Genomic DNA, 57,671 nt, shown 5'->3' with positions numbered 1-57,671 from the left:
GGCTGATGCGGGAGGGGGCATAGAGAGTGTCGGACCCGGGAGCGGGCCCGACAACAAGCTGGGCTAGGTCGTGTCCGTAAAGTCGATGGCTCGTTGCTCCGTTCGTGGTGCGTCGACATGAACTGACGGATGAGTCGTGGGCGTTGATCGCTCCGTTGCTGGCGCCGGGCCGGATGGGCAGGCCTGTGCGGGACCGGCGCCTGGTGGTGAACGGGATTCTGTGGAAGCTGTCCACCGGTGCGGCCTGGCGTGACCTGCCCGATCGTTACGGGCCGTGGAAGACGGTCTACGAACGGTTCCGGCACTGGTCCGCCGACGGCACCTGGGACAGGCTGCTGGCGCATGTCCAGCAGCATTCCGACGCCGTCGGGACCGTCGACTGGTCGATCGTGTGCGTGGACTCCACGACGGTCCGCGCCCATCAGCACGCGGCCGGGGCCCTAAAAGGGGGCCCTGGGAGGGCGAGGCCCTCGGCCGGTCGCGCGGCGGGCTGACCAGCAAGATCCACCTGGCCTGCGACGGCCGGGGCCGGCCCCTCGCCTTCACCCTCACCGGCGGGAACGTCAACGACTGCACCCAGTTCGAAGCGGTCATGGACCGGATCAAGGTCGCCCGGCCGGGCCCGGGCAGGCCCCGGACCCGGCCCGACCGCGTCGTCGCCGACAAGGGCTACTCGGCTCGCAAGATCCGCGCCTACCTGCGACGACGGGGAATCGCCTGCACGATCCCGGAGCGGATCGACCAGATCAACGGCCGCATCCGGCGCGGCGAAGCCCGATGCCGGCTCGACAAAGCCGCCTACCGACGCCGCAACGTCGTCGAACGCTGCTTCAGCCGCCTCAACCCAGAACCGGGCCCTGGCCACCCGCTACGACAAACGAGCCGCCCACTTCGAAGCCATGGTCACCCTCGCCTGCCTCCGACTCTGGCACCCCTGACTTTCCGGACACGACCTAGGCCGCTCGGCCGGTGAGCTCGTAACCTGCCTCGTCTATGACCTTCTCAAGCAGCGCGTCGTCAGGTGCGGAGGTGGTGGTCACCGAGACCTGGCCCTTGTCGAGGTTGACCTCCACCGCCTGCACGCTGGCGAGCGCGCCGATCTCCTTGGTGAGCGTGGCCGTGCAGTGTCCGCACGTCATGCCGGACACGTTGTAGACGGTGATCAGCCTCTGGCTGTCGGCCGGTGCGGCGGAGTTGGGGGTGGAGCAGCTGCCGTCAGAGGTGCAGCAGGACATGGGAGCCTCCTGGATTGATTTCATCCTCATACCCGTGGGGGGTATGACTTGGGTTGTTATGTATACCCCCAGTCCCTATCCCTAGCAAGCTGCGCAAACTTCGCAGCCGATGGCTCCTGCAAGCCGGCCGAGCTGCCCAAGCACTCCCGAACGTCACCGTCGACGGCCGCATCGTCACTCTGAGCAGCAACACCCGCCGGGGCTTGTCACCGACGGATCCCCAGACGCTGTCGCCGCCGTTCGCGGACCGCCCGTTCGACGCCTGCGCCGCCGACGCGATCGAGACCGAGCTTGAGCGCATCGCCGCCGACGGCCTCACCGCGAGCCGATCAACAGCGAGGCGGGGCAAGCCGCTCCCACTCAGCCGAAGCCGCCGTGGGCAGCGCTCGGCCAGCGCTGAGCAGAGACCTCTCTCCAACGGGCGTACACCAACCGCGTCGAGCTAACGGGGGCATGCCTTGTGGGCTGGCTGGGTTGCGCAACTGCTGCCATTCGGCTGTTCCTACGAGGCGATCGCCGACATGACATTCTCAGCCAGTACATTCCGAAGCCACCTCGACGAGTGGGTACAACTGGGCAGCTTCGCGCGGCTCAAGCAGATCGCGCACGACTCCTACGACTGGGTCGTCGGCCTTGTCATCCATATCGCTGCGGATGGTTCGACCACCAAGGCTCCCGAAGGCCGCGAGGTCGCCCGACGTACGCGACGCAGCCGCACGATCGGTTACCGAGCGGAAGCGCTCCTCCAATGGCATATATGCGCCATGACGGGAGACTCCGATGGCTGTTTTCGTCGTCTAATCTAGCCGACGGCCTGTCACTTCGGCAGGGCAACGTGGTTCCTGTCGCTGCGGCCGGTGGCACGTGAAGCCAGCAGGGCCCGGTCTTGCGCCGCAGAGCATCGTCTGAGTGGGTGTCACAATCACGGCATCCGGATGCCCAGAAAAGGGCCGCAAGCGCTGCCAAGTTATTGACTTCTGACCCAAGGGAATCCATGCGCACCTACCAGCGAATACTGTGCACTGTAGGCACCGCGGCGGCCGTAACCGTCACGATGAGTACGAATGCCTGGGCGGGGACCGACTGTTATACCCGCGCCGAAAACTTCTATGCGTCTATGGTCTCGTTCACGGCGGACGGCGAGTGGGTGAGCATCATCGACGAGGAGGCGGACGGGCACTCGGCAGTCGCGATCGTCGACGTGAACACCGGCACTCCCTCCACCTATACCCTGTGGAACGCTCAGGGAGCGGGGACACAGAAGCTGTATGATTTTGATCTTCCTGAGGGGACGCCTGTCGCCATCCAGGCGTGCACGGGTGAATACGGCACGAAGACCGTTATCTGGAGCTCGTGCGGCGCCGTGGCCTTCGGAGAGGCTTAGTCAGCACGCCACAATGGTGGCAGCATCCGGCGGGCTCCTGTTTGCGCCACGGGCTGCGCAGGCGTCGGGTTCGCTATCCGGCCGAAGAATGGCGCAAGGTTTTGGGCATTTGACGACCTCTCCGCAGCTCTATCTCCGGCTGACGCAATTCATACTCACTCTCCATAGGGACGCGGCATGGTCGACGCGATGGTGCTTGAGGCACAGCGATTCGTGAACAGCAGGTACGGCAGTGTCATCGGCATGACCGTTACAGAGGACGGTTCGACGGGCTGGCCGACGATGTACGCCTTGACACGGGCGCTGCAGCACGAGCTGGGCATTGCCGTTCTTTCTGATAATTTCGGACCCACCACCCTCGGTAAGATCGGGGAGATCTACGGGAAGTTCGACGAGACGACCCTGCCAGCGGGGGACTTGGTTCGGATTCTGCAGTCCGCCCTGTATTGCAAGGGCTACGACGGCGGTGGGATAGACGGCACCTACAACGCGCGGGTTCAAGCGGCGGTCCTGAAGCTGAACCAGGACATGGGCGTATCCACCACCTATCCTGGCCATTCAATCTGGCCGAAGGTTTGCAAGGGCTTGTTCAACATGGACGCCTACGTCCCCGTGAACAACGGATCGAATGTCATCCGCGCCGCCCAGCAGTGGCTGAACGGCCGTTATGTTCGGCGCAGGGACTTCTATATCATCCCGTGCGACGGGCACAATTCTCGTGATGTCGCGAAGTCGATGCTGTACGCCATTCAGTACGAGCTGGGGATGGCGGACGGCGTTGCGAACGGTGTCTTCGGCCCCGGGACCAAGGCAGGGCTGAGGGAGCACACCGTCGCGGCGGGCTCGTCCGATGTGTGGGTGCGGTTGTTCTCCGCCGCCATGGCGCTGAATCTGAGGCCCGTCACCTTCACCGGCAGCTTCGACACCAATCTGGCTACCGCGGTCCGCGACTTCCAGGGCTTCGTCAAGCTCCCCGTCACCGGCCAGGGCGACTTTTCCACCTGGGCGTCTCTCCTGGTCTCCTACGGTGACCAGGATCGCCAGGGTGAGGCATGCGACGGCGTCACCAAGATCACTCCGGCTCGTGCGCAGACGCTGAAGAACGCCGGCATCAAGTACGTCGGCCGGTATCTGCTCAACCCCAGCACGACCAGCCTGCCGGAAAAGGAGATCCAGCCAGGCGAGCTGCAGACCATCGCCGACAACGGACTGCGCTGCTTTCCCATTTATCAGACGTATGGCCGCGACGCGGAGGGATTCACCTACGCTTCAGGGAGCGCCGACGGCTACGCCGCTGTCAACGCGGCCGAGCGGCACGGCTTCAAGACGGGCAGTCGGATCTTCTTCGCCGTGGACTTCGATGCCTACGACTACGAGATCACCGACAACGTCCTGCCCTACTTCAAGGGCGTCGAAGACGCCATGGCCAATTCCGGAAGCCCGTACATGATCGGGGTCTACGGTCCGCGCAACGTGTGTATTCGTGTGTCCGATGCCGGACACGCCACGGCCAGCTTCGTCTCGGACATGTCCAGCGGATTCTCCGGCAACTACGGCTATCCGCTGCCGGCCAACTGGGCCTACGACCAGATCGTCACCCGCACCCTCGGCACCGGCGACGGCTCAATCAACCTGGACGTCAACATCGCGTCTGGCCGCGACATCGGGCAGAACTCGTTCAACGCGCCCCGCATCGACGGGCCCGACACCCGGTTCGACCTCGGCTGGTACACGCTGATGCACAGCAGCATCAGCTCCTACATGCAGTCCATCGGCTTTGCAGACGAAGACGGTGGCCGGATCTTCACCCATACCGAGTGCCTCGACACCGTGCTCAGCCTCGATGAGGAGATCACCGACCTGTCTCTGCGTTACAACATGCGCAAGGCACTGATCCAGACCTCCACCTACTGGGAGATGCGCCACTACGACCTGCTCGACCAAGCTGCAGACCACGCCGTGGCCTACTATCACACCGGCGTCGGCGGAGGCGTCATCCCGCTGCGCGACACCTCCACAGGCATCGCCCAGATCAGCGGCGATGTCGGCATCCGCGCTTGGAACTACTGCATCACCAAGGGCTACGCCGAGGGCCCCACCCTGGATCCGGCCAAGGACGCCGACATCTGGACCATGTGGCAGCAGGTCAACGGCGACAACAAGTTCGCCGTGTCCACCGTCGCGCTAATCCATCTGTGGGACGCGGGTGGCAAGCCCGGCGGAAACAACCCGCCCGGCGGCGAGACTGTCATGCGGACCATGAACCTTCAGTACACGCAGTCTGAAATCTTCGAGATCCTGCGTCGCTACCAGGGCTGGGGTGCCGAGGCGGAGGAGCACGCCACCAAGCGCATGGCTCTGTACCAGATCTTTGAGAAGTACAACGGCCTGTCCCGATCGTAGGAGAAGGGTCATGGCAGCCGACTCATACGCCGGCCACAGTCCCCTGGCGCTGATCCTGATCATTCTCATCGGACTCCCCGTCGCCGGCGCTCTGATTGTCTACGGAGGAACCAACCTCGCCCGCCGCGGAATCCGCCGCACCAGCGCACCGCTGCTCTTGCGGTGTGCGGCCGCACTCGCGGCGGCAGCGGCCGCCGCGCTGTACGTCTGGGGTTCGGCACACCTGGTGCTGATGGACGAGACCCGGCGGGATCAAGCCTGCAAACAGGCAGTGGGACCAGCGCAGTCCGGGAGCATCGACGCCTACCAGCCCTCCTTCATTCCGCTGGGCCTTGGATGCCATGTCTCCCACGGAGTCACCTATCAGGTCGGTGTCCCCGGCTATGTCAATCCCGCGGCAGCGTCCCTCAGCCTGAGCGCTGTAGCCCTCACAGTATCTGCTGCGCGGGCACAGCATCGCCGGGACAGCCGAGAATCCAAGGAAGGCTTTTGATAGCCCATGACCATCGCCCGACGCACATTCCTCCGCCGCGCTGCGGTCGTGACCGGAACCGCGGTAGCCGGCGCCCTGCCCTTCTCCCAGTACCTGGCCTCCCCGGCCTATGCCGCGCAAGGCTGGATCGAGCCCAAACTGATCCGCGATGCGGCCCGCCGCGCTCGAGCCCGCCGCAAGGCGGTGTCCACCGATGTTCCCAGCCGAAACGGATGGGAGATGGAGAAGGCCACCGACCAGGGCGGGTCCATCAGGACACGCCCCGTTCCCGGCACACCGATCAGCGGAGTCGCGGTGCGAATCGGTGAGGTCGAGACCGTGCTGGTCCACCTGATCCGCCGCTTCCACTACGAGGTCGACTCCCTGCGCAAGGGAGATGTGACCGGCTGGCGCAGCCCGGGACAAGTGCGTAAGGGCCTCGCCGAAGGCAACCAGGCATCTGGCACCGCCGTACAGATTCGTCCCGGGCACTACCCGCATGGCGTGACCGGCGGCTTCTTCCCGAATCAAGAACTCGTAATCCGCGACATTCTCGCCGAACTCGACGGTGTCGTGCGCTGGGGCGGCGATGACGCTAAGGCCGATGAATCACTGTTCTACATCGACGTCAGACCCGATAGCCGCCACCTCACCCAGGTCGCGCACAAACTCCAAGGCTGGAGCGAGAAGCCAGGCAAGGGCGCCGGCGGCCAGATCGACATCACCTCACCCCATCGCCGCGCCGCCGCGAGGTCACGGTTCCTCCAGCAGCGCACCACCACCTAGTTGGGTTTGTTGGCTGGTGTCGGCACATTGAGGTATGCGGTACATCGCTGACCGTATGAAGGCCGAGCAGCGCGCTGTGGCGCGGCGAGAAGGCGCGGGTCCTCGCCGATCCTGTGTCACTTCTTCTCCAGCGCTGCGCGCGCCCTGCGGTAATGCTTCCTACTCCATGTCCTGGCGGCTGCTCCTACCCACGGCCTTGGCCAGAGCCGAAGCCGGCCGGTGGTACCTGCCAGATCCCCGAGACCGAGCATCATCGCCAACCGAGCGCCGTACGAGCCAGTTTCTGTGCTCGCACGGCGCTCCAGGGCGTGCGGGGCAGGTGTGTGCGCTACGAGGTGAAGCCGCTGATTACTTCACTCATGTTGTAGCTGTACAACTCACGCTTACAGAGCGAGCACTTGCTGCCCTGAGCGTGTTCGCTCAGCGACCACAGCTGCGGTGCGAAGCCGTCGCCGCGGCCGTGTGCGAGGTACATATCCTCGGGACCGAAGGAACTCTGCAGCGCCCTCCCATTGCCAGCCAGTTGGGTGGTGCCGTCGACCAGGGTTGCTGCAGCCTGGAGCAGCCGACCGTTGTCGTATCCGTTGCTGCGGTGGAAGTACCACTTACCCTCGTAGCGTGTGGCGCCCTGGATCTTGTGCCAGAGCGCCTCGCCGTTGAAGGTCGCTCCGGTCGGCAGGCCGAACGCCATGTCCGCGCTGGCGGTCGTGCCGGTCGCGCCCTCGACGGCAGCGGTGAGGGCAGTCATCGGATAGGCGCCCACCCGTCCCGAGCTGGTACCGCCGTTGTTCGTGTTGCAGTACTCGCCAAGGACGAGGTGGTCCGTACCCGTCCGGTCCAGGGAGACATAGGATGCCTTGGGACGGGCGGTGGCGTAGCACTGGTTGCCGCTGCTGTCGCCGGTGGCCTTGCGTGCGGTGAACCTGAGAGTGGCTACCTGCGGCATGACGTATCGGTAGCCGAAGCTGTACCAGACGTTGCTCTGGCGGCCTACCCGCTTCTTATCAAGGACGTCGCTGACGAGTCCGTCGGGCGTCGGGTCATTGACGTCAGCGTTGTTGTCGGGGTTGAGGTCCATGATTCGACGGAGATCGAAAACCCGCATGCCGTTGGCGGTGTCGGCAACGTACAGATAGTCGCCGTACCAGACCATGCCGCCCGCGTGAATGCCATTAAGGGCCTGGCAGCTCGTTGTCACGGAGCTGGTGCATGTGCCCTCGCGTGCATGTAGACCGTCAAAGGAAACATGCTTTGCGGAGTTGATGTAGGGCCAGACCAGCAGCACGTGGCGGTACATCTGGGTGGCTGCGTTGAAGAAGGTGACCCGGACGCCCTTCTCGTTGCACGCGTCGGAGGCCGTGGTCTGGACACAGTCTTCGCGGCCTGCTTCGTAGTCACTGCGTCCGGGGTTTTCCGCATCGTACGAAGCGACGGCAATGGGATCGGAGTTGGAAGTTCCCCAGTCCTCGTCCTCCTGCGCGTCCGAGACGCCGGTGATGGCTTGTGGAACCCACTCGGAGGACGTTGCATCGTCGCTCTTCCAGCACACCCGGTGATTCACGGAAAGGTCGGGCCCGTAGATGTCGGTGGAGCCGCAGGCACCCTCCCAGCCAGCCTCCCGGTTGGCCTGTTCCATAAGGTCGGTGAGGCCCTGCTTGGGCAGTGCGGCGTCTAGTTGATTCACCAGAGAGGTGAGGGAGGCGCCCGCAGCCAGCTGGAAGTCGCTGGCACGACCAGGGATGGGGGCTGCGTAGAGCCCCGCGGAGCGGGACGCCGAAGGAGCGGGCCTCGCCGAAGGCGTGGCGGAGGTACCCGCGAAATCGTCCTGCTCACCGCCAGGTTCGTCTTCAAAGCCGTCGTGCGGCATGTCCTCGGTGGCCACTGCCACCATCACCTCAGCGGGCGGCTTGTGGCCAGCAGCGGCTGAGGCGTCGGGAACTGCTACGACCCCGCATGTCAGCGCCCCGGCCACGATTGCTCCGGCTATGCAGTGCATTCGACTGGAAGATTTTTTCATGTGTAGACCTCGCTATAAGAGCATGGCAATACGACTCGACAATCAACGGTTTCTGTAGATGATTTGGTTGAACAGCATCAGGGTTATCCAGAGGATGCATTGGTTCCCTTGATCATCGGGCTCTTCCTCCTCCCGAGCCGGCATGCGGCTATGGCATAGAGAACTATTTTCATGCGATCGAGGATTTCGGGTCTATCGATACGTTTGGCGTGTTGGTCAATTGGCGCCAGGAACCGAGCGCACCCTTGCGCCTACATTGATTGACCACGTCTGCGCGACAGTCATCAAGACGATAGAGTCCGCACTTGAAACTGTCACGCATAACGCGAGAGCCTGTTGCAGGCGCACTAGAGAGTGACCAGAATGCAGTCCTGATTGCCGTTCATCCAGGTACGGGCAGCGCGTACGGAAGGTTGTCATGTTTCAGCAAACAAATGCAACGCGATGACCGTGGCGCATTTACGCCAGCCGGGACCGATCGCTGCGGGCCAGGAGGCTGTTGACGGTCACGACTGTCGGAATGCACGGATAGATCCCCACAACGGGCTCCCTCAATTCTCCAGCCGTAGATCGTCCTGTCCGCTGGCGGAAACTCAGCTGGTCGCAGTGCACAATCTGGATAGAGTTGGAGAATGCCCGAACTGAAGCGGCTCCACGTCAGCCACGCCCCGGCGGTTCTGGCCTTTGAACTGGCGAACCGCAGCTACTTCGCTGCATCGATCTCCGACCGCGGCGACGACTTCTTCAACCAGTTCACCGACCGGTACCACGCCTCGCTGGCGGAGCAGGAGGCCGGCATCTGCGCCTTCTACGTGCTCGTCGCCGAGGACGGCTCGGTACTCGGCAGGTTCAACCTGTACGACTTGGAGGACGGCACTGCCAGGCTCGGCTACCGGGTCGCGGAGCAGGTCGCCGGCCGCGGTGTGGCGACCGCGACCATCCGGGAGCTGTGCCGGATGGCGACAGCGATGTACGGCTTGCGCACACTGCGGGCGGCCACCTCCCATGACAACGCCGCGTCCCAGAAAGTCTTGGCCAAGGTCGGGTTCGTTCCGGTTGGCCCGGCCACCCCGGCCGATGTCGGCGGCAAGTCAGGCACCTGGTACCAGCGCGACCTCCAGCCATAGACCTTGCTCTCGTCCGTAAATCGCCTGGGAGACGAATGTGGTCACTGCTGATCGTCGGTGTATGAGGACTAACGGCCTTGCGGCGGCCGCTCAGACCTTGCTCGCTGAGAGGAAGTTCGAGGCGGATAGCCGACCGGTTCGCCAGGGTTGAACCCCCTCGTCGGGTACGGGATTTGATGTTGGAGCGGCTGTCGGACCTGCCATGCAACGACTCCTAGGGCATCGCTGAGTGGGCCGGAGAGGCCGCCCCAACGGCATGCAGCACCAGCTCGGCCCGGCCCCATGGGATGCCGACGGCGTGCGCGAGTATGTCCTGGATCAACCTCACGACGAGGTTGGAGTGCAGGTGCTTGATGAGACCGGGGACGTGCAGAAGGGCATGCACACCGTTGGTGTCCAACGCCAGTACCTCGGCACAGCCGTGGCGTGGCTCCTGACCCTTGCGGCGGGGCTGTCGAGGGAACGCAGGCCGTTCACCGCGCTGGCGATCGCGTGGAGCGAGCTGGTTACGGCCGGGGCTGCCGCCCGGCTCAAGAGCTGTGCGGAGCACACCTGCGGTTGGGCGTTCGGGAATGTTTCGAACAATCGAAGCCGCCCCCAGTCGATGATGGTCTGCGGAACCGCAGCATGACCGGCAGCGGCAGTCACCTTGCAGTTCAGTCGTGGTGGCGCCGTCGTGTGCAAAGCTTGGGACCGGCGAGCCGGCTTGCGGCCCGGTCTGCCTGGGGGTGAAAAGGGTAGAAGGCTCAGTCCGCCACCAGCTCCCACACGTAAACGATCGCTCCGTCCTCGGACACGGTGTACCAGGCGCCATCGCCCGCGGATCTGGCCGACCCCGTGACAACTTGGGGATACCCGATCGGCGCCACCAGCTCCATGTCGTCCGTGCCGATCAGCCAGTAGCGGGCTTCGCCATGGCTGGCATTGCTCCCCGAGGTGCCTGCGATCACGGTTCCCTCGTCCAGGAAGGCGGCTTCCAGGTCCCAGCAGGCCTCGTCGCCGTTTGGGCACTCCGTTCCGGTGTTCACCGCGTCCAGGTCCCGCAGCATCGCGCCGTCGCCGACCGCGTGCAGATAGAGGGCGTCCTGCTGGACGTCCGTCGCCAGGAAATGCTGGCCCGACGGGCTCACGTCGAGATGCACCGTTTCGTCTTGAATCTTCTCGACGGACAGGACCTTGCCGTCGAACCGGCCCCACAGGGCGGGCGAACCCTCCGCGCCCTCGCCGATGCTCAGGCCCATCTGAGCCGGATCGGGATGTGTGGTGTGGTGCGAGCCGGAGGCCACAGTGCGCGTCTGCACATGTCCGAGGACCGTACCGTCGCTTGCGTCGAGGACTAGCCAGAGCTCTTCCGCAGTCTCGTCGTAGTCCACTTCGGCGTCGGGACCGTCAGCGGCGAGCGGGGCGCGCACGTGGGCTCAGACGAGTTTGCCGTCGGTAGAGTAGGCGGCCGAGCCGCTGTCGGCATAGCCGTGCTCGCTGTCGTCGGCGTACTCCGCGAACTCCCGGTGTAGCTGGGGGCATTCGCCGGTCCAGCAGCCGTGGCGCACCTCCCACACGACGGCCCCGGACCCGTCCACGCAGCACAAGGCGTGCACCCCGGCGAAGACGACTGAGTCGGCGTCCGGCGAGACCGTCACGGCGCCGAAGCTGCGCGGCCAGGGGGCGGGAAAGCGCATCATGGCACCCGAGTCCAGGTCGAACGCGACGAGCTCGGCGTCGCCGCGCTGCACGAGCAGCCTATGGCTGTCCCGGCATAGGAGCGCTGGCGCGTCCGCGGCCCCCGGGGCCAACGGCACAGCGACGGTGGAGACGAGACGTGCAGCGGTCATTGAGCCCTCCAGCGCGAGAGACGGGACGTGAATCGGTGCACCATACGGCCGTCCGGCGGGCGGACCGCGCTGGTCCGCGCGAGGTTTGCCCCAGGGTGCGCGCCCCCTAAGGGCTGTCCCGTAACCATCCGCCCTGGATCGGTTGCCACCGAACTTGGACCGGTTCCTGCGTGGCCGTGGCCAGGAGGATTCACGCGTTCGTGCGGTAGGTCATGAACCAGTGAGTGTCGAAGTAGTGAGCCATCGTGAAGGGGTGGTCCTTCTCAAGGAGGATGCGGCAGACGAACTCCGCGGTTGAACAGTCGAAGGGAACGTTCTCGCCGTCGAATGTCTGCATGGTGACGGGCCAGCGGTCAGGGTCTTTGTCGTCGATCTGCCAGCAGTACAGATTCTCGTGCTCGGTGCCTGCCCAGACGAGCAGGCCGTCCTCCTTCAAGTCGGTCCACGGTTCTTGATGCAGGTGGAGGTAAGCGTCGAAGGCGCCCTCCCCGAACGTCTCCACCATGCGCTTGTAGTCGCGGGGGAGACGCGTGCCCACGCGCGCCTCGACCTGCGCCCAGTCCACGTCCGGTCGCTGCGGCGGCAGGATCCAGCCGGTGATACCGATGAGCCTCTCGACCCAGTCTCCGTCCCGGCCGGCGATCCTTGCGGGCAGTGCTTGCATCTGCCGCGGGGTGACCGCCAGCACCGGCACGATGTCGCCCTGCGCATCCCGTGCAGTACCCGCGCCGAGCCACTGTCCCCCATAGGCCCAGGCCACTACTGTCTCGGCACGGTCTTCGAGGAGGTCGAGGAGACCTGCGCCATGAACCTCGCTCACGTCCCGGGCCGTGATGCCGTCCAGGACCAGGGTCCGTGGTTCCCCGTGGCGGGAAGCCAGCTTCTCGACCAGCGCGTGCGGGTCGCTGTCCTGCGAGAGGTACAGAACCCCGCTCGGCCGGGGGATCCGGTCCAGCAGGTTGTTGAGCATCGGATGAGTGAACTCCATGGAGGACAGGAAAGCGCACTCCACTGACAAGAGCCCGGGATCCGACTCCGATGACAATCGGTCCAAGTTCACCGGACGAGGACAGCTACCGTGCGACGCCATTCGAGCAAGACGGTCCGCCCGCGAACCGCTCCCCTGCAGGGTGGGACTATCCGGTGAGGGCGAGGTTGTGCAGGCGGGCGATGCCGTGCATCGCGTGCTGCACTCCATCCCCCCTCAGGCGGCAGTCGCGCAGGATCTTCCAGGTCTTCATCCGGGCGAAGGCGTGCTCGACGCGGGCGCGAACCGACTTGTGAGACTTGTTGTGTGCCTGTTTCCAGTCGGGGAGATCCTCTCCCTTGCGGCGCCGATGCGGCATGACGAGCCCGGTACCCAGGTAGCCGCCAGCGGCGATGGTCATCGTGTTGCCGACGGCGTCCTTCGCGCCGGACTCCGCCCAAGCCTGGCAGTCGTTGCGATTGCCCGGCAACGGCCGGCCGACCACGACGACCAGGCGGGTGTCGGCGTCGATGGCCACCTGATGGTTGGTGGAATAGCGGTAGTTCTTCGACTGCTCGGCCACCCCATGGTCCGGGTGGGCACCAGGGTGCCGTCCACGATCAGCACCGCGTCCTTGGCGAACCGTCGGCGGGGACGCAGCGCAAACATCGGGCCGAGGTCGTCGATCACCCGGTCCACGGTCGACTTCGACACCCCAAACAACAGGGCCAGTTGCCGCATCGTCAAGTTCGTCCGCCAATACGCGGTGTGACCAGCAGTACCCGGTCCTCCAACGACAGCTTCCACGGCCGGCCCCGACCCGGGGAGTCGGCACCCTCGCGACGCAGCGCGGTCACCAACCTGGCGAAGACGCGGGGACTCAGACCGGTGAACGAAGCTATCCATGACGGCTCGGACGCCGTGATCACGCCTGACACAGTCGAGATCATCGCAGGGCAAGATCGCTTACGGGACAGCCCTTAGCCAGGTGGAAGGGAGAGGTAACCCGCACGGGTGCACAGGTATGTTCGGCAAGCCGGTTCAGGGGCAGTGATGATGACTGGCCAGTGCGGACTAGCGTGCGTCACACTACCCGCGGGGCGGTGATCCATCCGTGGGGGAGCTGGCTTGGCTGCCGAATCTGGCCAAGACCCACGCCGTGACACCGAGTACAGCTATCGCGGTTGACCAAGCCAGATTGGGCCGGAGCAGGGTTGCCGCGGCTGCCGCAAGTCCCGCCATCGACTGCTGAAGGAACCCACATAGTGCGACGGCGTGCGCTCCCTGGTCGCCGCTCACACGGCTGACCGCAGTTGCCATGCTGTTGGGGAAGAGCATCGACTGTCCGAACGTCATGGCGCAGTACAGCGTTACGAACACCATGAGCGTCACGGAGTCCCCTGACCCTCCCACTACCCAAAGCGCGAACATCGCAACGCCGGAGTTGGTGATGACAAGTGTTCCGCGGCGCATAAGGCTGGTCATGCCAGCCGTCGCCACGGTCCTGTTCACGGTTACGGCGCCGGCGAAGTACGAAATCCCGATCAGTAGTCCCATGGTGCCGTAGGTTGCGACGCTGAGGCCGAAGTGCTCCTCGAAGACGAAAGGCGCCACTTCCTGGAGGGTGACAATGGCCGCGAAGCCCAGGCCGCCCGCGCAGGCTGAAGGGAGGAAACCGCTCCGTCGAACGATGGCCGCGTAGGTGCCTCTTGCGCCGGTAAGCCTCCGGCGGCCCGCCTGCATGGGAACCGTCAATGTCAGCATCGCCGCCACCATGCCGAAGGCCGCCAGCACAACGAACCCGGCCTCCCAGCGTGCGTAGCGCCCGATCAGACCGCCCATGAACTGTCCGCCGCCCAGTGCCGTGATGAAGGCGATCGAGAGCACAGACAGCCGCCGGGCCAGCTCGTCCCCGCTCCACAGGTCCCTTACGAGGATCCGCGCGATGATGGCACTGCCACCGGCCGCGACGCCCTGGAGGGCACGGAGCACGAGCAGCATCGCTGGCGTGTGCACCAGGGCCAGCGAACCGCTGGATATGACGAACAGCGCAAGCGACCACAGCATCGGGCGACGTCGGCCGTATCGGTCAGCAGCCGAACCCCACGCCAATACGGGCAACGCGGCACCGAGCACGAACACGGCAACAGAAAGCTGCGCGTAGGCATGTGAGACATGGAGCTCGCGCATGACGGCGGGCAGTGACGGAAGGTAAATGGTCGTAGCCATCTGCGTCATGAACACTGCAAGACAGGCCAGAGTCATGGTCCTTCGGGACGAACCACGGGCCATCGACTCTGCCGGTTTGGCTGCGCAGAAAAGTACGGGGGCGGGGGCACTACCACGAGGGGCCTGACAGACATCAAGGATGTAGCGCTGACTCGGATCCATGACGGCGAGTGTCAGGCTGGCCGCGCGTGTATGCAGCTCACTTGACGATCGCGGTCAATGGACAGCTGGTGCCGCGGCTATGGCATGCATGATGACGCGGTGACTCTGACCATCCCCATCACCAAAATGCCTAGTGACGGCATCGTTTTTACCCTCTCCCCGCTCGCCGAGCTGGGGCAGATGCTGCACGTCTTGTCCGAACCCGACCACCATCCAGGTCTGCACGCATGGGTGACAGCCACCACCGTGCACCTTCCGCCCGACCTTGCTGACCGACTGTACGAGGCAGACTTCCTCTGGAGTGCCACCCGTTCGGACATTCTGATGCCCGCGCAACCCAAGTCAACTCTTGCTGAAGAACTTGACCTGCTGGACAAGCTGGACGATGAAGCCTTCGTCAGCGCAGCCCTGGAAATCACCTGCGCGGCCCGCTACGGCCGCAGCGGCACCTCACCGCTAACCCAGGTCGTGGAACGAAGGCGCGCCCGAGAACGAGCTGCCGCCCGTGGCCCCCAGCAGGCCGCCTTCGCCGACCGGCTGCTCAACGACCCGCACAGCGTACGCGTCTGGCTGCGCAGACTGTTCGAGGACTGTGATGCGGCGTTCTTCGGTGAAAACTGGCTCCGCCTGAGACCACACCTGGCTGCCGACGCACGACATAAAGCTGACCTGCTGCGTCACCGCGGACTCGCCGAGGCGATCAGCGCGGTCTCCCCGGCCCTGAGCCTGAACGCGGAGAGCACATCGATTGCGGTAGACAAACTGCGGGACGGCGCCGTGTCAGGTTCCGAGAACGGCCTCATATTCGTACCCACACACTTCGGTCGACCTCATCTCATCGTCTCGCACGCCCACGACGGGCGACCGGCCCTCCAGTACCCGGCTAAGGTTCCTTGGCTGGCGCAGCCTGCCTCGCTCGAAATGACGCAGCGACGTCTTGAGGCGCTGGCCCATCCCACCCGCATGCGCGTCTGCCGTACGCTCGCACGCGGCCCCCACACCACCGGCGAACTGGCCTCCATAATCGGTTTGACACCTCCGGAAATCTCCCGCCACGTCGCAGTACTGAAGAAGACGGAACTCCTCACCACACGCCGGCGCGGTCGCTATGCACTTCATGAACTCGACCTCTCCATGCTGTCGAGACTTGGCAGCGACTTTCTGGAAGGCCTGCTGCGCTAGGCACTGTCCGGCGGATCATGTGACTAGGAACCGGAAGGGCATCCTGCCTGGCACCGGTTGACACGACAGCCCTTTCAGTTCTTACGGATTCGGCGGGCTTTGGCAACGAGTCTGTGAGGCAGCTTCGGACCCGCACATGCGTAGTCGATCAGTAGGTCCCGGTAGGTGGTGTTTGCGAGTTCCGGCGCCAGGGCGATCAGGGCACTCAGGTCGTCCGACGAGCCGGAAAGGCGTGTGCGGTAGGCGGCGCTTGCCGCGCGCAGGGTGACTTCGTGAGGCTCGTATTTCAAGCCCTGATCGGCGAGGCACGCGGCTGCGGCGAAGTCGCCCTGCTCGGCGCGCACGTCGGCTAGGTCCAGGTAGAGGGACCAGTTGGCGGAGTCGAGGAGCAGCGCGCTTTCGAAGGCAGCAGCAGTCTGATCCAGGTCGCCCTTCACACGCCATGTTGCCGCACGTGCGACGGCCGTCCACATGACCCGATCGACGCCATCGGCGCGGTCACACAGCGCAAAGGACTGTTCCTACCGACCGCAGGCCCGCGGCAGCCGGGCCATGGCCGCCAACGACTCCGGCACGGGATCCCGTTCGGACACCACGTCGAGAGCATGGAACCAGGGCGCGAACCGCTCCCGCATCTCGTCGGTGTCCAGGTCGTGACCGTAGTCCAACGTCCGCAGACACGCCTCGGCCAGCGCCGCAGCGCTCACCGCGCCGAGAAAGCGCGCATCGCCGAACCAGGGGGCAGCGCCCCATGCCACGTCGGGCCGCACACCCGTGACCGAACCAAGGGCCATCACCGCGTTGTCCATGTCCCCTTCAAGGAACAAGAAGTACGCCTGCGCCAGCACAGCGCTCAAGGAGCCGTCCCCTTCGAGGCTCTCCTTCAGTTCCGAGCGTCGGCCTTGCCACAACTGGGCGAGGGCCGCATAGGGCTCCGGAGCTGCCGGTGCCGAGGCTATTGCTCCCACCAGAAGCTCCACGGCGCCCACCGGGCTTCCGCCGCAGTGCGCCATCACACCAGCGAGACTGACTCCCGCCGCCACTGACTGATTCGACATCGCCAGAGAATACCCGTGGCCAGGCGCGCAAGAACGATGATCGGATCAGGTGGGGAGACCCCCTTCTCGACGCCACGCCAGGTCCTGCCAGTTGCTCGCTCGTTGGTCCAGCATGGGGCGGGGTGATCTGACGAATGCTGAGTGGATCCGGCTGGAGCCGCACCTGCCGGCATCGGGACGGCGCGGCGGGCGGTGGAACGACCACCGCAAGGTGATCGACGGGATCTTGTTCCGGCTCCGGACGGGCATACCGTGGCGGGATTTGCGCGAGCGTTTCGGCAGATGGAAGACCGTCTATGAACGGCACCAGCGCTGGTCGGCGGACGGCACGTGGGACCAGATCCTGCGTGCCGTCCTAGCGGAGGCCGATCTCGCGGACCGGATCGACTGAAGCATGGTCAGTGTCGACTCGACATCATGCCGGGCCCATCAGCACGCGGCCGGAGCTCGAAAGAAGAAGCCACGCGTCCCGAAACAAGGGACAACGCCCCAGCACCACCACTCCGACGAAGGACTCGGACGGTCCCGGGGTGGTCTGACCTGCAGAATCCACCTTGCCGGTGAGGGTGGATGCCGACCGTTAGCCTTCCTGGTCACGCCCGGACAGTGGGGCGACGCCCCGCAGATGCTCCAGTCCTCGAACGCATCCGCGTTCCCCGTCCGGAGGGCGGACGACCGCGCACCCGGCCGGACCATCTCGGCGGCGACAAGGCATACAGCTCACGCCGCAACCGCCGTTACCTGCGAAGACGCCAGATCAAGCACACCATCCCAGAGCCGAAGGACCAGCAGGCTAACCGCAAGCGGCGCGGCAGCAAAGGTGGCAGGCCCGCCGGTTTCGACACCGAGATCTACAAACGTCGCAACGAGGTCGAGCGGACGGTCAACCGGCTCAAGAACTCCCGAGCCGTCGCCACCCGCTACGACAAGAGGGCCTACGTCTTCCATGGCACCGTCACAGTTGCGGCGGTCCGCTTATGGCTCTGCCCATGATCCGCCGGACAGTGCCTAGCGCGAGCATGCGACGCCGCCTAGCGGCGTGGCGCTCGGGGAGTCCGCGCATGACACAAGGCTTGCGCCGCAGATCCAGCGTCCCCGGAGGGAATCCGGTTCTTTCATGTGTGGTACAGCCCGGCGGGCAACCACGCCTGCTCGCCTTATCGGCCAGTGCAACACCGAAGTCCGACTCTCCTGTCAGCTGGCCATCCATGCCTGATGCGACGCTCGGCGGGTCGAAGAATCGCCGGAGTCATCAGCTGTCTTGGTGCCGCCACCGGCCAGATTCCGTTCGGATCCAAGTCGGTGTGCACCCGACATGACAGCTTCCTCGGAAAGGCCTCGAGATCCGCAACATGACAAGGCCCCACCTGAAGCTTCTGAACTTGATTGAGTGATGTCGGTGCCGTTCGCCTGACAGCTGGCCGTGAGCACCGATAGCCCTTGGGTGTGAGGTATGCACAGGGCGGCGGGCTGACCGACGCCGAGAGGACCACGCGGGAGCGGTTACGGCTCCAGGCCGTGGAGTGTTTCGAGGGCGGCCAGAAGAACGCGGAGATTGCCGCTGCCCTGCGGGTCAGCGTCCGGTCGGTGGAGCGGTGGCGCCGGGCCTGGCGCGAGGGCGGCGAGGCGGGAGTCCTGTCGCAGGGTTCTCCGGGGCGGTCGCTGCTCAGCGAAACGCAGATCGCCAGGCTGGCACGGGAGTTGGAGCGTGGTCCGCCGGCTCACGGCTGGGCGGACCACCGGTGGACCCTGGCGCGGATCAAGACGCTGATCGGTCGGCTGTTCCATGTCTCCTACACGTCGAGGGCACCTGGCGGCTGCTGAAGCGCCACGGCTGGAGCTGGCAGCAGCCCACCAGGCGCGCGATCGAGCGCGATGACGATGCGGTCGAGGTGTGGAAGAAGGAGACCTGGCCGCGGGTAAGAGCGCCGCGGCGGAGCGCGGGGCCTGGATCGTCTTCGAGGACGAGGCCGGGCGGTCGATGATTCCGCCGCGTGCCAGGACCTGGGGCCGGATCGGCCGGACCCCGGTCGTGAGGGTGAGGGCCGGGGCGCGTGTCGATGGCGGGTATGGCCTGCTACAAGCCGGGCGAGCGGTCCCGGCTGATCTACGCGATCCGCGAGTACCGGGGCCGCAAGGACGAGCCGAAGGGCTTCGGCTGGCGCGACTTCCGCGACCTGATCGTCCGCGCCCGGATCCAGCTCGGGGGGCCGATCGTGCTGGTCTGGGACAACGTCCGCCTGCACCTGACGGCAGGCATCCGCGAGTTCATCGACGCGAACGCCGAGTGGCTCACCGTGTTCCAGCTGCCCACCTATGCCCCGGACCTCAATCCGACCGAGGGCGTCTGGTCGCTGGTCAAGCGGGACATCGGCAACCTCGCTGCGGCCGACCTCGGCCAGATCACCCGCGCCGTGAAGCGCAAACTGAAGATGCTGCAGTACCGACCGGAGGCCATCGACGGCTGCCTCGCCGGCACCGACCTGGCCCTGGACCTGTGAGCGTCGGGTCGACGGACCCGAAATTGGCCGAAGCCCAAAGCTGCTGGTCAGCTACGGTGGCGGCATGACTGACAGCCTGCCGGAGGACGTAGCCGACGTGCTTGACCTCGTCCTGAACCCGGACGAGCCCATTCACGTCGCGCTCCGACGGCAGGTGTCCCAACTCAGGGTGCAATCCCGCTGTGAGTGCGGTTGCGGCACTGCCTACTTCGGCCTTGACGCCGACGCGGTGGAGCCCGCGCCAACGGGCCCCGGCACCGTGGTGGCTGCCGACGTACAGCTGTTCACCGAAACCGGCGAGTGCCCTGGAGAGGTCCTGGTCTTCGCGCAAGGCGGCTACCTCTCATGGCTGGAGGTCTGCTCTTGGAGCGATGACGTCGAGGTGAGTCTCGCCGCGGCGCTGGCTACAGCCATCGCCCTGAACCCGAGCCGGTAACAGCCGGCGGTCTCGGACCCTGACGCCGTCACCACGAGCCGACCGACATCACGAGTTCAAGTTCAGTAGTCCCGACCAGCCGGGCCTCTCCCTGTCCAACGGGCCGCCACCGAGGCGGGACTGTACCGCTCGAGCATCGACACCGTCTGGAGATGCTCATGGTGATCTTGAATTTAAAGGCTGAAAGTGTCGTTCGTAAAGTGGTGGCCCTGGCCGAAGCACTTCACGGGCTGCCCTCACATACAGATACACCGCCGTGCGGAACTGGCCCACATAGGAAGCCAAGGGCCGAGACGCGCTCTGCTCTGTGACCCGGACCAACGAGCATCCAAGCTCACAGTCACTTCGAAATTGGCTTCTGCTAAACCTTCTGAACTCCAATCCCGTCATCCCGTTCGACCGTGGCGGGAACGATGCCGTAGTTGCGCTGGAAGACGAGGTTATGCAGGTCTGCGGAGGCAATGGCTCGCAGAGTGGGGAGCTCTCTCGCTGCCTGTTCTGGTGTGAACACATTGAGCGGCCACTCACCGACGGTGGCGCCGCGAAGGTGTGGATGGTGGAAATCCGCCCCGTAGTACGCCTGAAGCGACACAGGCGCCAGGCCCGCTTCACGCTGCTGGGCCCAGGTCAAGGCCCAGACAGCGATAAGACTGCCGTCCCGGGTGCGCCGTGCCTGGCCCCCGGTGATCTCACCGGCGGATAGCAGTAGTTGTGCGTTCATCTCCTCGAGTGCCTGCCGGGCAAAAGGACCGAGGAGTGAGACGGCCGCAACGAAGAGTTGTTCCTTGCTCTCGCGCGAGTACGCGTTGTCACCGTGGACACCGTCCCGCAGATCGGCGAAGTGACGCAGCAGGGCGCTGAGGTCGGCCGGCGCTGCCTGCTCCTTGGGGCTGGCGCTCACGAACACTCCTGAGAGGGGGTGGCGAAGGCGGCTGGGGGCTCATCGAAATGGCGGCGTAGCGCGACGCCGAGGTACCGGCGCAGCGCATGACTCTGGTCTCCCTGGCCGTCCTGTCCGAGGACACCGGTGCGGAAGGCGCCGTGCGCCATCCCCGAGAAGAGACGAAACTGGACTGCTGTACCAGCGTCCCGCAACAGGCCGACGTAGTGCTGCACGTCGTCGGCGACAGGATCAAGGTCACCGACGGCCAGCACGGTCGGCGGTGTCCCGGCCAGGGTAGCTGCTTCGAGGGGGGTACTGGGCAACCGTATCCCCTCCCAGCTTATGGGCGCTCCCTCGCCACGGTACGCCTGCCATGCGGCGATCATTCCGTCGCGAGTCGGGAATCCGTGCGTCTCACGGTAAGAGTCGGCCGAGCACGTCGGGTCGAGCGGAGGGTAGGCCAGCACCTGTGCCGTGAGGGGCCATCCGCGGTCACGACGCACAAGGGCAGCACACGCGGCGAGAGTTCCCCCCGCACTGTCTCCTCCCACGGCAAGTCGCGGCGGCTGGCCCTCCTTGGTTGCCTGGGCCTGAGCCCAGTCGAGAGCGATGAGAACGTCGTGCAATGCTGCAGGGTGCCGATGTGGGGTCAGGCGATAGTCCACGCTGATTACCGTGCACCGCGCCACGCTGGCCAGATGGGAGCATGCGTCGTGCCACTCACGGCTTGACCCGGACCGCCAGCTTCCGCCGTGCGCCCAGACGAGCCAGCCGGAAGCCCTGTCAGGTCGGTGGATCCGCACAGGCACCGCGTGGGTGGAGGAGGTCAGATGCCTCTCTTCACTCGCTACTTCAGGAGCCATGCCTACCTCCCCGGCCGATTGCTTCACTCATTTGTCCAATCGAGTCGATTACGAGCCCCAGTTGTACTCAGAGGTGCCCCCCCGGAGTTCCGGCCGACCGCTCGGCAAGATCGTCCATGCGCGGAGTGATGCATGCGCTCGACGAATCTGGGACCGTGCAGTCTCACGCTATGAGCAGCCGCCCGGGCTGCCGCAGGGCAGCCCGGGCGGCGCCGGTGCCCTAGATCAGGGGATGATGCGGTCGCGCCGGAAATCCGCGAGGATGTCGAGGAACATCTTCTCCGTGTCGACGTACTCGTGAAAGCCGAACCGGCGTGCCTTCGACCCATCGGCAAACATGTCATAGTCCCACGAGAAGACGAAGTCGCCGAACGCCCATGAGGAGACTTCCTTGTAGGTGTGCGGTGCCAGGTCATGCTTCTCGATCATCGAATTCCACAGCGGTTCCTTGTCCGCCATGACGACGTCAAGAGACATGGGTAGCGGGCTGGCGACTTCGAGGTCGAAGAACTCGGCGATCTTCGGCCACATCTCGTTCCATCGGAACAGGTCGCCGTTGTTGATGTTGAAAGCCTGGTTGGCGCAACGCTCGTCCGTCGCTGCCCAGACTGTCGCCTTGGCCAGCAGCCCGGCATCGGTCATCTCCAGCAGTTTGTCGTAGGCGCCCGGCTTCCCGGGGAACCGCAGGGGGAGCCCGAGCTCCTTAGAGACAGCGCCGTAGACCGCGATCACCATGGCGAGGTTCATCGGATTGCCGAGCGCGAATCCGCACACCACGGAAGGGCGGATAGCGGACCAGGTCCACTGAGCGCCCTGCTGCCGGCGCTCCAGGAATTCTTGCTGGTCCACATTGAACTCGGGCGGCATGTGACCTGCGTCGCTCTCGCGAGCCGGCGTCTTGAACGGGCCCAGATGCGCACCGTAGACCTTGTATCCCTGCATCAAGCTGATGTGCTCGAGCCCCTTGGCAATCGGCTCCATAGCGTCGACAACATTCACAAGCATGGCAAGGTTCGGCGGGACCAGTTCGGCCCACGTGGGACGCTCCTGATAGGCCGCGTAGAAGATGTGGGTTACATCAGCCAGTCGACCCAGCTTCGCAGCGCAGTCGTCTAGGTCGAGCAGGTCGACGGCGACATGGCGTACCTGTCCCGAGGATTCCCCACCTCGCCGGGAAAGCCCGATTACCTCCCAATCGCCCAGTTCAACCAGGTGATTGACAAGATTTCGCCCGATCACACCCTGTGCTCCGACGACGAGTGCGACCTTCTTCTTGCCGTTCATGCTGCCTCCAATGTCGATAGGACCGCTCTGAGCAAGGCCAGTCAGAGCGGCAAGTTGGGCAGCGCGCTGCCCTGGATGGTGGTGTTGCCTTCCGGACGATCTTGGCGGGGCGAGGCTGGCGCCCGTCCTGCTGAGGATGTCTTCTTGGGGCGTTGATTACGCCGTCGAACCGGCTGAGTGGTTGGCCCACGGCCTCGGCGAGACGTGCTGCGTAGAGCTCGCCGTCATCGCAGACGAGGTCGTACCTCGCCGTCTCCACAAGCACTGCCGGCGAACCTGTGAAGTCTGCACTCAGCCGGGGCGCAAGCGGGCGACCGGCCGCCCACGGCCGCCGAGGTGCCAGGTCCCGCACCACCTCAAATCGCGTGCCTGGATTCCGCTCCCCATGGCATGGGGACGTAGGAAGAGGTGGCGTACCGGACCTTCGGCAGCGGATACAGCGGTGTGAAGAAGCCTGGGCCAGGGACCGCCGTCGTCACGGGCCGGCAGGCGCATCACGGCAGCCAGGTGGCCCTCGTGGTGTCCCGGGACATTTCCCGGGCGATGCCGAATCGATCCATCCGTTGCTGCAGCCGATTCAGGGCCAGGATTCAGAGTCATAGTCCGTTCGCCTGGTGCCTCAGAGGGGAAGTGGACGGTTGGCGCTCTGCTTGAGCTCGACCGTGATGAAGGCCAGCAGGTTGTCACCGGTGTTCTGCAGATCGTGTAGCAGGTATTCGCCGCGGTCGAACGTGTATGCGCGAGTCTCACCGGCGAGGTAGCTGACCGATCTGGTCGTGCCGTCATGAGTGTGCTGAAGACTGCGCCCGTCAGTCAGCGCCGTCCAGAAGTAGTCGAGAACGTGACGATGGGGCGATACGCGCTCTCCCGGAGCCAGGCGGATCTCCCAGACTCGCGTGCGGTCGTCCTCAAGAAGCAACCGACCGCCGACCTGGCCGTTGAAGGCGTTGTCTTCGAACTCCTGTCGTAGTTCCGGGGACCACTGCCCGTAATCCGTCGCAAGAAGACTGCCGGCCAGGGGGAGCCGGTCCAGATAAGTCATGTCTGCCTCCGCGTCCTCGTTCGTCGATGCCTCGGGTGCATTCGCGGTCTTTGTACTGTCGCAAGGTGTTTCCTATAAGTCCAAGCCATACTTCTCATGATTACGATAAAATTCCTTCATGGTCAGCTTGCGGCAGCTCGAGTATCTGGTGGCCGTCACGGATCACGCGTCGTTCACGCGTGCAGCTGAGGCGCTCCACGTCACGCAACCGGCCCTTTCCCACCAGGTCAGGGCCCTGGAACGCGAAGTCGGTACGCCCCTGCTCGAGCGGTTGCCACGCGCGGTCCAGCCCACCGCCGCTGGGCGTGCGATGCTCACCCACGCTCGTCTGGCGACCGAGGAAGCAGCGGCGGCGATCCAAGCCGCCCGCCGGACAGGGGGCCTTGTTGCCGGCGAGCTGCGGGTCGCAACCGTCTACTCGATCAGCCTCGGCATCCTTCCGTCGGCACTGCGAATGTGGAGCAGATTGCACCCTGGCGTCGACATCAGACTCTTCGAGCACCGCCATGCCCGCGAACTAGCCGGCGCCATGGCGGAGGGGCAGGCGGACGTGGCAATCGGCCCGGAGCCCCCGGGCTGGAGCGGCCCCGTACGAAAACTGGGCGTCGAGGAGTTCGTTGTGGCCGTGTCCGCCGATGATCCCTTGGCTGCGATGGGGCGTCCGGAGGTGAATCTCACCGCACTGGCTGAACGGCGGTGGGTCCACTTCGTGCCCGACCACGGCCTTGCCGACGTGCTGAACAAGGCCTGCCAGCAAGCGGGATTTCAGCCACAACTCGCGATTCGTACCGAGCAGACGGCAGCCGCTCCCATCCTGGCAGCGGCCGGACTCGGTCCCGCGCTGATCCCGGCCAACCTGGTGCCTGCCACTTACCAAGGCGCGCTTCTGACACCTGTGCCTCCGGTGCGACGTCTGCTCACTGCGTACGCCAGGACGGAGTTCGACGCCCTCGGCAGCGCCTTTGTCGAGGTGCTCATGGAGAGCTCGGCGCACGAGCTGAGCCCCGCGTCGTGACCAATCCCCTACGTCGCTCAGTACCACTGCGCGCGGTGGTCAGTCCGGAGAGCCATCATCGCTAGGCGCTACAGAGGAACCGTTGAGGGCTCCCCGAGCCGCGGGCAGAGGCAAGACACCGCCACCTTGTGCCGCTGTCAGCGCTGCACGTCCGGGTTGCCCGGTAATGAGGCTAGCTGCGCGAGGCGTCGCCGTGAACTCCCCGGCTGGCGCAAAGTCGCCTTACGGTCCCGGTGATATGCTAGGTAACATCTGTTACCATTCAGGTATGGGAAAGACACAGTTGGGTGCTCGCGTGGACGCAGACGTCGCCGAGCTTGCGCGTAAGCGGGCCGCTGATCTGGGGCTGTCTGTCGGGGATTACCTGGCACGCCTGGTGCAGGACGATGCAAGTGGTCTGCGGGCCCGTGCGGTGGACGCGGCCGCCAGATTTCTCGCCGAGCACCAAGACGTATTCGACGAAGCAGAAGAAGCCCAGACCTCGCGTGGGGCTCGCGCCGCGTGATGGACCTGAACATCGACGTCCCCTGGATCCTGCAGGTTGCCGAAGCGGCAGGCGTGGGGGACCCAGCCCCAGACGACTACGGGGTCCCCGTCGCCGCGGTCGCGCGCCACAGGGCCGAGTTGTTCGAGCACCCCGTTTACGACGGTCCGTACGCGAAAGCTGCAGCCTTGGTCCACACTCTGGGCCGCTGCCGCTGGCTGGAACGCTCAAACATGGCGGTCGCGGCCGCCACCGGCGTCATGTACCTCGAAGCCGCCGGCATCTCCGTGAAACCCAGCCGCGTCGACGCCATCGCGCTGAAGGACCTGCTCCTCGACCCGGCCTGCACCACGACGGGGATCGCTACACTCCTGCGGACCTGGGTCACCATCACCTGACGCTGCCGTTGTCGTCAATCAGTATGAGGCGACGGCGTTGAAGCCATACTCGTCACGCAACCGGTCCAGGATCCGCTTGTTGGCGTGTTGCTGCTTCGTGGCACCGTCAGATGCGATCGCAGCATCACGTCGATCCAGATCTTGGCCGGAACGAGCGCCGACTGGCGTATCACGTGCTCCTTGCGTTTAAGGCGGCAACGCGCTGTTCAGGGCCTGGCGGACCACCCGGCGGTGGACCGCACCACGCCGAGCCAGCTTGCGGAAGGAGGCGCTCTCCAACTCCCGTTTGCGACCGGATCTGCCCCGAGCAACTCAACACGCTGCAGAATAAGGCCTCCTGGCACTGACGTCATTTCGAAAACACACAGCGTGATCTCGGTCAGGACTCCGGGTCAATCCGCAGCACTCCAACCGAGTGCCCGAGCCTCTGAGCGACCCCGCGGGGCGCCTCCACGTACTCAGATTCCTTCCAGCGCTGTGCGCTCGGCGTGGCGCAGCCAGTTGAGGTACCACTGTGCGAAGGTCACAGGCTTTCCGTCGCGGCCAAGGAGCGGGGCGAGGTCGACGTTGTCCACCCGGCAGTCCGACCAGATCGTGCCGCGGTGGCTGCCGCTGATGATCAGCCACTCGCGCTGGGCGCATCCCAGGTGGCAGATCACAATCGCACCGACTGTGCGCTCGGGGGCGAACATGACGGCGTCCCGACGCTCGTCCCATGCCTCGATGGCGTCGTCGAACGCCTCGATCTCGTCGAATTCCTCTTCCTCGGGGCGTTCAGCAAGGAGCGCTTCGACGATCTCGGGGTGCGGGCCCCGGTCGGGAAACGACTCGGCAAGCCGGGCCAGCTCGGCCAGCTCGGCTCCGTCGCCCTCCCACCGCCAGCGGCCTTGTACTCGCCGCACCGGGAACACGCCATGGGCGGGACCAGCACCACCAGCGCCGACACACAGGAGTAAGGCCCGGTATTCCTCCGGCAGCCTGACCTTCATCTGTGCCTCGAGTTCCGCGAGCTCGGAGGGGCTAAGCGGCTGCTCCAGAACCCAGGCGTGCCCCGAGGCCCCGAACACGGCGTTGCTCCCGGGGGATGTCGCCAGAGCCTCGACTCGTTGACGGATGTCCGCCCACTGCTGATCAGTCATGAGCAAAAGGTAGGTGCCGCCACCGACATTCGCATCGACGGGGTCTCCTGTAAGCCACGTGGGGTGCCGCCGAGCTGAACACCCAGCCGTCCGGCTGGATCGGCGTGGACCTCGGGATCGTCAACATCGCCTCCACCTCGGACGAGGGCGAGCCGTTCGCCGGGGAGAAGCTCAACAAGTATCGGCGGCACATGATCCGCGTCCGCGCGGAACTCCAGGCACTCGGTACGAAGTCCGCGAAACGGAAGCTGAAGAAGTGTGCCCGCCGCGAGGCGCGGCACGCCACCCACATCAACCACGTCATCGCCAAACGCATCGTGACCGAGGCTGAACGCACCGGGCGCGGAATCGGTCTGGAAGACCTGACCGGTATCCGCGATCGGGTACGGCTTCGCAAGCCCCAACGGGTCGCGCTGCACTCCTGGGCTTTCGCCCAGCTCGCCGCCTTCGTGCAGTACAAGCGCAGCGAGCCGGGGTTCCGTTCCTGCAGGTCGACCCCGCCTACACGAGCCAGATGTGCTCGTGGTGCGGGCACACGGAGAAGGCCAACCGTCCCACTCAGGAGTATTTCGCCTGCCGGTCATGCGGCGTCGTTGCGCACGCAGACCGCAACGCGGCCCGCAACATCGCAGCCCGCGCCGAACACGTCTGGGCTGCGGTCAACCAGCCCCATGCAGCGGACACCCAGGGTGCTCCAGCTGCAAGCCTGGCCCTTTAGGGCCGGGTAGTTGACACCGTTCCTACCCGGGGCCAGGCAACGCCGTCACAGCGGAGCGCCAAAGGAGACCGCAGTCCAAGACACGGACACGTTCGAGACCCCGCCATGGAGGACGTGTCATGGGGCCTCGGTCCCGCCTACCCGCCCACTGTCGACGCAGAGTGCGCCGACCACTGATTCGCCGAGGCTCACGGCCCGAGGTCATAGTCACATCCCCTGCCCGCTGCGAAGTACTTGGGCAACCACAAGGCCGGCGGTGTCTCCGCCGTGCCCCCCCTGGCCGACGACAGCCGCTGCAGCCAGTCTGTCGGTGTATCCAGTGAACCAACTGTTAGGCGCCCCCTGGCTATCGACCTCGGCGGATCCGGTCTTCGCTCCCTTGGCTCCGCTGACCGAGGCCATGGCCGAGGCAGCCGTACCCTCTCCGTGCGCAGCGGCGCTCATCAGCTGACGGAGAGTGCTGGCCATGCTTGTTGGCAACGGCACGGCCGCAGCCAACTTCCGGTCGTCCACGGTCACCGGAACGAGAACCGGTTGTCTGAAGGACCCGTTCTTCACTGTCGCTGCAACGGAGGCCATATTTAGGGCGTTCATCTGAACTCTGCCTTGCCCGATGTAGGAGGCAGCTGTCTCAGCTCCCACGGACGTCGGCACGGAACCATCCCTGGTCGGGATACCGACCTGCCAGTCCAGGCCGATGCCGAAGTACTTACGGGCAGTCTCACGCAATGCTGTTCCCGCCTCGGCTCCCAGCGGCTTGACCGGCTTGATGAACGCGGTGTTGCACGACCGTGCGAATGCCTGCTTAAGCGTGGCGCGTGGGATGGAGAAGTCCTTGAGGTTGTGGAACTCCCGCTCCCAGGTGACTGTCGCAGGACACTGAACGGGTGAGTTCGGACCTTTTACCAGTCCCTTCTCCAGCATCATCGCTGCCGTCACGATCTTCATCGTGGAAGCGGGTGCTTGCGCCCCTTGCAACGCTGCGTTAAAGCCCTCTGCCGGACTGTTGGCAACCGCACGAATCTGGCCGGTTCCCGGCTCGAGTGCAACCACTGAGGCCTCGGGGTACTCAGTTACAGCCTGCTCCGCGGCGGCTTGTACCCGGGCATCTAGATACGTTTGAAGCCGGACCTTGTTTCCTTCTGCGAGCGTCACAAGCGTCGTGCGGGGGACGTTTTCATCCGCAGCTGTAATGAAGAGCTCCATCCTCGGCGTGCCACCAGCTACGGCGCCGTATCTGTCGGCCAGCGTATCCAGGACCGGTCCGAGTGAAGGGAACTCCTGCTTCGTCAGTTCCTTGCCATAGCGATCGAGGGCCTTGACCGTCGGGGCAGCCTCGGACGTTACGAGCGATGCGCCTGTAGTGAGCAGCGGGTGAATGACCGAAGGTCGCCATTCCACGAGCGGTCTGCCTGTTGTAAGTCCACGCATGACGGTCAGCTCGGACGAGTAGGTCCACGGTTTGCTGTGTCCCTGGTATGCGACCGTTGCTTTGACGGTGAACGGCACTTTAGCCCCCATGGGGCGACCGGGCACGATGACGACTTCGGACACACGGGCCTTCTCCTTGTACGCGACAAGGACCGGCTCGGCATCGAGGGCGTTAGTTGTCAGCTGAGCTGCGTTGTACGCCTCTCCCGAAGCCCAAGCAGTGAGAAAACGCTTCGCTGTCGTCTCTATTTCTTCAGAGCTCAGTTCCCTGCTCCCTTGCTCTGAAGTCTCGTATGCAGATCCCCCCAGACCGCCGACTGCGGTGAACAGGTTGTACCCTCCATAGCCGATGGCTCCGAGGCTCGCGACACCGAAGCACATTATGACGATCTTGACTCTGCGCATACTGCGTGGTCTCTCCTCCGAGTCGTCGCTCGAGTGGTCGCGAGAACTTCAAGAGTCGATCCTTGCGAGCATGGCGCATCGACGCCATCAGTCGCTGTGCTGATGGGGGCTATGGGCGCCCACGATGACGACCTCAGTCTCTACGCCGCTGTGGGCGTAACACCTGAGGAGGTCAAGAGTGGTAGGCGATGGCGCAACTGGTCTCGTTGCTCAGTCCGCCCCACCCGCACGACTCTAGATGCAATGCGTGCCAGCATCAGAGCGAAGTCGATGATCAAAAGCGAGGCTGTCGGCGCGCTCGCGCGAGGAGGCGCTCCTCAGGAGTCGGTTCACCGCGAGACTCAGATGTCAAAGATGCTGATCTGGGCGCGAGTTGAGTGCATACGGCGGTGGTGACCACGGCGGCCGTCCTGCCCTTGAGCGCTGCGGATGGAGATGAGACGACGGCGTATATACGCCGAGGGGTGTGCTTCACGGCTCGAGCGTTCAGCTTTGCTCACCCTCGCAGCCACCGCCGGCAGCCTGGAATCGTTGGGCGCCCGTAAGCTCCGCATGGCCTGTGGTCGAGGAAGCGACTGAGCTTTTGGAGCTGACAGGTGCGAAGCCGCCGTACCACCCAGCGCGCGTGTATTGAGGTCGATATGGTGGCCGGTCCCCGATTTGATGATGAGGTAGAGGGGGTGCGGGTTTGGCCGAGGCGTCGGCGCGCCCGGCACACTGAGTTCATCTGGGAAGGGCAGCAGGATGAACGGTGCTCGTACTCGCAGCCACACTGGCACTCTGGGCGTATCAGGCCCCGCCGCCTACTCGAGGCCTGGGCCTGGGGAAGAGAGCCCGTCTTTGGCGGCATCCTTGCCCGACAACCATCTTGTGGAGGGAAGACGCTTAGCGCCAGATGCCGGTGAGTCCTTAAGCCCTCTACCCTCGCTCTGACCGCGATGGGACACCCCGGAGGAGCAAGACCTGTTGCATCGCTTCGGTAACCGGCCGACGCGGGAAGAAAACCAGTGTCCCCAGCGGCATGCGGATAGCACATAGTGGACCTTACTCAATCTTGGACAGTAGACGACGGGAAGCCTCGCGTGACGACAGCCTCTAGCGAAACCTCCACCATGCGTGTCCCTGGGCGGGCCTGGACCATCCGGCTCACCGGTCACAGCGACCGCATGGCAACTGTCACCTGTACCGCAGCGTGCCGAATGCCGGCCCGCTCCCGCAAACTGCCAGCACTGCGGCACTTCGCGGCCAAACATGCTGAAGCCCACGCCAAGGCCGCAACCGTCCGGCCCGACGCCGCCTGCCACTGCCGCTCCGAGCGGTGCGACGCCCACCCGGACCACAAAACCTACTGCGCAGGTGCTGTGGTACTGATTCTGCGGCATGATCCCGATATCGGGCAGGTCTGGATCGTCGAAGAGGTCTGCGAGGCCTGTGCGCCGTTGATTCCCCACTCCCGCGTCCTCGCATACGCCGCGACACCCAGCCGGCCCGCCGCAGCCAAGCCTGCCGCACAGATCCCGGCCGCCACACGCCCAGACGTGCCGAGCCTGTTCTCATCCGCTGGAGCCGCCGCCGACTCCGGCCGTGACTTGGTTCGCCGCCCCCGCGGCGGATCTCGCCGACGCCCCCGCCCGGGCAACTGATAACCCTCCACGCCGAGCAGAGAGCTTTAAGGCATGAGTGGACCTGTGGCGGGGAGCAGTCACGCGAGTCGCCATATCAAAGAAGGCGCAGTGGGGCGGGAACCCGCGCAGTACGTGGCGAGGACCGGACCACGCCTCCGCTTCTTGAATCACCCACACCGGTCCCGCGCAGCGGGTCCCGCCCGATATCCTTGCCTCAGCCCGCGCCGATATGGCGTGCGCGGGTGAGGCCCGGTGCCCAGAACTTTCGGGGGCAGTACCACCGGGCCGCTCTAACTTCCCACACGGGTTGCTTCTCCCCGTGAAGTCGGGAGCACTCCCCGGACCACGGCCAGCCGGAGCATGAACTTGAGCTGAGGAGCACGCGCACGCACGATGCATGCCCATGCCACCGCAGCCCAGCGGCCAGGCCGGTGAGACGCGGGACGCTGTCGAGGAGCCTCACAAGCAACCGCATCGCAGCGGGCCCGTAGTGCAAGAGACAGCCGGACCCGACTACGCCCACCGCTGGGACATTATTCGTACAGACTGGATGCGCCCGCCAGTACCTCAGCCGACGAGCAGCCCATCAGCGAGGCACCCCAGTACAGGCGAACTGAACCTGTCCGCCCTGCGCGACACCCCACCCCGGCGGCTGACGGGGTCGACGCGCAGTTCCAGGCCCCATCGACACCGAGTTCGACGCCAGCGACGAGCCTGACCGGGACACCCGCGAGGCGCGCCGGCTGAACCTCTCCGCGTTCCGTAACGTGACAGCGCGGGCAGTGCTCGCCGTCAGACCGGAAGACATCGGCGCCTCAGCGATCGCCCGTCATGTTGCCGAGGAGCACGGGCACGTCCCGTCAGACCGATGTCAGCTGCCTCAGGGAATGGAGCAACGACGGCAGGGCCGTCCGCATCAGCACGGGCCAAGGCCATGACCTGCTATGTCCACCCTCGTCACATGCCCAACGAGGGTCCGCAAGGGGGGATGTGGGGGGTGGGGACATGGATCCCAATTCCAGTCCCGGGCTGGATGCCGGGGACCTTCTACACCCACCCCCCAGGGCCGCGAGTCCCTGACGATCTCCGTCCGGCGCAACGCTGTTGACGCTAACCGACCCCACCGACAACACCCGAGCACTGACCGCCTGTCGCCTCCACCCCTCGGGTGAGCGCTGGGCGGCTTCACGAAGAATTCAAACGGCATGTGACCTGCAGGGCGACAAGCGACAGGCCGCACGACAACGCAGATGACGAGCGACGCGACAAGCACGCACCGACCGACACTCCACCGCGGTGCTTCAGTCGCCGTCGCTGAAGGGGCCTAGTTGTGCACCTCCCAGCCCGTACGAGAGCGTCCCTGCCCGGTACGGCGATCCGGTCCTGCGCCCCAGCGTCGTACCGCATCCGGTGGTCCTGCTCGCCGAGATCCCGCCCGGCGTCAACTGGGTCACCCTCCCCAACGGCGTGCGCACCCTCGCCAGCACCTGTCATCCCGCCGTGCATTCTGGTTTCGGCCGCGCAGCCGACCTCGTGGGGCCAAACCAACGCCCTCCTGCTCGCCCTCACAACCGGCGGGTACGCAGCCGCCGGTATCGGACTCTCCTACGCCGTCCCGGGACTCATCGCCGTGACCCAAGCCCTCTGGTCCGCCACCGACCCTGGTCGTGGCTGTCCGAGGGCCGAGGGCGTCTCGAGGCACGGCCGCGGCAAAGCGGGTCTTATGGAGCGATGCCGCCGGAGTCACCAGCTTGCTCGCGCCGAGCTGACGTGGAGGACCGGTAGAGGGGCTGTACGACGTCATGTGTGACGGACGTGCCGACCACAGTCAGACGCGTGGCCGTCTGCCTGACAGATATCGGTTCGGACAGGGCGGGTGACTCGAGAACCTCGCCCGCATTATCGGCTCTGCTGGGTGGCCGTTACTGACTGGGGACAGCGATGCCGGCTGCGCGCAGGTTCGCCTCGACCAGCGTGTTCAACCGGGCGATGGACGGCGACTCGTCTTCCCGGTGGTGGTTGACCATTCCGTACCGGGACGCGGCGTCGGACTGGCTCCGAAACCCGCTCGGCATCGCCAGCAGCGCGCGGTTGGTCAGCAGCTTGTCGGCTAGCGTGGACGCCAGCTCCTCGATCCGAGGATCGTCTGAATCCCAAGCCCTCGCATCCCAACCGCGCTTGGTCAGCTCGACGGACTCGGGATCGTCAAGCAAATGTTCAAGCCAGGTCAGGAAGGAGTCGAAGATCTCCGGGACCAGTGCCCGGGCCAGCACCAGAGCCTCCCGTTGACCAACCACGTAGTCGGGATTGAAGTCGAGTTCGGCGAGTCGGTCCAAGACCGCGCAAGCCCGGTCGGGCAGCAGGGTCCGATCGCCGTGGTCGAGGCGGTGCAGCCTGTCGCGGCGCGCGATCAGGTCTTCGATCCGCTCGGTGAGTTGGTGATGGATGTCCTCCAGGGTGGCGGCGAAGGTCTTGGGATCGGCGTCGAGCAGGTCACCGATCTCGGCCAGCGGCACGCCGCCGGCGGCCAGTGTCCGGACCTGGACAAGCCGGAACAGCTCGCCCGATCGGTAACGGCGGTAGCCGGAACCGTCGCGATCCGGCTCGGCGACCAGGCCGAGCCGGTGGTAGTGCCGCACAGTCTTGATCGTGACACCAACGAACGCCGCTGCCTGACCGATCGTGAGCCCGTCTGCCATCGGGTCAGCACACCTCCAGATCGTGGGCGGCTGCGGTCTCGGGAACCGCGTCGGCCGGGAAGTCCGGACGATCACAAGGACGAGGATAGCGGGTACCAGTTCCAGCCCACCCCCTACCGCCGAGGAGGGCCGGGACGCCTGCGATCGGCGCAGCTCACCCTTTGATTGCGATAGGGGATTGACCTTGACCTTGGGTCAAGGGCGCAGGCTCTTCACTTGGCCGCTCGAAGGGCCAGGCAGCCACCAGGCCGCCGTGAGGCACACTGTGAACAGGGGATTTGTTATGGGAACAAGCAACAGCGGCTTCTCCGACGGAGGGCTGCACCGACTGCGCGAGGTGCTGGCACGACACGTCGAGTCCAGGAAGATTCCCGGCCTTGTCGCCTTGGTCAGCCGCGGCGGGCAGACACACGTCGAAGCAATCGGGACGATGCGTCATGACGGTGGCTCGCCGATGCGCCGGGACACGATCTTCCGGATGGCGTCCACGTCCAAACCGGTCACGATGGCAGCGGCGATGGTCCTGCTCGACGAGTGTCGGCTGCGGCTGGACGACCCGGTGGATCAGTGGCTGCCCGAACTCGCTGACCGTCAGGTGTTGAAGCGGCCCGACGGACCGCTGGACGACACCGTGCCGGCGCAGCGGCCGATCACCGTACGGCACCTCCTGACCTCCACGTTCGGGCTCGGAGTGGACTTCGAGTCGATGGCTTCCCCGATCAGGGCCGCGACCTTCGAGCGTCTCGACTACAGCGTGGCATCCGGGCCGGCGCCCGAGCCGGATGAGTGGATGCGCCGCCTCGGCGAGCTGCCGTTGCAGTACCAGCCCGGAGTGCGGTGGCAGTACGACCTCAGCCACGAGGTAGTCGGTGTGCTTGTCTCCAGGGTCACGGGACAGTCGTTGGAGAATTTCCTGCGCGAACGCATCCTCGATCCGCTGGGGATGAAGGACACCGCCTTCCACGTGCCTGCTGACAAGATCGACCGACTCCCGCCGCTGTACGGGCCCGACCCGCAGACCGGCGAGTTCATCGTGTGGGACGAGGCGGCAGGGGGAAGGTCCAGCGTGCCTCCCGTGTTCCAGGGCGCCAGCTGGCTGGTCTCCACCGCCGACGACTACCACGCCTACTTCCAGATGCTGCTGAATTACGGGATGCACGGGAGTGAACGGATCTTGTCTCGGGCCGCCGTACAGATGATGACCACCAACTGTCTCTCGCTCGAACAACAAGCCGCCCGGGACGCCATGTTCAGCAACGTCGCCCACCTGTCGTCCGGCCAGGGGGCGAATGGCGGATGGGGCTTCGGGATGGCGGTGCGCACCCATCGGGGCGACTACGCGCCCACCGGCCAGTTCGGCTGGTTCGGCGGTACCGGCACCACCGCCTACGCCGACAGGACCAACCAGCTTACCGGAGTCCTGCTCACCCAGGTCGGACTGTCCACCCCGGATTCTCCGCGTGCCATGAACGACTTCTGGACCACGCTCTACCAGGCCATCGACTGACTACAAGGTCAGACACTCGGGGCGGCCGCACCACACCGGAAACTCTTGTTCGGGGTGGTGACGGTCGTTCCCGCCGTCCGGTGCCTCTGCGCGGTGGAACCACTGATGGCTGAGCTCTGTCCAGGTGCGTGGGTACTCACTGGCCGAGCCTGCCGTTGCCGCGCATGCCCTAGACCAGCTCATAGCCGAGGCGCTGGAGCTGCTGCTTGAGCCACTGCCAGCAGGCGAGGAGGGTGCTTGCCCTGCTGTGACGGGACCCGTGTCAGGTACTGCACCTGGAGCCGGCTGCCGGTGCCGTGCCATCTGGCGCGGGCGGAGTCGCGTCGTAGACCAGCATCTCTCGGCAGCGGGTCATTGGGCAGAGCCGCACCACCGACGGCTTTGAGGGAACAGTACGACTCCTGGCCGCTCCACGGATGGGCCTGGACGCCTGATGAGCGCCATCAAGCGAGCAGCACTCGTAGGCGTAGGAGCATGAACCCAGCACGGCCGAACACCTGACGCTTGAGCATTTGATCTGGTTGACATGGCTTTCGACAGTGCCCGAGCGCCCTGGCGGGGTCAGGCCGCGTTGAGGTGCGGTCGATGCTGACGGTGAGGGTGTGAAGGCCGGGCAGGCCGTCCCGCCGGAAGGCATTGAGCCAGTTGCGAAAGTGCTCGCGCTGGCGTTGGTGAGCGGGTCGCGAAGGAGCCAGCCGAGCGGTAACGGTTGCTTCAGCCGACTGCGGGCCGTACAGCACTCCGGCGGTGCTGTACAGGCGGCGGGGGCCGGTGCACGGGTCAGCCGTGCGCTCCGCGCAGCGCGTTCGCATCCCGTGGCGGGTCATCCCGCGGGGCCTGAACACCGACAGGCCGACGGCCGCGAGTAGGGCCTCGGCCGCGGCGCCGGCGTCGGCCACCAGCTGGACGCAATCCCTTCAAGCTCCCCGTCGGTGAGGGCCGTGCGGGCGGCAGCGTCGGCCAGTTGTTCGACCCGCCGCATGTGCGCCACCAGCAGCACATGGCCACGAGTGATCAGCGGCTTCGCGCGCCGCCCCGGTACCCCCGCGTGGCTAGGGCCGGGCCAGGTGGCAGATGCGGATGGATGCCGCCCGGAGTGCGCTTGGGCGGCATCCCTAGGGTGGTGTGTCAGTGGAAGGTGATGAAGCCGTTGCCGTCGCGGTCGTTGGCAGTCTTGGTGTAGGAGTGCGTGTCTGCCGCTGCGCCACCAGGTTTGACGAGGTAGATGGTGTCGCGGTCGTTGTTCCAGATGAAGTTGCAGTTGTTGCGGTAGACGACGTTGCCGCCGTCGGAGTCGGTGCCGTTGCCGCCGCGGAGCTTCACGTAGTCGCCGGGCTGCAGGTAGTGGTTCGCGGTGAACGTGAACCGGTTGCCGGCGGTGTCCTTGACCGCGTAGCCGCGCAGGTTGACGGTCGCCGTGCGCGAGAAGTTCGTGATCGTCAGGTACTCGTCGCGTGTGTTTCCGGAGGTGCAGCTGTTGGAGTCCCGGCCGGGTGCGTCGTACTGGACTCCGCGGACCTTCAGCGCGGAGGAGTACTCGGCGGCATGCGCCGGAGCGGCGGACAGCGCGGCAACGGCGCAGGTGGCGAACACGGAGGCAATAGCGGCATAGGTACGCAAAGGTGAGGTCCCCCTCAAGAGTGCTGATGAGCGGCCTAAGCCTACAGATGCCACGTGTCCCCGTTAGGGGTTTCAACCACATTCCGCGCACCACTCACGAGCACCTCGGTCAACGGCGTGGGCTCGCCGCGGAGGGCCGGTGCCGACGCCCGGGCGGGGTGTGGGGGGACCATGGGTGGGTGGGAAATCTTCCAGGACGCGGCCAGGGAGCCGAGCAGTCCGAGCCCGCCGGACCGGCCGAGGACTTTGAAGGGGCCGATCAAAGGGCGCTCGGTGAGACCCTGGTTCGGGTCTGCGCGGACGCAGGGGCGACCGTCGGCATGCTCTATCTGCCCGACCCCGACCGTCGTGTCCTGCATCTTGCGATGACCATCGGCCTGGCCCGTGCCTTGGCGCTGCCCTGGTCCCGGGTTGTCATGGAGGATTCCATCCCGGTGGCCGACGCGGTCCGCGACGGGCGGTTCGTCTGGCTGGGCGGCCAGGAGGAGACGGCCCGGCGCTACCCGCGCCTCGGCCTCGTCCTGCCGTACGACTTCGCCCTCGCCGCCGCCCCGCTCGTCCCCGACCCGGTGCCCGAGGGGGCGGAGTCGACCGGGGCCGGTCTTGTCCTCCTGTGGCCCGGCTCCCATGCCCCCTATTTGACCGACCTGGAACGCGAAGCCGTGGATTCGGCCCGCGGTCATCTAGCGAATCACCTGCGCCGGGCCGCGGACGCCGGACGACCCGTCCGTCCGCCGACGTACCCGGTCATGCTGCGGCCGCTTCCCCCGCCCACCCCCGGACCGGCCGAGGCAGCGGCCGCCATGGCCTTCATCCGCCGGCTGCCGGGAGGCAACTGTGCACTCGATCTGAACGGCACGATCACCTTCATCACCGCCGAGGCGGCCGAGATGCTGGGCGCACCCGTCTCCCGGCTTCGCGGAGCCATGCCCTGGGAAGCGCTGCCCTGGATGGACACCCCAGTGATCGAGGACCACTACCGGGCCGCAGCGATCAGTCGGCTGCCGCGTAGTTTCACCGCCGAGCCCCCCAGCGGCCGCTCCCTGCGCTTCGACCTCCACCCGGACGACACCGGGATCAGCGTCCGCATCACCCCGGTCACCCTCGACGAGCCGGCCCGTCCACCCGGTGCACCGGCGGCCGCCCCCGCAGAGCCCTCACCCAGCCGGGCCACCGCCCTCTACCAGCTCATGCACCTGGCTGCCGCCCTCACGGAGGCCGTCCACGCCCGCGACGTCGTCGACAAGGCCGCCGACCTCCTCGTCCCCGCGCTCGGCGCCCAGGCCCTGGCCCTCTTGATGGCCGAAGAGCAGCGCCTGCGCATCGTCGGATTCCGCGGCTATACGGCCGAGCTCATGGCCCGCTACGACGGCATCCCGCTCGGCATCCACACGGCCAGCACCCATGGCCTGCGCACGGGCGAGTCGCTGTTCTTCGCGGACGCCGGCGAGCTCGCGGACGCCTTCCCGGCCGTCGTGATCGGCGACGGCATGGCGGCATGGGCCTTCCTGCCCCTCATCGCGTCCGGCCGGCCCATCGGCACCCTCATCCTGGCCTACGCCCGTCCCCGCCCGTTCGTCCCCGGCGAACGGGCGATCCTGACCTCCCTCGCCGGACTCATCGCCCAAGCCCTGGACCGCGCCCGCCTCTACGACTCCACCCACCAGCTCGCCCACAGCCTCCAGACCGGCCTGCTCCCGCACGCCCTGCCCGGCGTCCCGCACCTCGAAGTGGCCGCCCGCTACCTGCCGGCGGCACACGGGCTCGACATCGGCGGCGACTTCTACGACCTCATCCGGATCGACGACACCACCGTCGCAGCCGCCGTCGGCGACGTCCAAGGCCACAATGTGAACGCCGCCGCCCTCATGGGCCAGGTCCGCACAGCAGTCCACGCCTCCGCCGGAGCACACCCGGCGGAGGTCCTCGCACGCACCAACCGGCTCCTGACTGACCTCGAACCGGGACTGTTCACCAGCTGCGTGTACGCCCACATCGACCTCGCGGCCCGCACCGCCCACCTCGCCACGGCCGGCCACCCACCCCCGCTACTGCGCCGAGCCGGCGGCCGAGCGAAGATGCTGCGCCTGCCGCCCGGACTGCTCCTCGGCATCGACCCGGACACCTCGTACACGGCCGTGGAGATCCCGTTCGAGCCAGGTACCCTGCTCGCCCTGTACACCGACGGCCTGATCGAGGTTCCCGGTGAGGACCTGGAGGACGGCATCGCGGCCGTCGCCGCCCGCATCACCGCGAGCCAGGAGCACCACCCGGTGAGCAGACTGGCAGACGACCTGATCGGCCAGGCCCGCGGCGGAGGGCCCCGCACCGACGACATCGCCCTGCTCCTGCTGCGCTTCGCCCAGGAGAGGCGGCACGTGTGACGGGGCCTGGGGCATCCAGCTCCCGGGCTACAGCTCTCCACCCAATTGCGCACCCCGGCGGCGTATGAGAGTCGCGGATCATTGTGAAGTGCGTTCGGGAAGGGGAGTGGTGTTGCCGAGAGCGAGCAGTCGGTCCGCGGCCGCGGCCGAGCCCACCCGCCCAGGACGCGGCAGCGACCCGGCGCGCCACCAGCTCATGACTGCCGGTGTGTCTCTGGGCCTTGAGGACCACCAGCACCCCGGCCGACGAGCAGCCCATCAGTGAGGCACCCGCCAGCGCGGGCGAACTGAACCTGTCCGCCCTGGGCGACACCCCACTCCGGCGGCGGACGGGGCTGACGCGCAGTTCCAGGCCCTCATTGCCGCCGAGTTCGATGCCAGCGACGAGCCCGACCTGGACAAGCGCGAGGAGCGCAAGCTGATTCTCTCCGAGTTCCGCAACGAACAGCAGGACAGCTCGGGCCGTGCTCGCCGCTGGACCGGAAGACGCCGGAGCCTCAGTGATCGCCCGCCATGTTGTCGAGGAGTACGGCACGTCCCTTCAGATAGTGGTCGGCTGCCTCAAGGACTGGGCCAATGACGGCAGGGACGTCTGCATCGGCACGGGCACCCCAAGACCCGCTACGTCCACCCTCGCGACGTGCCCAACGGGGGTCCGTAAGGGGGGATGTGGGGGGTGGGGGTATGGATCCCAATTCCAGTCCCGGGCTGGATGCCGGGGACCTTCTATACCCACCCCCCATGGCCGCGAGTCCCTGACGATCTCCGTCCGGCGCAACGCTGTTGATGCTAACCGAGTCCACTGACAACACCCGAGCACTGACCGCCTGTCTGTCGCCCACGCCTGTCGGGACTGCTCGATCACATACGCGCTCGCTGCACCGAGCTCGGCGAGGGTGTCCTGTACGCGGTGAAGACCTTGACCGTATGGAGTGGGTCGATGCAATGCGCGCGACGCGGTGCCCGGCGGCCGTGACTCGTCATCGCGCCGCAGCGTGATACTGACAGATCAACCAGGTGCCCGTCGCGGTCCGCTGTGCCACCACGGAGAGCCGAATGGGAAAGAGTTCGCCGCTCAACGCCGTGAAGGTCACATCCTGCGAAGCCAGCGGCCGACCCATCGGCCAGCAGCATGCCGTCGAGCACCTCCACCGTCGCTCTCGCGCCGTCGGCGACTTCTGAGTAGTAGCCGGTGATCTCTGCCCTGCCGATGCGAAGACGTGGGCTGATGCCCTGGAACCGTGCGTCGGGGGTGAACAGCGCGGCGATCTCAACCGGCCGGTGGTTGTCGAACGCCTGCCGCCAGTCGTCGAGCAGTTCGGTGATGGCAGCGCACGCCGACGCGCTGGTGTGCTTCATGTTCGAGCCCGGAACCGTGTGTCGGCGGCAACTGCGATCCAGGGAATTTTCCGGACGTTGCGCATGGCCCGAACTCTGCCACAACTGTGCATGCCTGCGACTACGAGCCCGACGCCGCGTTGATCGCGTTGTCCAACGTCCTGCGCGAACGGTGGAGGTCGTCGATCATGCGGTCGATGCGGCCCCGCTCGATGGTGAGTTCGGTGATCAGTCAAGGATCGCGGCCTGGGCAAGGGGTGCTGCTACCGTCGACGAAGTCGGCGGCAGCGCTGTCGTGTAGGTGCAAGTCACGCCAGTGACGGGCCCTGGAGCATGCCCGTCGGCGGGTGGCGGTGATGCAGCATGGTGAGAAGGCGGCATATCCGGTCTGTGGCCGTGAGTGGACGGTGGGGGTGGAGCTTCGCCGGGCCGGCGGTGTTCTGTTCGCGCGATGCCGGACGCGGGCCTGGCGTGAGCGGGCGTCGCAGGATTCCGTCACGGTGACGCCATAGCCGAACGCCGCGTGCGTCTCTTTTGTCCCGGCTGTTCGGTACGGGCTCGAACGGGCGGTCCGGGCAGCCGCGGCGCTTACGAGGGATCGGGTTCTCAACCAGGCACTTAGCCTCAGCCATCAGCTGCTTCTCCACCCGTTCGCCACGGGAGTTGGCCTTGTGGACCCGTGTCCCCAGCGATTGCCTGGGGTGTGGCGCCACACACATGACGGTGGGGCGGCGGGCGAACATCACGGCACAAGAAGCGCCGCGATGCAAGGGGCGAGGCGCATCCACAATACGCCATCTCAGAAATGTCCATGGCGACTTGTGCCGATGTAGAACGTTGTTCATGCCTAGACGTCTCTCACGTGGCACGGCGGCCACTGCCATAGGCGGCCTTCTTGCGGCGCTGATCCTCACCACAGGTTCCGGTCCGGCCGCATCAGCCCAGTCTGATTCAGCAAGGTCTGACAGCGAGCGAACACCTTTCGTCACCGGGCCGATGCCCGAGAAGTCCACGGTCACCCTCATCACCGGCGACAAAGTCACCCTGAGGCCCACCGCCAAGGGTCGGTCTGCGGTGTCGGTCCATCCTGCTCCCTACCGGGATCGTGGAACATCCTTCCGGACCCTCCACGAGGAAGGGGGCATCTACGTTATTCCGGAAGACGTAACGAGTCTGCTGTCTAGCACGCTCGACCGGGAACTTTTCAACGTCCGCCGACTGATCGACAGCGGCTTTGACGACGCCTCCACCAAAGAACTCCCGTTGATCGTGCGGGGTTCCGACCCGCTGGCCGCGATCAAGGGGGAGCGGCGTTCCCGCAACCTTGCCAGTATCGGTGCCATCGCGGTGAACGTGCCGAAGAGCACGTCGTTCGCCTTCACAGCCCAGTACACCTCATCGCGCAAGCTGGCGGCCGCGGGGCTCACCAAGGTGTGGCTCGACGACAAGATCCGCCTGACACGGACCGAGGGATCAAAGCCGTCCTCAAACGGCGCGCCGCCCCCGACTCACCAGAGCGGCGCCAGCCTTGACAACTACCTGGAGCGCATCAAAGCGCCGGAAGCCTGGAGCTTGGGCCTGAGCGGTGAAGGCGTGGAGGTGGCTGTGATCGACAGCGGCGTCGATGCCAAGCACTCAGATCTGCAAGGCAAGGTCGAAGCAGAGGCCAACTTCACCACCGACCCCACTCCTGGTGATGGCAACGGACACGGCACGCATGTCGCCTCGGTCGCCGTGGGCACCGGAGCGCAGGCCGACGGAGCCCGCAAGGGCGTTGCCTTCGGCGCGAACCTGTGGTCCGCCAAGGTCGTGACGGACAGCGGAGAAGGCCTGACATCCTGGGTGATCGCAGGCATGGAGTGGGCGGCTCGCCGAGGCGCTGACGTCATCAACGTGAGCCTGGGCGGCGTTCCACGGGCAAATGATCCCTTGGCCGACGCGGTGGACGCCCTCTCGTCGGAGACGGACGCCCTCTTCGTCGTAGCCTCCGGCGACGACACTGCCGGTGACTTCAGCGTCACCACCCCCGGTGTCGCGGGAAGCGCACTCACCGTGGCGGGCAACGGTTACCGACTGGACGGTGCCGGCCCGGCCCCGTACACCTACCTTGCCAAGCCCGATCTCGTCGCCCCGGCTGCCAGCATCATGGGAGCACAGGCCAGCGGCGGGACGACGCAGCCGTACAGTGCCATGACCGGCACATCTCCAGCGACGGCGCAGACGGCCGGCGCCGCGGCCCTGCTACGCGAACAACACCCTGACTGGGACGCACGGCGAGTGAAGACCGCACTGACGACTGCGGTTCAAGAGCTCGAAGGCCAGTTGCCCCTCAACGACGGAGCCGGCCTCCTTGATGTCGCCGGAGCCGCGACCGACACGGTCAGACTGAGCCGCGGCAACGTCGACTTCGCGTATCTGCCCTACCCGGACAGCTCCAAGCCGGCAAGCCGGGACATTGCGATCACGAACGAGGGAGACGCGCCAAAGACGTTCACGGTCTCGGACCGCGCGAACGACCTCGCGGGGGACACAGCGCCCGACAACCTGGTCACCAGCTCAATGGAGCAGGTCACCGTGGCACCAGGAGCGACCGAGGTCGTGACCATCACCCTGACACCGGCCAACGGGGACCCCGGACCCTACGACGGCTTTGTGATACTCGCCGAACAGGGTGGTCCGCGACGCCACCTGCCTCTCAACTTCACGATTGAAGCACCCCGGGTGACCACCAGTCTCAAGGTGTTGGACAGGCACGGCGAGCCGTGGGCCGGCGGCACTGTCCTATTGGTCAACCTCAACGGCAAATACCAGCCGGGCGGCGGTGGCTGGGGCCTCGTCAACCTGGACGAGCAAGGCCGGGGAGCGGCCCGGATGGCACCGGGGCCGATGACGATGATGGCCACCGTTCGCACCCCGGCAAAGGGCGACGAGGCGGAATCGGTGGCCCTGACGGGGTACTCCGAGATCATGGTCGAAGAGGACCGGCTGGTCACCATCGACGCCCGCAGAGCCCGGCAACTCGAACCGGCGCGAGTGGAGGGCGCCAGAACGAAGGTCGCCTCGGCGCTCATCCAATTCGAGCAGCGGGACGAGAAGGGATACAACCTCAGCACCATGCTGGTCGCCACGGGTGACGAAGTCGAGGACCGACGTGTCTTCCTGGAGCCGACGACACCGGCCCGGCACGGTGCGGCCGCCTTCGAGACGCGATGGCGCCTGTTCTCCGACCGCGAATCGCACAGCCGCCAGGCCGACATCTACGACCTCGTTCTGGGAACCGGCCCTACCATTCCCGACGACTTGCGTTTCGTAGTCTCGAGGCGCCAGGCAGACGCATTGGCCCGGATCGAGTCGGACTACCACTCCGTCCTCGGCTCGGCCGACACGTACGTGGACACCGTGAGCGCCCACAGCCATTCGGTGAACGACTCAGTCGCTTTGAGCTATCCCCTGAGTGTCCCTCAGCGGCGCGTGGAAATGGCGACAGCCCGCAAGGACATCTCCTGGCGGCAGCATGTCACGTACGGCACCCCGCAAATTTTCCGCGCAAGACTGGTCAGCCCGGAGACCGTTTACCAGCCCGGTTGGCGATACTCCGCAGTCTGGTTCGAGGCCACCGCTCCGGCCTTGATCGCCACGCACTTGAGTGATGCGCTCAACGTCGGATCAGCGCAGATCAGCGATGGAATACACATGGGTGGGGTCGACCAAGAGATCCTCGGCCCACAACCGATCAAGATGTTCCGCAACGGAAAGGAACTGACCGGGGCCATCGGCGGTTCGTTCCCCACCACGCCAGAACGCGCCCTGTTCAGAGTGGAACACACCGCGCACCCTGTTCAGAAAATCCTCCCTATGGGCCGGCGCGTGGACACGGCCTGGACCTTCCCCTCGGAGGGGTCGGCGCCCGGAGAACCAGTACGCACACCGTCCATCCTGCGGCTCGACTACGACCCGGACACCATCTCCGCAGGTGTTCTCCGGCCTGGACGGGCGATGACAATGAAGGCCCGCATCGTCGCCGGCACCGACCAGGATGGCGTCGGCACCGTCGAGAAGGGCACCTTGCAGATGTGGGTGTCGACCGACCACGGAGAGCACTGGAGCAGGATGTCCGTAAAGGCCGGACACGATCGGTGGTTCACCGCCAGAGCCCACGGCCTGCAACTTCGCCCAGGTGACACCGTCTCCATACGGGCTCACGGTTCGGCCTCAGGCCAGCGGGGCATCGAACAGACCCTCATCGACGCCTATCAGGTGCGCTGAGCACCTCTGTCGCCTGCCGGCCCGGGCCGGAGCCTCTCGGGCTCCGACCCGGGCCACTTGTAGTGGGTCGCCCGCCCGGTCGGCCTCTGGCTCGACGTGCGGCAAGCCAGACGCATCGAGGGCGGCTTCGACACAGCGCATATACGTCAGCCGAGGAAGTCTGCGCCGTTTCGCGCACGTCCAGAGCCGATAATGAGGAGGATCGTCTCCTTGCCGCCACACCACTGCCCGGAACAAGAGGTATTCGTGCCGCCGCACACGAACCCCGTGGTGATCCGAGACGGCGACCGCGCCGACCTGGATGCCGTCCTTTCACTGCTCGACGGCGCCGTTGCCTGGCTGGAAGCGCGCGGGCGCACCGGACAGTGGGGCAGCGTTCCCTTCTCCTTGGACCCCGCCCGGCGTGAGCAGATCACGGAGTTCCTCGATCGTCATGTGGTACGGATCGCGGAGCTGGACGGTCTAGCCGTCGGTGTATGCACGCTGTCGGAAGACACCCCTCGCTACGTCGATCCCGCACGAGAGCGGGAGCTGTACATGCACCTGCTCGCCACAGCGCGCGAAGTGCGGGGTATGGGGGTCGGGGCGACGCTCTGCGCAGATGCCCTGGCGCAGGCGCGTCACCGCGAGATCAGCCTACTGCGGGTCGACTGCTACGCGGGCGATGACCGAGCCCTCGTGCGTCACTACGAACGCCTGGGGTTCATGGCTTCCACCAGCTTCAGTGTCGAACGCGAAGGACTGGCCCCATGGCCCGGACAGGTACTTGAAATGCGAACGCAGGAAACGGCAGCAGAGACGCACATGGCGTGAAAAACGCCCGCGCACTCAATTCCGCTTGACGAAGTTGCTGCCAGAAGGCTGCCAGAGCCCGCCGAGCAGGCCTGCCCCCGATGCCAGGTCGCCCACGGCGACGAACGAGGAGAGGAAGAAGGCCCGTTTAGGCCGCCTGTTTCCTCTCCTGAAGGGCTGTTCGCCGCGCATCGAAGAGCCGGAGCTGCGGGTCGCCGGGACGAGTCTGTCGTAGACGGCGATGTGGTCAGCAGCAAATCGAAAATCTCGCACATATCAGCCCAGGTCAGACGGGCGTGACTGGCTGAGGGAAGTAAGGTCAGGCTCATCAAGCAAGTCGTCGACGGAGAACGGGCTGCGGGGTGTTGAAGCGGGCTCTCAGGCAGCAGGCGACTGCCGAGTAGTACCGTGCAGGCCCCGAGGGTCAGCAATCCACCGGCGAGGAATACGCCTCGCACACGTCGGCGATGGACAGGACCAGTGCCCCGAGTGTGGCGACAGCCGCGATGCCGGCGTTGTAGGCACCGGAGTTTGCCGCGAGGGCGAGATCCGTGCGGCCCGGCGCACAGTACAGCATCTCGTTCTGGGTGACCATGAAAACCGGCCCCGAGCGCTCCGCCATAAGGCCCAGGAACATCACCGCCGCCACCGGATGAGTGCCGACCGCGTACAGACCGATCATGGCCACCGCCTGCGTGGCCACGGCCGTGGGCAGCGCGGGCTGCGGAAAGCGATCCAGCAACACCCCGGTGATGCTCACCCCGGCCAGGCAGGCGATACCGAAATCCACGAGCAGGACGCTGACGGTGCTCTGGGAGAACCCGCTCACGTCACCATGGAACTTCACGATGTACGCGTGCCCGGATCGGACGCCGGCTGTCGCCTTACAGCGCCAACTGTGCAGTGTCGAGGAAGAGATCAGAGGACATCCGAGGTCGCAGGATGGGCTCGATCTCGAGGGACTCGACAGTCTCGCCGGCGAGTTGTTTCAACAGGAGGTGAGCAGCCGAGCTGCCCATGTGCCGGGGCTGGCTGTCGACGCTGGTCAACGGGATGGGCAAGTCGCTTGCCATGTCGGTGTCGTTGAATCCGACGACGGCGACGTCCTTGCCGACCGCGAGTCCGCGATCACGAATGGTGGCCATCGCGCCAAGGGCTGAGTAGTCGTTGACGGCGAAGATCGCGGTCGGACGAGGCGTCAGGTTAAGGAGTGCCTCAGCGGCTTTGCGGCCCGCCGCTACGTCGAAGCCATACTGCAGGAGGTGCGTGTCCGGCAGGTGCACGTTCCGTTCAGCCAGGTAGCTCCGGCAGCCATGGGCGCGGTCAAGGGCCGTACTGGCCCAGGGGTGTCCGCCGACGATGCCGATATGACGGTGACCGCGCTCGTACAGATGGGCGCCGACCAGGCGGCCGCCCGCCACGTCGGCGCAGGTGACGGAGACATGGCCGGGGGCGCGACGATTGACGAGGAGAAACGGCACGCCGCGGTCCTTGAGGCCGGCGATTTCGTCGTCGGCCAGATGGGCGTCACCGATGATGAAACCGTCACAGCGTCGGCTGAGCAACAGGTCGAGTCGACGTTGCCGTTCCTCGATGTCGTCTCCCGTGCTGGCTACCAGGCTCTGGTAGCCAGCACGGGAGACGACATCGTCGATGCCTTCGAAGATCGTGGCAAGTACGACGTCGGTCAGGCGTGGGATGAGGACTCCGATGGCATGTGCCCGCCGTGTTCTGAGGCTGGCCGCTATGGGGTCCGGTCGGTAGCCGAGTTCGGCGGCGATCCGTCGCACGCGCTGCACCACGTCCTCGCCCACCCCGGGGACGGGCCCGTGTGACGTTTTCAGGGCTCGGCTGACCGTGGACTTGTGTACGCCCGCACGCTCGGCGACCTGCCCCATGGTGACGCGCTTCCTCGGTGAAGGTTCAGGTGCGGAAGACGCAGGCATTGAACGCAACCTTTCCAAGGGCTTGACGACGCAATCGGTTGCGTGAAGCATAAGGCCACGCAACCGATTGCGTAACAAGATCACCCAGGCCGGATTTGTGGCCCATCACCGGTGACGATGCCCATCTGCCTCTCTCGGGTCCTGAGACCAGAACGCAGGAGCTCCATGGAAACGATCAAGTTGACCGCACGCACCTCCGCCGCGATCCGCATGGAACGTGGGGGAGCCCTCCAGGTGATCAACACGCATGGGAGTCAGGTGGTGGATACCTGGGCCGTCCTTCAGAGCGATCCGGTCCATGGCCTGTCAATGGAGCACACGCGAGCCATTCACGGCCGTGTGCATGTGCGCGTCGGTGATGTGCTCTTTGATGACAGGCGTCAGCCCCTGCTGGCGATGACGGAAGACACCTCGCCCGGCATCCACGACACGCTGATACCTGCATGTAGCGCTGCCCGATACCGCGAGCTGGGGTACGAGGGGGAGCACGATAACTGCAGTGCCAACTACGGCCTCGCGCTCACGTCGGTGGGGCTTTCTGTCCCTGCGCGGACGCCGAGTCCGCTGAACCTCTTCATGAACGTGCCCGTTGATGCCGAAGGTCACTTCACCTTCGCTGCCCCTGTCAGCCGGCCCGGCGACTCTGTGCTTCTGGAAGCCCTGGAGGATGTTGTCATCATCCTGTCCGCGTGCCCGCAGGACATGGCCCCGGTCAACGGGGAATCTCAAGAGCCGCAGGACGCGGAGGTAAGGGTTTACGATCCCGCAGAACGGGCCAACTGGACCAAGTCGTGAACGGGCAACCAGCGCAGATGGTCACTTTGCCGTCGGCCTCTCTTGACTCGGTGGGCCACTTCAAGCTGCTGACCGCGAGTGTGGTGCCGCGGCCCATCGCCTGGACATCCACGCTGAGTCGAGCGGGCGTTCCCAACCTTGCCCCCTTCAGCTTTTACACGGTCGTCTCGACTACACCGCCGATGGTGGCTCTGACGCTGGAATCCAGTTCTGCAGGTGGCCTAAAGGATACCCAGCGCAACATCGAGGAAACGGGCGAATTCGTCATCAATGTGGTCTCGTCCGACCTGGCCGAGCAAATGAGTCACACAGCCGTAGAAAGCGCGGCCGACGTTGATGAATTCCGGCTCGCTGGAGTTGATCCGGCGCCATCCCTGCATCTGAAGGCACCTCGGGTGGCTGAAGCGCGGATCAGCATGGAATGCGTCCTCCATTCGGTGCTGCGCCCCGGCAGTGACTCCGTTCTCATCGGCGAAATCCAAACTTTTCACGTCGCTGAGGATCTGATGATGGCAGACGGAAACATCGACGTAGACAAGATGGAAGTAATCGGACGTGTTGATTCCCGGTTTATTCGCGTGCACTCTGCCTTCCGGCTTCCGTAGGGCCCTCGTGATCCATCGGCCGTGATTACTCACGATCGAAGAATTCGCCCACCTCCTGGAGAGGTCACACCATGCCTGTGTCCCGTGGCTCCGTCATCGATGACGCCCCACTGAGCCGATTTCACAAGAAGCTCACCCTGTACTCCGCCGGCGGACCATTTCTGGACGGCTATGTCCTGACCATCATCGGTGTCGCACTGATCACCATGAAACCCGCACTCGGGCTGCAGGGCATCGAACTGGGCTTGACCGCCGCGGCCGCTCTCGTCGGAATCTTCTTCGGCGGTGCGGTCTTCGGCTACGTGACGGACAAGGTCGGCCGCCAGGTCATGTATCTGGCCGACCTGATCGTACTGACCCTCGCTTCCGTGGCCTCCGCCTTCGTCACCGAAGTGTGGCAGCTGATCGCCCTGCGCTTCGTTCTGGGTGTTGCGATAGGCGCCGACTACCCCATCGCCAGCTCCCTACTTGCCGAATTCGTTCCGCGGAAACACCGCGGAAGGCTGCTGGGAGCTCTCTTCGTGGTGTGGGCAGCCGGCGCTGCCGCTGCAGCCGCCTGCGGTTGGGCCATGTCCCACCTGGGAGACGACGCCTGGCGCTACATGCTCGCGTCACCAGCCGTATTCGGACTTGCCACACTCTTGTTCCGGCTGGGAACCCCGGAGTCTCCGAGGTGGCTGATGAGCAAGGGCCGCGTGCAGGAAGCGGAAGCCATCACGCGACAGGTGTGGGGGCCTCACGCCAACGTCAGCGACATCGGGGAAGCACCGCAGCCCACCCGATACTCGGCGCTCTTCAACGGCGTCTACCTGCGGCGAGTGATCTTCGTCGGTGTGTTCTACACCGCCCATGTCATCCCGCTCTTCGCCGTCTACACTTTCGGCCCTGACATCCTCGTAGAAATAGGGATGAACACTCATTCGTCCTACGGCGCGGAACTGATCATCAGTGCCATGTTCCTCGTCGGTGGCATCCCCGGCCTGATGCTGGTGGACCGAATCGGCAGAAAGCCGCTGCTGACTTGGACGTTTGTCATCATGGCCGTTGCGTTCCTATTCATGGCGCTCGCCCCCGACGCTCCGCCACTCGCACTTTTCATCGCGCTGGCCCTTTATGCGGTGACCTCAGGCGCCTGCAACTTCATTGAGATCATCTACCCCAACGAGCTGTTTCCGACGAGCGTACGAGCCACGGCTACAGGAGCCGTTGTGGCGATCAGCCGCGTGGGATCAGCTGCCAGCACATTCCTCCTGCCGGTCCTCCTGACTCACTCGGGCGTCAGCGGCGTCATGTGGCTCATGGCTGCGGTCAACATTGCCGGCCTGCTCGTCACCGTGACTCTCGGCGAGGAGACGCGCGGTCGCGCCCTGGGAGACACCGCAGGAAACAGCCAAGCAATCCCTGCACCATCGACGTCACGTCTCTCACGGCGTGTCGGTAAGTGAGACGGAGGACACGTGTCACAGCGCGTCGCTGGATATCCGGCGCAGCCTGAGGAAGGGACTGGCCGAAGAGCGCATCTGGATGGCATGGATCTCGGCCTTCTCCTGGCCACGGAGCGACTCGAAACCCACTCCGTCACCACCAGAGCAATCGACCAAGCCTCAACGAACTGTTCATTCATCACCGTTACGGGCGACCGGGCGCTCCGGGAGGCCGAGGCCGCGCACGAGCGACTGACGAGCGGGGAGCCGCGGAGCCCACTCGACGGTGTGCCGGTCGCTGTCAAAGACCTCTTCGACGTGCAAGACACTGTCACCACAGCAGGTTCGCCCGTGCTCGCCGAACGACCGCCAAAGCGCCAGGACTCCCGCGTGGTGCAACTGCTGTCCCAAGCAGGAACCGTGCTGATAGGAAAAACGAACCTCAGTGAGTGTGCCTTCTCCGGCCTGGGGATCAACCCCTACTACGGGACGCCACTCAAGCCGGACGCCCGCAACCGGCGCCTCATCCCCGGAGGCTCCTCCTCGGGGTCGGCGGTGGCCGTTGCCTCGGGCATCGTTCCGATCTCGTTGGGTACGGACACCTCGGGCTCTGTTCGGGTGCCGGCAGCGCTCTGCGGCATCATCGGCTACAAGGCCAGCGAGAAGCGCTACAGCAAGAACGGAATGACTCCCCTGTCGCACACCTTGGACAGCGTGGGCATCCTGGCGCAGTCGATGCGCGACATCCTCACCACGGACCGGTTGCTCGGGGGCTCGGCGCTCGCGCCGCCGTCGACGGCCGCCGGCACCCACCTCCTTGTACCGCGTGGCGAGCTCCTGGACGACTGCGACCCCGACGTCCGCACCCGTTTTGAATCCGCCTTGGAAAGCCTAGCCCGGCACGGCGTCCGCATCGAGCGACGCAGAATAGCCGCTCTTGAGGATGCACAACGGATCATGGATCAGAACACGACCATCGTTGGTGCGGAGGCATACCGCGAGTACAAGTACCTCCTGGAACCGACTCATCGAGAAAGAATCGATCCTGGAATTCTCCGCCGGCTGACGCACGCGGCGCAGCACCACCGCCATGTCGAGCCTGTCTACCGGGCCATGGACCCGTTGCGCCGACAACTGCGCCAGGAAATAGGGGAAAGCATCCTCGTCTGCCCCACTGTCCGCCACACCGCCCCCGAGATCCAGCCGCTCCTGGACAACGACGAGCTTTACGACCAGACAAATCAACGATCGCTTCGAACGACCATGCTCCTTAGCTATCTTGGGATGCCAGGTGTCAGTCTTCCTATAGGTCAAGCGCACGAAGATGCCGTCGGCCTGCTGGCCTCTGCTCCGGTCGACGAAGACGCAAAGCTTCTGTCGACCACAAATAGCCTTCATAGGCTGCTTCAGGAGAAGGATCGCCACAACTTGTCGCAGAGGCCGGTGAACTGAAGGAGGAGCCGTCCGTCCGTTCCAGCGGTCGGCTGAGGGCGCGGACTGCGTCGTGCTAAGAGCGCGCTGCGGCCGCGCCAGTCTGGACAGCACCCGGTTCAGCGCGGTATGGGAATCGACAGACCTGGGCGAGATGCCGGAAACGAGCGTCGTTCACTTCGACCACGAGATCGTAGGCGGGAGCAGGTGGAGCGCCGTGCGTGACCGGCTGACCGAAGCCAGCCCCGAAACGACGCTCTGGGAGAGCGAGAACGAATACCGGTTCAGCGGCTTTCTGATGAAGCTGGTGGGACTTCTGATGCCCAGCGCCTTCCGCAAGCAGTCGCAACAGCACATGCAGGACTTCGAGGCATTTGCCGAGCAGGGAAAGGACGTCCGCGAGGCGACGGACTGATCTGCCGTAACCGGCCAGGCGTCTGACGGAAGTGAGGTCGCTGCATGGCCAACTCGGTACGCTCGGACCAGTCGGTCAGAGCTCTGATTCTGATCTCTTCGACTCGGTGACTCGACGAGCAGATCGCGGGCGCGGCTACGGAGTCTGGCTTTTTCGCGGCGGCGGCGCTCTTCACCGAATCGATCGCTCCCACCCGGCGAAAGGCCCAACCTGCGAGCTTGCAGGCCCGTGCGGTGGCCGCGACGCCTCCGCATCGTCCGGCTTGATCCGATCGTCCGGACGGACGTCCACCGCCAAGCCGCCGCCATCGAGTCGAGAGAAGAAGTCCGGGACGTGCCCGCGACGGCCCCGCCGGCCGGGGCAAAACGGCCGCAAAGGCTGGCCAGCCAGAGCCATTGACCTGCGATCGAAGTCCATCAGCATCGCGTGGTGCCGTTCCAGGTGCGACTCGAGGACAGCTGACCGACCGTAGTGGCCGCCAGTAGTCACGGATCACGGACTTCTGCCCCTGGAAGGACTTGAACGTACGCTCCGGCGACAGCCGCTCGAATCTCAGTGTCCAGCATGCCAGCAACGACTCGCGGCGGCGTACGCAGTCCTCATCGGCATACACCACCTCGAACGCAGCCTGCCCCCAGCCTTTCCGCATCCATCGCCCGGCCTGGGTCGTGCCAGGTCAGGAAAGTGAATGGCAGAGTACGAGCCAAGGCGCTGAGGTATCGGTCGGAGCCGTTCCCCCCGCCGAGTGGGAACGGCTCCGCATAGCACCTCGTCAAGTTTCTCTGAGCTGCGGTGATGTTCTCGAACCGGAGCCGGTGGCGGTGGGCCGCCCTGGTTCACGGCACAGAATCGCGGTTGCTGACCAGGTCACTCTGTTACGGGCATGCACTCGGTAAGCAGGTCGATGACGTCGCGCCAGGCTCGCTGGGCGTGCCGTGGGTGGTAGCCGACACCGGGGACCGTGGGGTGGTCGACCGTCGGGTGGTGGAAGGCGTGCAAGGCGCCGCCGTAGACCGTGAGGCGCCAGTCGACGCCCGCGGCCTGCATCTCTTCGGTGAACGCGTCCCGTTGCGCGGGCGGCATGATCGGGTCTTCCGACCCGACCCCGGCCCATACCGGGCAGCGGATGCGCGCTGCCTCGCCCGGTCGGCCCGTGGTAGTTGCGTTGACTGTCCCGATCGCGCGCAGGTTGACGCCGTCGCGCCCGAGTTCCAGCCCGACGGCCCCCCCGGTGCCGTAGCCGATGGCGGCGATCCGGTCGGGGTCGGTCCGCGGTTCGGCGCGCAGCACGTCGAGCGCCGCGTGGCCGATGCCCCGCATCCGGTCGGGGTCGTCGAGCAGCGGTAGGCAACGGGCCAGCATTTCCTCGGGGTCGCTCAAATATCGCCCGCCGTGAAGGTCGAAGGCCAGCGCTACGTATCCCAGCTCGGCAAGCGCATCGGCCCGGCGGCGCTCGACGTCGCTGAGCCCCATACCCTCGGGTCCGATTAGCACCGAGGGCCGGGGGTTGTCACCAGCCGGGAGCGCGAGGTACCCGATCATCGTCAAACCGTCGGCCGGATACTCGACCGTACGCGTCGTAATTGTCGTCATGAGAATGGACTGTAGCGATTGTCGAGCCCGGTTGGGCCGTTGTTCTCCGCTGGCAGAACAGCGCGGGTGGCGCCTTTGAGATGTTCCGAACACCCCCTTCTGGACGCTCGCAATCCAGCGTGTGCGTGGTTCCATCGAACGTGATACGTATCTATCTCTGATCTTGTGCAGTGCTCCGCCCTTTAGGGCGGGGGTGAAACGCATCCTTGGCTGGAGGCGTGCAGCGCCGGGGTTCTCTGCGCCCTCGGGGTGAGGGCCGGTAAATGCCCGGACCCTGCGGGCGTAGAGCGTCAGCCGCAACACCTTTCGGCTACGAGCGTGTCCCTGTAATCAGCGCCGGGTTGGTTTTGTGATCGGATGATTGCTCTGCTCGTTTGGAACGTGATGTCGCATTTCCGCCAGTGCCAATAGATCGCTCGCGAGAGAGTCAGCGAAGGCTCGTGTTCCCGATCGCGGGCCTGTCCGTCTGGTACTTCGCGAAAGGCACAGCGCATGCATGTCGTCCCTGGGCTCAAGGTCCTGTACTTCGGAACTCCGGTGGTGCTGATCAGCTCGCTCAACGAGGACGGCACGGCGAATCTCGCGCCGATGTCCTCGGCGTGGTGGCTGGGTGAGTCCTGCATGCTCGGTCTCGGCAACAGCGCACAGACCACCGCGAACTTGCTGCGGGAGGGCGAGTGCGTGCTCAATCTGCCCTCGTCGGCGATGGTCGATGCTGTCGACCGGATCGCGCTCACCACCGGGAAGCAGACGATACCGGCCCACAAGAAGGAGCAGGGCTACCGGTATGAGCCCGACAAGTTTGCGGCAGCCCATCTGACCGAGCAGGCATCGGATCTGGTCCGGGCTCCCAGGGCCGCGGAATGTCCGGTCCAGCTGGAGTGCAAGGTGGTCTCGGCCCATCCCTTCGGCGGCGCCGAGTCGTACGCCACCGCCTTCGAGGTCGAAGTCCTTCGCGCCCATGTCGAGGAAGACCTGGTCATCCCCGGAACGCACTATGTGGACCCGCTCGGCTGGGACCCGCTGATCATGAAGTTCTGCGAGTTCTTCGGCGGTGGAGTTAACGTTCATCCGTCGAGGCTCGCTGAGGGTTGGAACATGCCGCACCAACTCCAGTCGACAGTTGCCTGAGCAGGCATCCGGCCGCCACCCGCCCGTAGCTCGTGCTCATGCGTGCGAGATGATTGCGGTATGCGCCACAGGGACGGCTTGTTCGACGCCGAGCCGGTCGAGCCGAAGCAGCCGCGAGCACGTTCGACGGCGATGGACAGGGATTCCGGTCGTTCGACCGGCAGGACATGAGTGAGGGCCTTCGCAGGAAGCGAAGGCCCTCACTACGGGTCAGAGAATGGCGGCACCGCTGAGGCCCATTGCAGGCTACTCTCTTCACGCGCGCTCAGTCCCCCGTGTCAGTGCCCGCATGCCGGTACAGCCACGAGTAGTCGTGCACGGCGAGGAGGTCGGGACGGCCGTCGCCGGAGAAGTCTCCGACGGCGGTAAGGGACTCGATGGCGTTCTAGCCGCCACTGTCGACGAGAACCCGACCTCCGAAGGAGCCGGCCCTGCCGGGGTAAAGCCAGAGCTTGCCGGTCGATGCCTCGCTGGCGTAGAGGTCGGCCCGTCCGTCGATGTCCATGTCGCCGACGGTGGCCAGGGCGTTCATGCTGTTCCAGCCGCCGCTGCCGATAAGCTTGCGTGCACCGAGGCCGCCCGTGCCCGTGCCGGGGTAGAGCCACAGCTTGCCGGTGGACTTCTCCACGGCGAGCAGGTCCGCCCGGGCGTCGCCGGACAGGTTCCCGAAGGCGACGATCCGGCTCATGGAGTTCCAGCCGCCGCTGCCCAGTAGCTTGCGCGTGCCGAGACAGCCGCTTCCGGTGCCGAGGTAGAGCCACAGTTTGCCCGTGGATGCCTCGCGGGCGATCACGTCCTCCCTGCCGTCCTGGTTGAGGTCACTGTGCCGCACGAGAGAGTTGAAGCCGTTCCAGCTGCCGGAGCCGAACAGTCGGCCGGTGTTGTTGCCAGTCAGGAGCCAGGGTCGTCTGAGCGCGTCGCGGAAAGGGACATGGGCCTTCCGGTCGGCGTTCATGTTGCCGAAGCCCGACAGCATCGGCGAGACCCCCACGTGCCACCCAGGGTAGGGAGTCGTTTCGCATTCCCGAACGGTGCGGTGAGCTGTAATAAGACCGTGCCCTATGTGGTGAGGCGGTCGATGATGTCGTCATGGGGCGGGGTACGTGGAGTTGGATTGTTCCGGACGGGTTGTGGGAGATCGCGGAGCCGCTGATCCCACCGTCGAAGGCGCGGCCGCAAGGCGGCGGAACGCTGGACACACCTGATGAGACGCTGTTCGCGGCCATCATCTACGTGCTGGTCAGCGGGTGCGCCTGGCGGGCTCTGCCGCCCTGCACATCGAAGTCGACCGCTCACCGCCGGTTCCTGATCTGGTCCCGGGCCGGGGTGTGGGGCCGGCTGCACGAGGAGATCCTGCACCGTCTCGACGACGCCGGCCTGCTCGACCTGTCCCGCGCCGTCCTGGACTCCGCCCACGTCAGGGCGAAAAAGGGGGCGAACTCACAGGTCCGAGCCCCGTGGACCGGGGCAAGGCGGGTTCCAAGATGCACGTCCTGTCGGACGCGAACGGACTGCCCCTCCTCGTCGGCGTCACCGCCGCCAACACCCACGACAGCCTCGCGCTGAAGCCCATGATCATGGGTCACCAAACGAGACACGACCCCTACCGCGGCCGGTATTTCAGACTCCAGCGCCTCCACGCGGACAAGGCCTACGACGTCCCCCAGCTGCGAAAATGGCTCCGCGGCAAACGCGTCGGGGTTCGTATCGCCCGCAAGAGTATTGAGTCCAGCGAACGTCTCGGCCGACGCCGATGGGTCATCGAACGCACCATGTCCTGGCTGACCGGCTACCGCAGACTCAACCACCGATACGAACGCCCCCCCCGCAACTACTGGCCTTCCTCGGTCTCGCCGCAGCCCTCTGCTGCTACAAGCGACTCGTCCGCCTCACCACGTAGGACAAGGTCTAACCCGGGTCCATGCTGACGAAGTCGCCGGGCTTCAAGATCTTTTTCCGCGCCAGCTGGTGTGACGCCGAGGCCCGCGAGACCACCGTGGTCCACTACACCGTTGCCCAATAGCCCCGACCGTTGTGCACGGCCTGCTCTGGCAGACCCTGCACACCTGCGCCCTCTCCCTCGACGGAACGGTGCACCCACGTCGGGCATGCCTCAACCCGTAGGAAACGGCTTCGTTCCGCGGCTGTTGTTCAGGGGGTCAGAAAGCGAACGTGCTGGAGCGGAGTCGGTCGGCGAACCATGTGGGCGCACGGAGTTTCCCGGTTCCGGCCCCGGCATAGACCTTCAGCCGCAGGTGGCCGTAGTCGCTGGGCTTACTGTTACGAAGGCAGCACATCGCAGACGAGTAGATGAGCATGTCGCTCATCCGTGCCAGGCTCTCGTTGGTCTCGGCGGCGAGATTCACTTCTCAGCCCCTTCGGCTTCGGCAGGTTCTGCGGGTTCTGCGGGTTCCGCCGGTTCGGCGTCGGCCCGCTCGGCTTCGGCCGGTTCGGCTTCGGTCGGTTCGGCGTCCGGCCGCTCGGCGTCGGCCCGCTCGGATTCCGGCGCGGTCGGCGCCTGTGCGTGGAGCGTGGCCGCGAGTCCGGCCAGTTCCTCGGGGAGCTTGGCGGACTCGCTCCGGCCGAGGCCCGCCATCTCGACGACGGTGACGCCGTCCTTCCCCCGTACGGCCCGCACCCAGACCCG

44 protein-coding genes and 8 pseudogenes are annotated in these 57,671 nt (G+C 65.6%); 28 read left to right on the top strand and 24 right to left on the bottom strand.

What is annotated here, in order from left to right:
* The first annotated feature begins 107 nt into the window (after nucleotides 1-107).
* Nucleotides 108-938: pseudogene (locus tag ACF1G2_RS34665) on the top strand (IS5 family transposase).
* Nucleotides 939-953: 15 nt separating this feature from the next.
* Here the strand turns inward: ACF1G2_RS34665 and ACF1G2_RS34660 are convergent.
* On the bottom strand, nucleotides 954-1,235 hold the full coding sequence (locus tag ACF1G2_RS34660) for a heavy-metal-associated domain-containing protein (protein WP_391802134.1): 282 nt from the start codon (nucleotides 1,233-1,235) through the stop codon (nucleotides 954-956).
* Between the two features lie 994 nt (nucleotides 1,236-2,229).
* On the opposite strand from ACF1G2_RS34660, the gene ACF1G2_RS34655 reads away from it, so the two are divergent.
* The 4 genes from ACF1G2_RS34655 to ACF1G2_RS34640 all read left to right on the top strand — a co-directional run bounded on the left by ACF1G2_RS34655 (nucleotide 2,230) and on the right by ACF1G2_RS34640 (nucleotide 6,280).
* A complete protein-coding gene (locus ACF1G2_RS34655) occupies nucleotides 2,230-2,619 on the top strand; it encodes a hypothetical protein (RefSeq protein ID WP_391802133.1) in 390 nt (129 codons plus the stop codon).
* A 177-nt stretch (nucleotides 2,620-2,796) separates the two neighbouring features.
* Entirely contained in the window at nucleotides 2,797-5,022 is a 2,226-nt protein-coding gene (locus ACF1G2_RS34650) for a glycoside hydrolase domain-containing protein (protein WP_391802132.1), read from the top strand.
* Between the two features lie 10 nt (nucleotides 5,023-5,032).
* The gene (locus ACF1G2_RS34645) at nucleotides 5,033-5,515 is read left to right on the top strand and encodes a hypothetical protein (RefSeq protein WP_391802131.1); all 483 of its coding nucleotides are present in this window, start codon (nucleotides 5,033-5,035) and stop codon (nucleotides 5,513-5,515) included.
* Between the two features lie 6 nt (nucleotides 5,516-5,521).
* Entirely contained in the window at nucleotides 5,522-6,280 is a 759-nt protein-coding gene (locus ACF1G2_RS34640; RefSeq protein ID WP_391802130.1) for a twin-arginine translocation signal domain-containing protein, read from the top strand.
* A 328-nt stretch (nucleotides 6,281-6,608) separates the two neighbouring features.
* Here the strand turns inward: ACF1G2_RS34640 and ACF1G2_RS34635 are convergent, their stop codons facing one another.
* Nucleotides 6,609-8,162, bottom strand: a complete 1,554-nt coding sequence (locus ACF1G2_RS34635) for a hypothetical protein (RefSeq protein ID WP_391802129.1) — start codon at nucleotides 8,160-8,162, stop codon at nucleotides 6,609-6,611.
* Nucleotides 8,163-8,929: 767 nt separating this feature from the next.
* On the opposite strand from ACF1G2_RS34635, the gene ACF1G2_RS34630 reads away from it, so the two are divergent.
* The gene (locus ACF1G2_RS34630) at nucleotides 8,930-9,424 is read left to right on the top strand and encodes a GNAT family N-acetyltransferase (RefSeq protein WP_391802128.1); all 495 of its coding nucleotides are present in this window, start codon (nucleotides 8,930-8,932) and stop codon (nucleotides 9,422-9,424) included.
* Between the two features lie 256 nt (nucleotides 9,425-9,680).
* Nucleotides 9,681-10,055 carry a transposase gene (locus ACF1G2_RS34625; protein ID WP_391802127.1) on the top strand — a complete coding sequence of 125 codons (375 nt, stop codon included), beginning with the start codon at nucleotides 9,681-9,683 and terminating at the stop codon, nucleotides 10,053-10,055.
* Between the two features lie 115 nt (nucleotides 10,056-10,170).
* Here ACF1G2_RS34625 and ACF1G2_RS34620 read toward each other — a convergent pair whose 3' ends face one another.
* The 5 genes and pseudogenes from ACF1G2_RS34620 to ACF1G2_RS34600 form a co-directional block, all read right to left on the bottom strand.
* Entirely contained in the window at nucleotides 10,171-10,836 is a 666-nt protein-coding gene (locus ACF1G2_RS34620; protein ID WP_391802126.1) for a hypothetical protein, read from the bottom strand.
* Between the two features lie 6 nt (nucleotides 10,837-10,842).
* The gene (locus tag ACF1G2_RS34615) at nucleotides 10,843-11,256 is read right to left on the bottom strand and encodes a hypothetical protein (RefSeq protein ID WP_391802125.1); all 414 of its coding nucleotides are present in this window, start codon (nucleotides 11,254-11,256) and stop codon (nucleotides 10,843-10,845) included.
* A 190-nt stretch (nucleotides 11,257-11,446) separates the two neighbouring features.
* Nucleotides 11,447-12,226: a hypothetical protein gene (locus tag ACF1G2_RS34610; protein ID WP_391802124.1), complete on the bottom strand. Its 780-nt coding sequence runs from the start codon at nucleotides 12,224-12,226 to the stop codon at nucleotides 11,447-11,449.
* A 166-nt stretch (nucleotides 12,227-12,392) separates the two neighbouring features.
* Nucleotides 12,393-13,161: pseudogene (locus tag ACF1G2_RS34605) on the bottom strand (transposase).
* Nucleotides 13,162-13,312: 151 nt separating this feature from the next.
* Nucleotides 13,313-14,488, bottom strand: coding sequence for an MFS transporter (locus ACF1G2_RS34600; protein WP_391802123.1), 1,176 nt, complete (start codon nucleotides 14,486-14,488; stop codon nucleotides 13,313-13,315).
* Nucleotides 14,489-14,719: 231 nt separating this feature from the next.
* Between ACF1G2_RS34600 and ACF1G2_RS34595 the strand changes: the two genes are divergently transcribed.
* Complete coding sequence (locus ACF1G2_RS34595) at nucleotides 14,720-15,796, top strand: DUF5937 family protein (protein WP_391802139.1); 1,077 nt, start codon at nucleotides 14,720-14,722, stop codon at nucleotides 15,794-15,796.
* A 74-nt stretch (nucleotides 15,797-15,870) separates the two neighbouring features.
* Here ACF1G2_RS34595 and ACF1G2_RS34590 read toward each other — a convergent pair.
* Nucleotides 15,871-16,809 (bottom strand): annotated as a pseudogene (locus ACF1G2_RS34590) (hypothetical protein).
* A gap of 157 nt (nucleotides 16,810-16,966) precedes the next feature.
* Here ACF1G2_RS34590 and ACF1G2_RS34585 point away from each other — a divergent pair.
* From ACF1G2_RS34585 to ACF1G2_RS34570, 4 genes and pseudogenes are all read left to right on the top strand, one after another.
* A pseudogene (locus ACF1G2_RS34585) lies at nucleotides 16,967-17,847 on the top strand (IS5 family transposase).
* A gap of 453 nt (nucleotides 17,848-18,300) precedes the next feature.
* Nucleotides 18,301-18,839, top strand: a pseudogene (locus ACF1G2_RS34580) (winged helix-turn-helix domain-containing protein).
* Between the two features lie 75 nt (nucleotides 18,840-18,914).
* Nucleotides 18,915-19,355, top strand: a complete 441-nt coding sequence (locus ACF1G2_RS34575; protein ID WP_391802138.1) for a transposase — start codon at nucleotides 18,915-18,917, stop codon at nucleotides 19,353-19,355.
* Between the two features lie 64 nt (nucleotides 19,356-19,419).
* The gene (locus ACF1G2_RS34570) at nucleotides 19,420-19,791 is read left to right on the top strand and encodes a hypothetical protein (protein ID WP_391802122.1); all 372 of its coding nucleotides are present in this window, start codon (nucleotides 19,420-19,422) and stop codon (nucleotides 19,789-19,791) included.
* A 361-nt stretch (nucleotides 19,792-20,152) separates the two neighbouring features.
* Here ACF1G2_RS34570 and ACF1G2_RS34565 read toward each other — a convergent pair whose 3' ends face one another.
* The 4 genes from ACF1G2_RS34565 to ACF1G2_RS34550 all read right to left on the bottom strand — a co-directional run bounded on the left by ACF1G2_RS34565 (nucleotide 20,153) and on the right by ACF1G2_RS34550 (nucleotide 23,863).
* Entirely contained in the window at nucleotides 20,153-20,692 is a 540-nt protein-coding gene (locus tag ACF1G2_RS34565; RefSeq protein ID WP_391802121.1) for a hypothetical protein, read from the bottom strand.
* A complete protein-coding gene (locus tag ACF1G2_RS34560; protein ID WP_391802120.1) occupies nucleotides 20,689-21,537 on the bottom strand; it encodes an alpha/beta hydrolase in 849 nt (282 codons plus the stop codon). The genes ACF1G2_RS34565 and ACF1G2_RS34560 overlap by 4 nt, the downstream gene beginning before the upstream one ends.
* A gap of 225 nt (nucleotides 21,538-21,762) precedes the next feature.
* Complete coding sequence (locus ACF1G2_RS34555; RefSeq protein ID WP_391802119.1) at nucleotides 21,763-22,821, bottom strand: SDR family oxidoreductase; 1,059 nt, start codon at nucleotides 22,819-22,821, stop codon at nucleotides 21,763-21,765.
* A gap of 619 nt (nucleotides 22,822-23,440) precedes the next feature.
* The gene (locus ACF1G2_RS34550; RefSeq protein WP_391802118.1) at nucleotides 23,441-23,863 is read right to left on the bottom strand and encodes a hypothetical protein; all 423 of its coding nucleotides are present in this window, start codon (nucleotides 23,861-23,863) and stop codon (nucleotides 23,441-23,443) included.
* A gap of 118 nt (nucleotides 23,864-23,981) precedes the next feature.
* Here ACF1G2_RS34550 and ACF1G2_RS34545 point away from each other — a divergent pair, with 118 nt between their 5' ends.
* From ACF1G2_RS34545 to ACF1G2_RS34535, 3 genes are all read left to right on the top strand, one after another.
* On the top strand, nucleotides 23,982-24,878 hold the full coding sequence (locus ACF1G2_RS34545) for a LysR family transcriptional regulator (RefSeq protein WP_391802117.1): 897 nt from the start codon (nucleotides 23,982-23,984) through the stop codon (nucleotides 24,876-24,878).
* 268 nt (nucleotides 24,879-25,146) lie between these two features.
* A complete protein-coding gene (locus tag ACF1G2_RS34540) occupies nucleotides 25,147-25,383 on the top strand; it encodes a hypothetical protein (RefSeq protein WP_391802116.1) in 237 nt (78 codons plus the stop codon).
* Nucleotides 25,383-25,760, top strand: coding sequence for a fic family toxin-antitoxin system, toxin component (locus ACF1G2_RS34535; RefSeq protein WP_391802137.1), 378 nt, complete (start codon nucleotides 25,383-25,385; stop codon nucleotides 25,758-25,760). The genes ACF1G2_RS34540 and ACF1G2_RS34535 overlap by 1 nt, the downstream gene beginning before the upstream one ends.
* Nucleotides 25,761-26,218: 458 nt before the next feature.
* Here ACF1G2_RS34535 and ACF1G2_RS34530 read toward each other — a convergent pair whose 3' ends face one another.
* Nucleotides 26,219-26,899 (bottom strand): SMI1/KNR4 family protein, encoded by a 681-nt coding sequence (locus ACF1G2_RS34530; RefSeq protein ID WP_391802115.1) that lies wholly within the window; start codon nucleotides 26,897-26,899, stop codon nucleotides 26,219-26,221.
* 104 nt (nucleotides 26,900-27,003) lie between these two features.
* Between ACF1G2_RS34530 and ACF1G2_RS34525 the strand changes: the two are divergent.
* A pseudogene (locus ACF1G2_RS34525) lies at nucleotides 27,004-27,318 on the top strand (transposase); the annotation flags it as partial.
* 95 nt (nucleotides 27,319-27,413) lie between these two features.
* Nucleotides 27,414-27,617: a zinc ribbon domain-containing protein gene (locus ACF1G2_RS34520; protein ID WP_391802136.1), complete on the top strand. Its 204-nt coding sequence runs from the start codon at nucleotides 27,414-27,416 to the stop codon at nucleotides 27,615-27,617.
* A 207-nt stretch (nucleotides 27,618-27,824) separates the two neighbouring features.
* Here ACF1G2_RS34520 and ACF1G2_RS34515 read toward each other — a convergent pair whose 3' ends face one another.
* Nucleotides 27,825-29,453, bottom strand: coding sequence for a penicillin-binding transpeptidase domain-containing protein (locus ACF1G2_RS34515; protein ID WP_391802114.1), 1,629 nt, complete (start codon nucleotides 29,451-29,453; stop codon nucleotides 27,825-27,827).
* Between the two features lie 3,547 nt (nucleotides 29,454-33,000).
* Nucleotides 33,001-33,777, bottom strand: a complete 777-nt coding sequence (locus ACF1G2_RS34510; protein ID WP_391802113.1) for a MerR family transcriptional regulator — start codon at nucleotides 33,775-33,777, stop codon at nucleotides 33,001-33,003.
* A 283-nt stretch (nucleotides 33,778-34,060) separates the two neighbouring features.
* Here ACF1G2_RS34510 and ACF1G2_RS34505 point away from each other — a divergent pair, with 283 nt between their 5' ends.
* Nucleotides 34,061-35,284, top strand: coding sequence for a serine hydrolase domain-containing protein (locus tag ACF1G2_RS34505; RefSeq protein ID WP_391802135.1), 1,224 nt, complete (start codon nucleotides 34,061-34,063; stop codon nucleotides 35,282-35,284).
* Between the two features lie 1,128 nt (nucleotides 35,285-36,412).
* Here ACF1G2_RS34505 and ACF1G2_RS34500 read toward each other — a convergent pair.
* The gene (locus tag ACF1G2_RS34500) at nucleotides 36,413-36,904 is read right to left on the bottom strand and encodes a lamin tail domain-containing protein (protein WP_391802112.1); all 492 of its coding nucleotides are present in this window, start codon (nucleotides 36,902-36,904) and stop codon (nucleotides 36,413-36,415) included.
* Nucleotides 36,905-37,083: 179 nt separating this feature from the next.
* Here ACF1G2_RS34500 and ACF1G2_RS34495 point away from each other — a divergent pair, with 179 nt between their 5' ends.
* Complete coding sequence (locus ACF1G2_RS34495; RefSeq protein ID WP_391802111.1) at nucleotides 37,084-39,288, top strand: SpoIIE family protein phosphatase; 2,205 nt, start codon at nucleotides 37,084-37,086, stop codon at nucleotides 39,286-39,288.
* A gap of 861 nt (nucleotides 39,289-40,149) precedes the next feature.
* Here ACF1G2_RS34495 and ACF1G2_RS34490 read toward each other — a convergent pair.
* The gene (locus ACF1G2_RS34490; RefSeq protein ID WP_391802110.1) at nucleotides 40,150-40,647 is read right to left on the bottom strand and encodes a YybH family protein; all 498 of its coding nucleotides are present in this window, start codon (nucleotides 40,645-40,647) and stop codon (nucleotides 40,150-40,152) included.
* Nucleotides 40,648-41,622: 975 nt separating this feature from the next.
* Here ACF1G2_RS34490 and ACF1G2_RS34485 point away from each other — a divergent pair.
* Nucleotides 41,623-44,892 carry a S8 family serine peptidase gene (locus ACF1G2_RS34485; protein ID WP_391802109.1) on the top strand — a complete coding sequence of 1,090 codons (3,270 nt, stop codon included), beginning with the start codon at nucleotides 41,623-41,625 and terminating at the stop codon, nucleotides 44,890-44,892.
* A gap of 267 nt (nucleotides 44,893-45,159) precedes the next feature.
* Nucleotides 45,160-45,705 (top strand): GNAT family N-acetyltransferase, encoded by a 546-nt coding sequence (locus tag ACF1G2_RS34480; RefSeq protein ID WP_391802108.1) that lies wholly within the window; start codon nucleotides 45,160-45,162, stop codon nucleotides 45,703-45,705.
* Nucleotides 45,706-45,720: 15 nt separating this feature from the next.
* Here the strand turns inward: ACF1G2_RS34480 and ACF1G2_RS34475 are convergent, their stop codons facing one another.
* The 3 genes from ACF1G2_RS34475 to ACF1G2_RS34465 form a co-directional block, all read right to left on the bottom strand.
* Nucleotides 45,721-45,957 (bottom strand): transposase, encoded by a 237-nt coding sequence (locus ACF1G2_RS34475; RefSeq protein WP_391802107.1) that lies wholly within the window; start codon nucleotides 45,955-45,957, stop codon nucleotides 45,721-45,723.
* A 151-nt stretch (nucleotides 45,958-46,108) separates the two neighbouring features.
* A complete protein-coding gene (locus ACF1G2_RS34470) occupies nucleotides 46,109-46,513 on the bottom strand; it encodes a hypothetical protein (RefSeq protein ID WP_391802106.1) in 405 nt (134 codons plus the stop codon).
* A 55-nt stretch (nucleotides 46,514-46,568) separates the two neighbouring features.
* Nucleotides 46,569-47,582, bottom strand: coding sequence for a LacI family DNA-binding transcriptional regulator (locus ACF1G2_RS34465; RefSeq protein WP_391802105.1), 1,014 nt, complete (start codon nucleotides 47,580-47,582; stop codon nucleotides 46,569-46,571).
* A 213-nt stretch (nucleotides 47,583-47,795) separates the two neighbouring features.
* Between ACF1G2_RS34465 and ACF1G2_RS34460 the strand changes: the two genes are divergently transcribed.
* From ACF1G2_RS34460 to ACF1G2_RS34440, 5 genes are all read left to right on the top strand, one after another.
* The gene (locus ACF1G2_RS34460) at nucleotides 47,796-48,425 is read left to right on the top strand and encodes a DUF1989 domain-containing protein (RefSeq protein ID WP_391802104.1); all 630 of its coding nucleotides are present in this window, start codon (nucleotides 47,796-47,798) and stop codon (nucleotides 48,423-48,425) included.
* Nucleotides 48,422-49,030 (top strand): flavin reductase family protein, encoded by a 609-nt coding sequence (locus tag ACF1G2_RS34455; RefSeq protein ID WP_391802103.1) that lies wholly within the window; start codon nucleotides 48,422-48,424, stop codon nucleotides 49,028-49,030. The genes ACF1G2_RS34460 and ACF1G2_RS34455 overlap by 4 nt, the downstream gene beginning before the upstream one ends.
* A gap of 71 nt (nucleotides 49,031-49,101) precedes the next feature.
* Complete coding sequence (locus ACF1G2_RS34450) at nucleotides 49,102-50,475, top strand: MFS transporter (RefSeq protein WP_391802102.1); 1,374 nt, start codon at nucleotides 49,102-49,104, stop codon at nucleotides 50,473-50,475.
* 12 nt (nucleotides 50,476-50,487) lie between these two features.
* Nucleotides 50,488-51,906: an amidase family protein gene (locus ACF1G2_RS34445; protein ID WP_391802101.1), complete on the top strand. Its 1,419-nt coding sequence runs from the start codon at nucleotides 50,488-50,490 to the stop codon at nucleotides 51,904-51,906.
* 196 nt (nucleotides 51,907-52,102) lie between these two features.
* Nucleotides 52,103-52,300, top strand: a complete 198-nt coding sequence (locus ACF1G2_RS34440; protein WP_391802100.1) for an SRPBCC family protein — start codon at nucleotides 52,103-52,105, stop codon at nucleotides 52,298-52,300.
* Between the two features lie 867 nt (nucleotides 52,301-53,167).
* Here ACF1G2_RS34440 and ACF1G2_RS34435 read toward each other — a convergent pair.
* Nucleotides 53,168-53,893, bottom strand: a complete 726-nt coding sequence (locus tag ACF1G2_RS34435; protein WP_391802099.1) for a dienelactone hydrolase family protein — start codon at nucleotides 53,891-53,893, stop codon at nucleotides 53,168-53,170.
* A gap of 492 nt (nucleotides 53,894-54,385) precedes the next feature.
* Between ACF1G2_RS34435 and ACF1G2_RS34430 the strand changes: the two genes are divergently transcribed.
* A complete protein-coding gene (locus ACF1G2_RS34430; RefSeq protein WP_391802098.1) occupies nucleotides 54,386-55,024 on the top strand; it encodes a flavin reductase family protein in 639 nt (212 codons plus the stop codon).
* Nucleotides 55,025-55,409: 385 nt separating this feature from the next.
* Here ACF1G2_RS34430 and ACF1G2_RS34425 read toward each other — a convergent pair whose 3' ends face one another.
* The gene (locus tag ACF1G2_RS34425) at nucleotides 55,410-56,015 is read right to left on the bottom strand and encodes an FG-GAP repeat domain-containing protein (RefSeq protein ID WP_391802097.1); all 606 of its coding nucleotides are present in this window, start codon (nucleotides 56,013-56,015) and stop codon (nucleotides 55,410-55,412) included.
* Nucleotides 56,016-56,113: 98 nt separating this feature from the next.
* On the opposite strand from ACF1G2_RS34425, the pseudogene ACF1G2_RS34420 reads away from it, so the two are divergent.
* A pseudogene (locus ACF1G2_RS34420) lies at nucleotides 56,114-56,924 on the top strand (IS5 family transposase).
* A 259-nt stretch (nucleotides 56,925-57,183) separates the two neighbouring features.
* Here the strand turns inward: ACF1G2_RS34420 and ACF1G2_RS34415 are convergent.
* Complete coding sequence (locus tag ACF1G2_RS34415; protein WP_391802096.1) at nucleotides 57,184-57,390, bottom strand: hypothetical protein; 207 nt, start codon at nucleotides 57,388-57,390, stop codon at nucleotides 57,184-57,186.
* A pseudogene (locus ACF1G2_RS34410) lies at nucleotides 57,387-57,671 on the bottom strand (cytochrome c biogenesis protein ResB); the annotation flags it as partial. The pseudogene ACF1G2_RS34410 and the gene ACF1G2_RS34415, both read right to left, overlap by 4 nt.

Origin of the sequence: Streptomyces sp. NPDC013457 (assembly GCF_043089925.1) — a bacterium.
In the GTDB taxonomy this organism is placed as follows: Bacteria; Actinomycetota; Actinomycetes; order Streptomycetales; family Streptomycetaceae; genus Streptomyces.
Note: the sequence above shows the minus strand (reverse complement) of the source record. Positions and strands in the feature narration are given on the sequence as shown.

Coding starts and splice junctions, on each gene's coding strand:
- ACF1G2_RS34660 (WP_391802134.1), bottom strand. CDS start 1,235: ATGTCCTGCTGCACCTCTGACGGCAGCTGCTCCACCCCCAACTCCGCC.
- ACF1G2_RS34655 (WP_391802133.1), top strand. CDS start 2,230: ATGCGCACCTACCAGCGAATACTGTGCACTGTAGGCACCGCGGCGGCC.
- ACF1G2_RS34650 (WP_391802132.1), top strand. CDS start 2,797: ATGGTCGACGCGATGGTGCTTGAGGCACAGCGATTCGTGAACAGCAGG.
- ACF1G2_RS34645 (WP_391802131.1), top strand. CDS start 5,033: ATGGCAGCCGACTCATACGCCGGCCACAGTCCCCTGGCGCTGATCCTG.
- ACF1G2_RS34640 (WP_391802130.1), top strand. CDS start 5,522: ATGACCATCGCCCGACGCACATTCCTCCGCCGCGCTGCGGTCGTGACC.
- ACF1G2_RS34630 (WP_391802128.1), top strand. CDS start 8,930: ATGCCCGAACTGAAGCGGCTCCACGTCAGCCACGCCCCGGCGGTTCTG.
- ACF1G2_RS34625 (WP_391802127.1), top strand. CDS start 9,681: ATGCAGCACCAGCTCGGCCCGGCCCCATGGGATGCCGACGGCGTGCGC.
- ACF1G2_RS34615 (WP_391802125.1), bottom strand. CDS start 11,256: ATGACCGCTGCACGTCTCGTCTCCACCGTCGCTGTGCCGTTGGCCCCG.
- ACF1G2_RS34610 (WP_391802124.1), bottom strand. CDS start 12,226: ATGCTCAACAACCTGCTGGACCGGATCCCCCGGCCGAGCGGGGTTCTG.
- ACF1G2_RS34600 (WP_391802123.1), bottom strand. CDS start 14,488: ATGACTCTGGCCTGTCTTGCAGTGTTCATGACGCAGATGGCTACGACC.
- ACF1G2_RS34575 (WP_391802138.1), top strand. CDS start 18,915: ATGGCGGGTATGGCCTGCTACAAGCCGGGCGAGCGGTCCCGGCTGATC.
- ACF1G2_RS34570 (WP_391802122.1), top strand. CDS start 19,420: ATGACTGACAGCCTGCCGGAGGACGTAGCCGACGTGCTTGACCTCGTC.
- ACF1G2_RS34560 (WP_391802120.1), bottom strand. CDS start 21,537: ATGGCTCCTGAAGTAGCGAGTGAAGAGAGGCATCTGACCTCCTCCACC.
- ACF1G2_RS34555 (WP_391802119.1), bottom strand. CDS start 22,821: ATGAACGGCAAGAAGAAGGTCGCACTCGTCGTCGGAGCACAGGGTGTG.
- ACF1G2_RS34550 (WP_391802118.1), bottom strand. CDS start 23,863: ATGACTTATCTGGACCGGCTCCCCCTGGCCGGCAGTCTTCTTGCGACG.
- ACF1G2_RS34545 (WP_391802117.1), top strand. CDS start 23,982: ATGGTCAGCTTGCGGCAGCTCGAGTATCTGGTGGCCGTCACGGATCAC.
- ACF1G2_RS34540 (WP_391802116.1), top strand. CDS start 25,147: ATGGGAAAGACACAGTTGGGTGCTCGCGTGGACGCAGACGTCGCCGAG.
- ACF1G2_RS34535 (WP_391802137.1), top strand. CDS start 25,383: ATGGACCTGAACATCGACGTCCCCTGGATCCTGCAGGTTGCCGAAGCG.
- ACF1G2_RS34530 (WP_391802115.1), bottom strand. CDS start 26,899: ATGACTGATCAGCAGTGGGCGGACATCCGTCAACGAGTCGAGGCTCTG.
- ACF1G2_RS34520 (WP_391802136.1), top strand. CDS start 27,414: ATGTGCTCGTGGTGCGGGCACACGGAGAAGGCCAACCGTCCCACTCAG.
- ACF1G2_RS34515 (WP_391802114.1), bottom strand. CDS start 29,453: ATGCGCAGAGTCAAGATCGTCATAATGTGCTTCGGTGTCGCGAGCCTC.
- ACF1G2_RS34510 (WP_391802113.1), bottom strand. CDS start 33,777: ATGGCAGACGGGCTCACGATCGGTCAGGCAGCGGCGTTCGTTGGTGTC.
- ACF1G2_RS34505 (WP_391802135.1), top strand. CDS start 34,061: ATGGGAACAAGCAACAGCGGCTTCTCCGACGGAGGGCTGCACCGACTG.
- ACF1G2_RS34490 (WP_391802110.1), bottom strand. CDS start 40,647: ATGAAGCACACCAGCGCGTCGGCGTGCGCTGCCATCACCGAACTGCTC.
- ACF1G2_RS34485 (WP_391802109.1), top strand. CDS start 41,623: ATGCCCGAGAAGTCCACGGTCACCCTCATCACCGGCGACAAAGTCACC.
- ACF1G2_RS34465 (WP_391802105.1), bottom strand. CDS start 47,582: ATGGGGCAGGTCGCCGAGCGTGCGGGCGTACACAAGTCCACGGTCAGC.
- ACF1G2_RS34460 (WP_391802104.1), top strand. CDS start 47,796: ATGGAAACGATCAAGTTGACCGCACGCACCTCCGCCGCGATCCGCATG.
- ACF1G2_RS34450 (WP_391802102.1), top strand. CDS start 49,102: ATGCCTGTGTCCCGTGGCTCCGTCATCGATGACGCCCCACTGAGCCGA.
- ACF1G2_RS34435 (WP_391802099.1), bottom strand. CDS start 53,893: ATGACGACAATTACGACGCGTACGGTCGAGTATCCGGCCGACGGTTTG.
- ACF1G2_RS34430 (WP_391802098.1), top strand. CDS start 54,386: ATGCATGTCGTCCCTGGGCTCAAGGTCCTGTACTTCGGAACTCCGGTG.